47 protein-coding genes, 1 other RNA gene and 2 pseudogenes (1 of these 50 cut by a window edge) are annotated in these 56,812 nt (G+C 68.0%); 30 read left to right on the forward strand and 20 right to left on the reverse strand.

Going from position 1 to position 56,812, the window contains the following annotated elements:
* The 4 genes and pseudogenes from WG898_RS09865 to WG898_RS09880 all read left to right on the forward strand — a co-directional run.
* Positions 1-121, forward strand: a pseudogene (locus WG898_RS09865) (amino acid ABC transporter ATP-binding protein); the annotation flags it as partial.
* 41 nt (positions 122-162) lie between these two features.
* A complete protein-coding gene (pyrC, locus tag WG898_RS09870; RefSeq protein ID WP_339602617.1) occupies positions 163-1,209 on the forward strand; it encodes a dihydroorotase in 1,047 nt (348 codons plus the stop codon).
* Between the two features lie 44 nt (positions 1,210-1,253).
* Entirely contained in the window at positions 1,254-2,540 is a 1,287-nt protein-coding gene (locus WG898_RS09875) for a S1 family peptidase (protein ID WP_339602618.1), read from the forward strand.
* Positions 2,522-3,514 (forward strand): FHA domain-containing protein, encoded by a 993-nt coding sequence (locus WG898_RS09880; protein WP_339602619.1) that lies wholly within the window; start codon positions 2,522-2,524, stop codon positions 3,512-3,514. The genes WG898_RS09875 and WG898_RS09880 overlap by 19 nt, the downstream gene beginning before the upstream one ends.
* A gap of 10 nt (positions 3,515-3,524) precedes the next feature.
* Here the strand turns inward: WG898_RS09880 and cysK are convergent, their stop codons facing one another.
* Positions 3,525-4,442 (reverse strand): cysteine synthase A, encoded by a 918-nt coding sequence (gene cysK, locus WG898_RS09885; protein WP_339602620.1) that lies wholly within the window; start codon positions 4,440-4,442, stop codon positions 3,525-3,527.
* A gap of 40 nt (positions 4,443-4,482) precedes the next feature.
* Here cysK and rnpB point away from each other — a divergent pair.
* Positions 4,483-4,928, forward strand: an RNA gene (gene rnpB, locus WG898_RS09890) — RNase P RNA component class A.
* A 668-nt stretch (positions 4,929-5,596) separates the two neighbouring features.
* Here rnpB and WG898_RS25305 read toward each other — a convergent pair.
* A pseudogene (locus tag WG898_RS25305) lies at positions 5,597-6,010 on the reverse strand (Gfo/Idh/MocA family protein); the annotation flags it as partial.
* Positions 6,011-6,022: 12 nt separating this feature from the next.
* On the opposite strand from WG898_RS25305, the gene WG898_RS09900 reads away from it, so the two are divergent.
* Together WG898_RS09900 and WG898_RS09905 are read left to right on the forward strand one after the other, a co-directional pair.
* Positions 6,023-7,228, forward strand: coding sequence for a multidrug effflux MFS transporter (locus tag WG898_RS09900; RefSeq protein WP_339602622.1), 1,206 nt, complete (start codon positions 6,023-6,025; stop codon positions 7,226-7,228).
* 66 nt (positions 7,229-7,294) lie between these two features.
* The gene (locus WG898_RS09905) at positions 7,295-8,209 is read left to right on the forward strand and encodes a carbonic anhydrase (protein WP_339602623.1); all 915 of its coding nucleotides are present in this window, start codon (positions 7,295-7,297) and stop codon (positions 8,207-8,209) included.
* Positions 8,210-8,219: 10 nt separating this feature from the next.
* On the opposite strand, the gene WG898_RS09910 is transcribed toward WG898_RS09905, so the two are convergent.
* The 3 genes from WG898_RS09910 to WG898_RS09920 all read right to left on the reverse strand — a co-directional run bounded on the left by WG898_RS09910 (position 8,220) and on the right by WG898_RS09920 (position 12,066).
* Positions 8,220-8,972, reverse strand: a complete 753-nt coding sequence (locus WG898_RS09910) for a substrate-binding periplasmic protein (protein WP_339602624.1) — start codon at positions 8,970-8,972, stop codon at positions 8,220-8,222.
* A gap of 53 nt (positions 8,973-9,025) precedes the next feature.
* The gene (locus tag WG898_RS09915; RefSeq protein WP_339602625.1) at positions 9,026-11,314 is read right to left on the reverse strand and encodes an ATP-binding protein; all 2,289 of its coding nucleotides are present in this window, start codon (positions 11,312-11,314) and stop codon (positions 9,026-9,028) included.
* Between the two features lie 116 nt (positions 11,315-11,430).
* On the reverse strand, positions 11,431-12,066 hold the full coding sequence (locus WG898_RS09920) for a hypothetical protein (protein WP_339602626.1): 636 nt from the start codon (positions 12,064-12,066) through the stop codon (positions 11,431-11,433).
* Positions 12,067-12,321: 255 nt separating this feature from the next.
* Between WG898_RS09920 and mraZ the strand changes: the two genes are divergently transcribed.
* From mraZ to WG898_RS10020, 20 genes are all read left to right on the forward strand, one after another.
* Positions 12,322-12,750, forward strand: a complete 429-nt coding sequence (gene mraZ, locus WG898_RS09925) for a division/cell wall cluster transcriptional repressor MraZ (RefSeq protein ID WP_285233489.1) — start codon at positions 12,322-12,324, stop codon at positions 12,748-12,750.
* A gap of 8 nt (positions 12,751-12,758) precedes the next feature.
* Positions 12,759-13,766, forward strand: coding sequence for a 16S rRNA (cytosine(1402)-N(4))-methyltransferase RsmH (gene rsmH, locus WG898_RS09930; protein ID WP_339602957.1), 1,008 nt, complete (start codon positions 12,759-12,761; stop codon positions 13,764-13,766).
* Positions 13,763-14,101: a cell division protein FtsL gene (ftsL, locus tag WG898_RS09935; RefSeq protein ID WP_339602627.1), complete on the forward strand. Its 339-nt coding sequence runs from the start codon at positions 13,763-13,765 to the stop codon at positions 14,099-14,101. The genes rsmH and ftsL overlap by 4 nt, the downstream gene beginning before the upstream one ends.
* On the forward strand, positions 14,098-15,885 hold the full coding sequence (locus tag WG898_RS09940; protein ID WP_339602628.1) for a peptidoglycan D,D-transpeptidase FtsI family protein: 1,788 nt from the start codon (positions 14,098-14,100) through the stop codon (positions 15,883-15,885). Before ftsL ends, WG898_RS09940 begins: the two co-directional genes overlap by 4 nt.
* Positions 15,885-17,624 (forward strand): peptidoglycan D,D-transpeptidase FtsI family protein, encoded by a 1,740-nt coding sequence (locus WG898_RS09945; protein WP_339602629.1) that lies wholly within the window; start codon positions 15,885-15,887, stop codon positions 17,622-17,624. Before WG898_RS09940 ends, WG898_RS09945 begins: the two co-directional genes overlap by 1 nt.
* Positions 17,618-19,123 carry a UDP-N-acetylmuramoyl-L-alanyl-D-glutamate--2,6-diaminopimelate ligase gene (locus tag WG898_RS09950; RefSeq protein ID WP_339602630.1) on the forward strand — a complete coding sequence of 502 codons (1,506 nt, stop codon included), beginning with the start codon at positions 17,618-17,620 and terminating at the stop codon, positions 19,121-19,123. The genes WG898_RS09945 and WG898_RS09950 overlap by 7 nt, the downstream gene beginning before the upstream one ends.
* On the forward strand, positions 19,120-20,535 hold the full coding sequence (locus WG898_RS09955) for a UDP-N-acetylmuramoyl-tripeptide--D-alanyl-D-alanine ligase (RefSeq protein WP_339602631.1): 1,416 nt from the start codon (positions 19,120-19,122) through the stop codon (positions 20,533-20,535). Before WG898_RS09950 ends, WG898_RS09955 begins: the two co-directional genes overlap by 4 nt.
* Positions 20,525-21,703: a phospho-N-acetylmuramoyl-pentapeptide-transferase gene (gene mraY, locus WG898_RS09960; RefSeq protein WP_339602632.1), complete on the forward strand. Its 1,179-nt coding sequence runs from the start codon at positions 20,525-20,527 to the stop codon at positions 21,701-21,703. Before WG898_RS09955 ends, mraY begins: the two co-directional genes overlap by 11 nt.
* 1 nt (position 21,704) lies before the next feature.
* Entirely contained in the window at positions 21,705-23,450 is a 1,746-nt protein-coding gene (gene murD / locus WG898_RS09965; protein WP_339602633.1) for a UDP-N-acetylmuramoyl-L-alanine--D-glutamate ligase, read from the forward strand.
* A complete protein-coding gene (ftsW, locus tag WG898_RS09970) occupies positions 23,450-24,712 on the forward strand; it encodes a putative lipid II flippase FtsW (protein WP_339602634.1) in 1,263 nt (420 codons plus the stop codon). The genes murD and ftsW overlap by 1 nt, the downstream gene beginning before the upstream one ends.
* Positions 24,709-25,803, forward strand: coding sequence for an undecaprenyldiphospho-muramoylpentapeptide beta-N-acetylglucosaminyltransferase (murG, locus tag WG898_RS09975; protein ID WP_339602635.1), 1,095 nt, complete (start codon positions 24,709-24,711; stop codon positions 25,801-25,803). The genes ftsW and murG overlap by 4 nt, the downstream gene beginning before the upstream one ends.
* Complete coding sequence (gene murC / locus WG898_RS09980) at positions 25,800-27,194, forward strand: UDP-N-acetylmuramate--L-alanine ligase (RefSeq protein WP_339602636.1); 1,395 nt, start codon at positions 25,800-25,802, stop codon at positions 27,192-27,194. Before murG ends, murC begins: the two co-directional genes overlap by 4 nt.
* The gene (locus tag WG898_RS09985; RefSeq protein ID WP_339602637.1) at positions 27,191-28,189 is read left to right on the forward strand and encodes a D-alanine--D-alanine ligase; all 999 of its coding nucleotides are present in this window, start codon (positions 27,191-27,193) and stop codon (positions 28,187-28,189) included. Before murC ends, WG898_RS09985 begins: the two co-directional genes overlap by 4 nt.
* 13 nt (positions 28,190-28,202) lie before the next feature.
* Positions 28,203-29,036 (forward strand): cell division protein FtsQ/DivIB, encoded by an 834-nt coding sequence (locus tag WG898_RS09990; RefSeq protein ID WP_339602638.1) that lies wholly within the window; start codon positions 28,203-28,205, stop codon positions 29,034-29,036.
* A gap of 9 nt (positions 29,037-29,045) precedes the next feature.
* A complete protein-coding gene (gene ftsA, locus WG898_RS09995) occupies positions 29,046-30,275 on the forward strand; it encodes a cell division protein FtsA (RefSeq protein WP_285233477.1) in 1,230 nt (409 codons plus the stop codon).
* Between the two features lie 138 nt (positions 30,276-30,413).
* Positions 30,414-31,652 carry a cell division protein FtsZ gene (gene ftsZ, locus WG898_RS10000; RefSeq protein ID WP_339602639.1) on the forward strand — a complete coding sequence of 413 codons (1,239 nt, stop codon included), beginning with the start codon at positions 30,414-30,416 and terminating at the stop codon, positions 31,650-31,652.
* Positions 31,653-31,659: 7 nt separating this feature from the next.
* The gene (locus tag WG898_RS10005) at positions 31,660-33,726 is read left to right on the forward strand and encodes a sensor histidine kinase (RefSeq protein WP_339602640.1); all 2,067 of its coding nucleotides are present in this window, start codon (positions 31,660-31,662) and stop codon (positions 33,724-33,726) included.
* 100 nt (positions 33,727-33,826) lie between these two features.
* Complete coding sequence (locus WG898_RS10010) at positions 33,827-35,053, forward strand: ISL3 family transposase (protein WP_339602641.1); 1,227 nt, start codon at positions 33,827-33,829, stop codon at positions 35,051-35,053.
* 41 nt (positions 35,054-35,094) lie between these two features.
* Complete coding sequence (lpxC, locus tag WG898_RS10015; RefSeq protein ID WP_339602958.1) at positions 35,095-36,030, forward strand: UDP-3-O-acyl-N-acetylglucosamine deacetylase; 936 nt, start codon at positions 35,095-35,097, stop codon at positions 36,028-36,030.
* Positions 36,031-36,045: 15 nt separating this feature from the next.
* Complete coding sequence (locus tag WG898_RS10020) at positions 36,046-36,231, forward strand: hypothetical protein (protein WP_339602642.1); 186 nt, start codon at positions 36,046-36,048, stop codon at positions 36,229-36,231.
* On the opposite strand, the gene WG898_RS10025 is transcribed toward WG898_RS10020, so the two are convergent.
* From WG898_RS10025 to WG898_RS10040, 4 genes are all read right to left on the reverse strand, one after another.
* Positions 36,214-37,923 carry an ABC transporter ATP-binding protein gene (locus WG898_RS10025; protein WP_339602959.1) on the reverse strand — a complete coding sequence of 570 codons (1,710 nt, stop codon included), beginning with the start codon at positions 37,921-37,923 and terminating at the stop codon, positions 36,214-36,216. The genes WG898_RS10020 and WG898_RS10025 overlap by 18 nt on opposite strands.
* A 46-nt stretch (positions 37,924-37,969) precedes the next feature.
* On the reverse strand, positions 37,970-39,721 hold the full coding sequence (locus tag WG898_RS10030; protein ID WP_339602643.1) for an ABC transporter ATP-binding protein: 1,752 nt from the start codon (positions 39,719-39,721) through the stop codon (positions 37,970-37,972).
* A gap of 66 nt (positions 39,722-39,787) precedes the next feature.
* Positions 39,788-43,567 carry an EAL domain-containing protein gene (locus WG898_RS10035; protein WP_339602644.1) on the reverse strand — a complete coding sequence of 1,260 codons (3,780 nt, stop codon included), beginning with the start codon at positions 43,565-43,567 and terminating at the stop codon, positions 39,788-39,790.
* An 85-nt stretch (positions 43,568-43,652) separates the two neighbouring features.
* Entirely contained in the window at positions 43,653-44,552 is a 900-nt protein-coding gene (locus tag WG898_RS10040; protein WP_339602645.1) for an ABC transporter substrate-binding protein, read from the reverse strand.
* A 330-nt stretch (positions 44,553-44,882) separates the two neighbouring features.
* Between WG898_RS10040 and WG898_RS10045 the strand changes: the two genes are divergently transcribed.
* The gene (locus WG898_RS10045) at positions 44,883-46,751 is read left to right on the forward strand and encodes a sensor domain-containing diguanylate cyclase (RefSeq protein ID WP_339602646.1); all 1,869 of its coding nucleotides are present in this window, start codon (positions 44,883-44,885) and stop codon (positions 46,749-46,751) included.
* Between the two features lie 9 nt (positions 46,752-46,760).
* Here WG898_RS10045 and WG898_RS10050 read toward each other — a convergent pair whose 3' ends face one another.
* The 6 genes from WG898_RS10050 to WG898_RS10075 all read right to left on the reverse strand — a co-directional run bounded on the left by WG898_RS10050 (position 46,761) and on the right by WG898_RS10075 (position 50,729).
* A complete protein-coding gene (locus WG898_RS10050; protein WP_339602647.1) occupies positions 46,761-47,576 on the reverse strand; it encodes an anti-sigma factor family protein in 816 nt (271 codons plus the stop codon).
* A gap of 38 nt (positions 47,577-47,614) precedes the next feature.
* Positions 47,615-48,136 carry an RNA polymerase sigma factor gene (locus tag WG898_RS10055; protein WP_444718932.1) on the reverse strand — a complete coding sequence of 174 codons (522 nt, stop codon included), beginning with the start codon at positions 48,134-48,136 and terminating at the stop codon, positions 47,615-47,617.
* On the reverse strand, positions 48,136-48,501 hold the full coding sequence (locus WG898_RS10060) for a COG4315 family predicted lipoprotein (protein WP_339602648.1): 366 nt from the start codon (positions 48,499-48,501) through the stop codon (positions 48,136-48,138). Before WG898_RS10060 ends, WG898_RS10055 begins: the two co-directional genes overlap by 1 nt.
* Before the next feature lie 73 nt (positions 48,502-48,574).
* Entirely contained in the window at positions 48,575-49,123 is a 549-nt protein-coding gene (gene ruvC, locus WG898_RS10065) for a crossover junction endodeoxyribonuclease RuvC (protein WP_339602649.1), read from the reverse strand.
* Positions 49,120-50,103 (reverse strand): phosphatidate cytidylyltransferase, encoded by a 984-nt coding sequence (locus tag WG898_RS10070; protein ID WP_339602650.1) that lies wholly within the window; start codon positions 50,101-50,103, stop codon positions 49,120-49,122. Before WG898_RS10070 ends, ruvC begins: the two co-directional genes overlap by 4 nt.
* Positions 50,100-50,729 carry a lysophospholipid acyltransferase family protein gene (locus tag WG898_RS10075; protein ID WP_339602651.1) on the reverse strand — a complete coding sequence of 210 codons (630 nt, stop codon included), beginning with the start codon at positions 50,727-50,729 and terminating at the stop codon, positions 50,100-50,102. The genes WG898_RS10070 and WG898_RS10075 overlap by 4 nt, the downstream gene beginning before the upstream one ends.
* Positions 50,730-50,894: 165 nt before the next feature.
* Here WG898_RS10075 and WG898_RS10080 point away from each other — a divergent pair, with 165 nt between their 5' ends.
* Complete coding sequence (locus WG898_RS10080; protein ID WP_339602652.1) at positions 50,895-51,230, forward strand: DUF2834 domain-containing protein; 336 nt, start codon at positions 50,895-50,897, stop codon at positions 51,228-51,230.
* On the opposite strand, the gene WG898_RS10085 is transcribed toward WG898_RS10080, so the two are convergent.
* Positions 51,197-52,078, reverse strand: a complete 882-nt coding sequence (locus WG898_RS10085; RefSeq protein ID WP_339602653.1) for an AraC family transcriptional regulator — start codon at positions 52,076-52,078, stop codon at positions 51,197-51,199. The two genes, WG898_RS10080 and WG898_RS10085, sit on opposite strands and share 34 nt — an antisense overlap.
* 207 nt (positions 52,079-52,285) lie before the next feature.
* The gene (locus tag WG898_RS10090; RefSeq protein WP_339602654.1) at positions 52,286-53,443 is read right to left on the reverse strand and encodes a GGDEF domain-containing protein; all 1,158 of its coding nucleotides are present in this window, start codon (positions 53,441-53,443) and stop codon (positions 52,286-52,288) included.
* A gap of 238 nt (positions 53,444-53,681) precedes the next feature.
* Here WG898_RS10090 and WG898_RS10095 point away from each other — a divergent pair, with 238 nt between their 5' ends.
* Positions 53,682-54,632, forward strand: a complete 951-nt coding sequence (locus WG898_RS10095) for a zinc metalloprotease (protein ID WP_339602655.1) — start codon at positions 53,682-53,684, stop codon at positions 54,630-54,632.
* An 8-nt stretch (positions 54,633-54,640) separates the two neighbouring features.
* Here WG898_RS10095 and WG898_RS10100 read toward each other — a convergent pair whose 3' ends face one another.
* The 3 genes in view from WG898_RS10100 to WG898_RS10110 are tightly spaced (at most 23 nt apart) and all read right to left on the reverse strand, a layout consistent with a single transcriptional unit that may run on beyond the window.
* Complete coding sequence (locus tag WG898_RS10100) at positions 54,641-55,066, reverse strand: hypothetical protein (RefSeq protein ID WP_339602656.1); 426 nt, start codon at positions 55,064-55,066, stop codon at positions 54,641-54,643.
* 23 nt (positions 55,067-55,089) lie between these two features.
* Entirely contained in the window at positions 55,090-56,742 is a 1,653-nt protein-coding gene (locus WG898_RS10105; protein ID WP_339602657.1) for a GMC family oxidoreductase, read from the reverse strand.
* A protein-coding gene (locus tag WG898_RS10110; RefSeq protein WP_339602658.1) for a hypothetical protein crosses the window boundary here: on the reverse strand, positions 56,742-56,812 show its end. It continues 442 nt past the right edge of the window; the window shows 71 of its 513 coding nt (coding positions 443-513); the start codon falls outside the window, past its right edge; the stop codon is at positions 56,742-56,744. The genes WG898_RS10105 and WG898_RS10110 overlap by 1 nt, the downstream gene beginning before the upstream one ends.

Genomic DNA, 56,812 nt, shown 5'->3' on the forward strand with positions numbered 1-56,812 from the left:
GGTGATCTTCATGGACGCTGGCAGAATCGTCGAGGACTGCACGCGCGACGAGTTCTTCGGCCAGCCCGATGCGCGCTCGCCGCGCGCCAAGGACTTCCTGGCCAAGATCCTGCAGCACTGAAACGACGAGGGGCGGCACGCAATGTTTGGGACAATCGCGGCATGAGCGAAGCAGCCACCCCCACCGAACTCACCATCACCCGCCCGGACGACTGGCATCTGCATCTGCGCGATGGCGCGGCGATGCACAGCGTCGTGCCCTATACCGCACGCCAGTTCGGGCGTGCCATCGTGATGCCCAATCTGCGCCTGCCGGTCACCACAGCGGCGCAGGCCAGCGCCTACCGCGAGCGCATCCTGGCCGCGGTGCCGGCGGGCCTGAACTTCCAGCCGCTCATGACGCTCTACCTCACCGACAACACGCCGGTGGACGAGATCAAACGCGCCAAGCAGGCAGGCGTAGTGGCCTTGAAGCTCTATCCGGCCGGCGCCACCACCAACAGCGATGGCGGCGTGACCGACATCCGCAAGACCTATGCGGTGCTGGAGGCGATGCAGCGCGAGGGCCTGCTGCTGCTGGTGCACGGCGAGGTCACCGACCCGGAGGTCGATGTGTTCGACCGCGAGGCCGTCTTCATCGATCGCGTGATGCAGCCCTTGCGACGCGATCTGCCGGAGTTGAAGGTGGTGTTCGAACACATCACCACCAAGGAAGCGGCCGACTATGTGGCGGCGGCCGATGCCCATACCGCGGCCAGCCTGACGCCCCAGCACCTGCTCTACAACCGCAACGCCATCTTCACCGGTGGCCTGCGCCCGCATTACTACTGCCTGCCGGTGCTCAAGCGCGAGCTGCATCGCCAGGCCCTCTTGGCCGCCGCCACTTCGGGCAGCGCCAAGTTCTTCCTTGGCACCGACAGCGCGCCGCATGCGGCGGTGATGAAGGAGAACTCGGTCTGCGGTGCCGGCTGCTTCACTGCGCTGTCGGCGCTGGAGCTCTATGCCGAGGCCTTCGAGGCCATGGGTGCGCTCGACAGGTTCGAGGCCTTCGCCAGCTTCAATGGCGCCGACTTCTACGGCCTGCCGCGCAACAGCGGCCGCATCACCCTGCGCAAGCAGGCCTGGACCCTGCCCGAGAGCGTGGCCTTTGGCGACGCACAGCTCAAGCCGCTGCGTGGCGGCGAGGCGCTGGCCTGGCGGATGGTCTGATGCGGCGTCTTTGGTGGGCGCTCGGCCTAGCCGCCTTGGCCGGCATGAATTCGGCACAGGCCCAAGTCGCGTTGCCCGTGCGCCCCGCCGCCAGCGCCGCCGCGCCGGCGGCCGAGGTGTCGGCCACCGCGCGCCGCGTCTATGAGCGCGCGCGTTCCCAGCTGCTGCAGATCCGCACCCTGCTGAAGAACCAGGACAGCCAGGCCTCGGTGGGCTCGGGCTTCGTCGTCAGCGAAGAAGGCCATGTCATCACCAACTACCATGTGGTGAGCCAGTTCGCGCTCGAGCCCGAGCGCTATCGCCTGCGCTATGGCAGTACCGATGGCGAGGGCGGCAATCTGGAGCTGCTCGACATCGATGTGCGGCGCGACCTGGCGCTGCTGCGCGTGGTGGACCACAAGCCGCAGGGCTTCATGAAGTTCCGCGCCGTGGCTGCGCCGCTCTCCAAGGGCGACCGCATCTATTCGATGGGCAATCCGCACGACGTCGCGTTTGCCGTGGTCGAGGGCAATTACAACGGCCTGGTGGAGCGCAGCTTCGACCCGCTGATCTACTACGCAGGCAGCATCAACTCGGGCATGAGTGGCGGGCCGGTGGTCGACGAGGAGGGGCGCGTCGTCGGCATCAACGTCTCGGCGATGTTCTTCGCGCAGCAGATGAGTTTTCTGGTGCCGGGCGAGTATGCGCAGCGTTTGCTGGAGCGCAGCCGCGCCGCCAAGCCCATCACCACGCCGCTGTGGCCGCGCCTGCGCGAGCAGCTGATGGCCTACCAGGACGAACTGGTGCAGGGCTTCATGGCCCAGCCCTGGCGCGATGCCGGCCACCAGCGCTACCAGTTGCCGGTGCCGCAGGAAAAGTTCATGCGCTGCTGGGGTCGCGGCACCTCGGCCGATACCAAGGGCCTGGAGTTCCAGCGCTCGCAATGCCGGCAGGACCACGCGATCTTCATCAACGGCGGTATGCAGACCGGCTATCTGGACATGTCGCACGAGGCCTACGACGGCGCCAAGCTTGGCGCGCTGCGCTTCGCGCGCCAGTACAGCAACAGCTTCCGCAACGAGCGCCTGGGGCGCGATGACCGCGACCGTACCGCGCCGTTCTGCAAGGAGGAGTTCGTGCAGCGCGATGGCCTGCCGCTGCGCGCCGTGGCCTGCCTGCGCGCCTACCGCAAGCTGCCGGGCCTGCACGACCTGAGCGTGATCGTGACCACGGTGGATGCCAGCACCGAGGGCGCGCTGGGCCGTTTCGATGCCAAGGGCATTTCCTTCGACAACGCGCTCAAGCTGACGGCGCATTACCTCAAGGGCTTTGCATGGACCACGCCGCGCTAGTCGTCGAGATCCTGGACCGCGACGGTCGGGTTTGCGCGGTGCACAAGGTGCTGGCCTGGCCGCTGCGCATCGGGCGCTCGCCGCTCTGCGACGTGGTGCTGAGCGATCCGCATCTGGCGGGCGAGCACGCCGAGCTTCGGTGGGGCGAGCAGGGCGTCGAGCTGCTGATGCTGGACAGCCTCAACGGCGGCTGGCAAGGCCAGCGGCGTCTGCGGGCCGGCGACCGGCTGGCGCTGGCGGGACCGGCGCCGCTGCAGCTGGGTGCCACCCGGCTGCGCCTGCGCAGCAGCCTCGACGTGCTGGCCCCAGAGCGGCTGCTGGCGCGGCCGGCCCCCGCGCGCAGCCGCTGGCGCCATCTCTGGGTGCCAGGTCTTGCGCTCGCCTGGGCCCTGCTGCTCTGGTACGACCAATGGGCCGGCATGGATCCGGGCGCACCCTGGGTGGATTACGCCAGCGCCGTGCTGGGGCCGCTGGGCGTGGCGACCGTCTGGGCGGCGCTGTGGGCACTGATCACCCAGCTGTTCCAGCATTGGTTTGCCTTCGCGCCGCATTTCAAGCGCGTGCTGGCCGGCGCGCTGGGCCTGCACCTGCTGGGCCTGCTGCTGCCGGCGCTGGCCTATGCCTTCTCGGCGCCACGCCTGATGGCGCTGGACAGCCTGCTGTTTCCGCTCGGCCTGGCAGGCGTGCTGTGGTGGCAGGCCGGTGTGGTCTGGCCGCGCAGCAGGCGCTGGGTGGCGCTGGGCCTGGGTGGGGCGCTGGCCCTGGGCTTCGCGCTGATGGTGGGCAAGCGCATCGAACAGCAGCATTGGCTGGGCCCGCCCTATCTGGCCGCGCTGCCGCCGCCGGCGCTGCGCATGGTGGAGCCCAAGACGCCGGAGGCGCTGATAGCCGAACTGCGGCCGCTGCAGGCCCAGCTGGCACGCCAGGCCAGCCGGGACAACGACCTGCCGAGCAGCGATCAGGGCAACGAGTGAGTGCAGCCGCTCAGGCGGGCAGGAAGCCCTCGATCGAGAGGTAGCGCTCGCCGGTGTCGTAGTTGAAGCCCAGTACGCGCGCGCCAGCGGGCAGGTCGGGCAGCTTCTTGGCGATGGCAGCCAGCGTGGCGCCGCTGGAGATACCGACCAGCAGGCCTTCCTCGCGCGCGCAGCGGCGCGCGTACTCGCGCGCCTCCTCGGCCTCCACCTGGATCACGCCGTCCAGCAATTCGGTGTGCAGATTGTCGGGAATGAAGCCGGCGCCTATGCCCTGGATCGGGTGGGGGCTGGGCGCGCCGCCGCTGATCACCGGCGATGCGGCGGGCTCGACCGCAAACACCTTGAAATTCGGCCAGGCCTTCTTCAGCACCTGGGCGCAGCCGGTGATGTGGCCACCCGTGCCCACGCCGGTGATGAGGGCGTCCAAGCCTTCCGGGAAATCGCGCAGGATCTCCTCGGCGGTGCTGCGCACATGCACGGCGATATTGGCGGGATTCTGGAACTGCTGCGGGATCCAGGCGCCAGGCGTCTGTGCCGCCAGCTCCTCGGCTCGGGCGATGGCCCCCTTCATGCCCTTCTCGCGCGGGGTCAGGTCAAAGCTGGCGCCATAGGCCAGCATCAGGCGGCGGCGCTCCACCGACATGCTGTCGGGCATGACCAGGATCAGCTTGTAGCCCTTTACCGCGGCCACCATGGCCAGGCCCACGCCGGTATTGCCCGAGGTGGGTTCGATGATGGTGGCGCCAGGCTTGAGCACGCCGCGCGCCTCGGCGTCCTCGACCATGGACAGCGCGATGCGGTCCTTGATCGAGCCGCCCGGATTGCTGCGCTCGGACTTGATCCAGACCTGGGCACCGGCGCCGAACAGGCGCTGGGCGCGAATATGCGGGGTGTTGCCAATGGTGGCGAGGACGTTGTCGGCTTTCATTTCGGCTCCGTTGCGATTGCTTCGAGGATAATCCCGTTGTGAAGCAAGCCAGACCGCCGCTGGTGCAAGCGTGGAAACACGGCACTGGAGGAAGGTCCGGACTGCATAGAGCAGCGTAGCAGCTAACGGCTGCCCGGCGTAAGCCGAGGATTAGAGCAACAGAGACGAGTTCTGTTGGGACACCCCGATGGGTGGTCTATGAGGCGCCAGCGCAAGCTGGCGTGGGGTGAGGCGAAAGCCTCGCACCATCAGGCGCAAGCCTGAATCGAATAGCACCTCTGTCGGGCTCTGCCCGACAGAGGTGAAACGGGCAATCTCTACGCGCAGCAACACCAAGTAGGCCAGCGTTGATGCGGCTCGCAGAGCTGGCGGGTAGGTGGCACCGAGCCGGGCAGCGATGTCCGGCCCAGAGGAATGGCGGTCACGGGGCCTGGCCCGCAAGGGTCAGGTCCTGCACAGAATCCGGCCTATCGGCTTGCTTCACACTTTTCCGTGGCGGATGCCTGCAGCAAGCGTTCGATGGTCTCCTGCACGGCCAGCGCCTCGGCGTAGCTGGGCAGGGCGTGCGAGTGGCCGTCCAGCAGCGCCGCCCATTGATCCAGCTGTGCCAGTGGGCCGGCGCCTTGCAGCGCGACCGGCTGCGGCAGTTCACCGTGGCGGGTCTGGGTCACGTTGCCGAACCAGTCGCGCAATTCCAACTCGGCCTCGCTGGCGCGCCAGAGCATACGGTTGTCGTCGGCCTCGCTGCCGCCCAGCTGGGCCGCGATGCGCACCGGCACGCCAGCTGCACGCAGCTCGGCGCGCAAGCCGGTTTCAGCCTTCATGCCATCGGCCGGGTATTGCACCGCCGTGGCCAGCACCTGCGCCGGGCCCAGCACGCGCTGCAAGGCGAAGATGAAGTGCGACAGCACCTCGCGCGTGAAGCCGCCTTCCGCGCGTTCGGCCAGCCAGGCGCCAGCCTGGGCCTGCCAGGGCCGCGGCCAAGCAGCGAAGGCCACCGAGATCTGCACCTCCTGCAATGCGCCCAGCGGCATGTGGGCGGCGGCGCCGAAGGCGAGTTGCAGGGCCGAGAGCCCCGCCGAGGAGGCGAGCGAGAAATTCACCGCGGCACGCAGCTTCTCGCGCTGGATGCGCTCGATGCAGGCACGCGTGGCCTCGAAGTCCACGCTCAGCGGCTTCTCGCACAGCACGCCCAAGCCGGCGTCGAAGCCCAGATGGCTCAGCTGCAGATGGGCGGCCGGCGGGGTCGCGATGTAGAGGCCGTGCAGGCCGGGGCTCGCGATCAGCGCCTCGGCGCTGTAGGCGGCGCGCAGCTCGGGGTACTGCTGCAGGCAGGCGGCCAGGCGTGCGGGATCGGCGTCCCAGACCATGGTGGGGCGAAGCCGCGCATGGCCTTGCATGCGGCCCAGCATGCGCTGCCCCATCACGCCCAGGCCAATGATGCCGATGTTCAAGATCTCAGGCATGCCGCCCCTCGCCCCGTTGATATCCCTCAATGGCGCGCAGTGTAGGGGGCCGCCGCTACACTCGACGCCCAAGCCACAGCCCCTGCCTCCGCAAGGGCGCATACCGCACCGAAAATGAATCCTGATGCCGGCACGATCTGGCGCGCACCACGCTGGGCGCTGGCCGTATTGCTGGCCTGCCTGGGCATGGTGGGCCCGTTCTCGATCGACACCTATCTGCCGGCCTTCTCGGGCATCGCGGCCGCCTTGCACGCCACGCCGGTGCAGATGCAGCAGACGCTGTCGAGCTATTTGCTCGGCTTTGCAGTGATGAATCTGTTCCACGGCGCGCTTTCCGACAGCTTCGGACGGCGACCGGTGGTGTTGGTGGGCGTGGCGGTGTTCACGCTCGCCTCGCTGGGCTGCGCGCTGGCGGCGGACATCGGTCAGCTGATCTTCTTCCGCACCCTGCAGGGCATGTCGGCCGGCGCCGGTATCGTGGTCTCGCGCGCCATCATCCGCGACATGTTCCCGCCCTCCGAGGCGCAGCGCGTGATGTCGCAGGTGACGATCTACTTCGGCGTGGCACCGGCCATCGCGCCCATGGTGGGCGGCTTCCTGTTCGTGCATGCCGACTGGCATTCGATCTTCTGGTTCCTGGTGTTTGTGGGCGTGGCGCTGTGGCTCGCCAACTGGCGCTTGCTGCCCGAGACCCTGCACAAGGACATGGTGCAGCCCTTTCATGTGCGGCCGCTGATGCGCGACTACTGGCGCTTGTGCACCAGCAAGCGCTTCATCCTGCTGGCGCTGGCCAGCGGCGTCCCCTTCAACGGCATGTTTCTCTATGTGCTGGCGGCGCCGGTGTTCCTGGGTGAGCACCTGAGGCTGGCGCCGCAGCAGTTCTTCTGGTTCTTCTGCTTCAGCATCGGCGGCATCATGGGTGGCGCCTGGCTGAGCGGCCGCTTGGCCGGCAGGATCCGGCCCAAGCACCAGATACGGCGCGGTTTCGTCATCATGGTGCTGACCTCGCTGCTCAATGTGGGCCTGAACCTCTGGGCGCCGCCCAGTCCCTTCTGGGCCTTTCCGGTGATCTCGGCCTTTGCCTTTGGTTGGGCCCTGATGGTGCCGGTGGTGACCCTGATGGTGCTGGACCAGGCGCCCGAGCGGCGCGGCATGGCCTCCTCGCTGCAGGCCTGCATAGGCAGCGCCGCCAACGGCCTGGTGGCCGGTGTGGTGGTGCCGCTGGTGATGCATTCCACGCTGGGCCTGGCGCTGGCCTCGATCGGCATGATGAGCATCGGCCTGGTCTCCTGGTTGTGGGTCAAGCGCGAGCTGAGCTGAGTCTCAAGAATGGCGCCCAATGGGCCGAAGAAGGAGGCGATACGCCCGATCGGGCAGGAGTGCCTCATGTCTTCGTTCTCGCTTCGCCTTGCCCTTGCCACCATGCTCGCCCTGCCACTGGCCCCGCTGCTCGCCGAGGAGCCCGCAGCGGGCGAGGAGCCGGTGGAGCTGCTGCGCAAGCGCCTGGCCGAGCGGCTCAGCAGCAAGGGCGAGCAGGCCAAGTTGGAGAACAAGGCCGAGAGCAAGGCTGAGAGCGGCCGCGCTGCACGCAGCGCCACCAAGGCGGCCAAGCCCGAGGCGCACAAGGACATTCACTGGGCCTATGCCGGCGAGGGGGCGCCCGAGCATTGGGCCGAACTCAAGCCCGACTTCAAGCTCTGCGCGGTCGGCACGCGTCAGAGCCCGATAGACATCCGCGATGGCATCAAGGTGGACCTGGAGAAGATCCAGTTCGACTACCGGCCCAGCGGCTTTGCGGTGCTCGACAACGGCCACACCATCCAGGTCAATATCGCGACGGGCAACAGCCTGCAGGTGATGGGGCGGCGCTTCGAGCTGCAGCAGTTCCATTTCCACCGGCCCAGCGAGGAACGCATCAACGGCCGGCAGTTCGAGATGGTGGCGCACCTGGTGCACAAGGACGCCGAGGGCCGCCTGGCGGTGGTGGCGGTGCTGATCGAGCGTGGCAGCGCTCACCCGCTGGTGCAGACGATCTGGAACAACCTGCCGCTGGAGAAGATGGAGGCGCTCAGCGCCCCGGGGGCGATCGATCCCGGCCAGCTGCTACCCGACGATAAGGCCTACTACACCTATATGGGCTCGCTCACCACGCCGCCCTGCAGCGAGGGCGTGCTGTGGATGGTGATGCGTCAGCCGGTGCAGCTCTCGGCCCAGCAGATCGGCATCTTCGCGCGTCTGTACCCGATGAATGCGCGGCCACTGCAGGCTGCTTCGGGCCGCATGATCAAGGAATCCAACTGAGCGCCACGCTTCATGGCGTGTAGCCGTGCGCGGCGTAGATCTTGCGGATCACGCCGCTTTTCTGCAGGCCGGCCAGGGTGTTGTTGAGCAGCTTGACCTGCTCGTCGGGCAGCTGCTTCTGGCAGGCCAGGTACATCTCGGTGCGGTTGAACACCAGCACCGGCTCGATGCCGCTGATGCCCTGTTGCGCCAGCCGGTATTGACCGATCAGGCGGCCGGTGGCCCAGTAGTCGATGCGCCCGGCCAGCAACTTCTTGGGGTTCACGTCGTCGTTGGGTGCGGCGTCGACGATATGGCCGCGCGTCTGCAGATAGCTGACGATGGCGTCGCCCTGGTAGCTGCCAATGCGCATATTGGCGGTCTCGTCCAGGCTGGCCGGGCGGCTGGACTTGGCAAGCGCGAACAGGGCCCAGTCGTTCGAGACCAGCGGGCCTATCCATTTGTAGAGTGATTCGCGCTCGGGCGTGCGTGACATCGAGTAGACGCAGGTGTTGACCTGGGTGCGTGCCATGCCGATGGCACGTGCCCAGGGGAAGATCGTGATGTCGTACTCGTAGCCCGCGGCATCGAGCAGCGCCTTCACGATCTCGGTCGACAGCCCGACCACATGGCCGCGCGTGTCGCTCATGTTGTAAGGCGGGTATTCCTCGGTGGCCAGCACCAGCCGTTCGGCCGCGCAGACGCTGGTGCAGGCGAGGGCGCAGACGACCACCATGACGGCGCGCCACTGCGCAAGAAGGGCAGGATGCTGAGTGACTTGCATGGCTACCTCCTCATGGCCATGGGCCATGCGGGGCCCGGCCTTCACTGCCGACTTTACGCCTGCTGACCCAGCCAGCGCGCCAAAGTTTTGAACAATTGCTCGGCCACCACCGGCTTGGCCACATGGTCGTTCATGCCGGCGTCCAGGCAACGCTGGCGCTCCTCGGCGAAGGCGTTCGCCGTCATCGCCAGGATGGGCAGGTGCTGGCCGCGCGCAGTGCTGCGGATTGCACGGGTGGCATCCAGCCCGTCCATCACCGGCATCTGCACGTCCATCAGGACCAGGGCATAGTCGCGTTGCTCCACCATCTGCCAGGCCTTGTGCCCGTCCTCGGCAACGTCCACCTCGAGGCCGGCGCTCTGCAGCAGGGCCACGGCCACTTCCTGGTTGACGGCGTTGTCCTCGGCCAGCAGCAGCCGGCGGCCGCGGTAGGGGGCCAGCAGCTCGCGGGCGCTCTGACCGACATCGCGCAGCGTCTCGGTCGTTTCGTCGCCGCTCAGGCTCACCGGTACGCGGAACCAGAACAGGCTGCCCTCACCGGGCCGGCTGCGCACACCCACCTCGCCATGCATCAGCTCGGCCAGGCGCCGACAGATGGCCAGCCCGAGCCCGGTGCCACCATAACGGCGTGTGGTCGATGAGTCGGCCTGTTCGAAGTCCTTGAACAGGCGTGCCTGTGCCTCGGGGGCGATGCCGATGCCGCTGTCCTCCACCTCGAAGCGCAGCTGCAGCTGCTTGCCAAGCTGCTCGCCCGCCGCGACACGCAGCGTCACCACGCCGTGGTCGGTGAACTTGATGGCGTTGCCGGCGAAATTCAGCAGCACCTCGGCAATGCGCTGGGAATCGCCGTGCAGCACCCGGCGTTCCAGCGCCGGGTCTATCTGCACCTGGATCTGCAGATGCTTCTCGGCGGCGCGCTGCGCCAGCATGCTGCGGATGTTGTCCAGCACCTGGGAGACAGTGAATTCGCGCTGCTCCAGCTGGAGCTTACCGGCCTCGATCTTGGAGAAGTCCAGCACGTTGTTGATCACGCTGAGCAGGTGCTCGGCGGCGTCGCCCACCTTCTTCAGCCGGTCCTCCTGCTCGGGCGTGCAGTTGTCGCGCCGCGCCAAATAGGTCAGGCCGATGATGGCATTCATGGGCGTGCGGATCTCGTGGCTCATATTCGCCAGGAAGGCGCTCTTGGCCAGGCTGGCGGCCTCGGCGGCCTGGGTGGCGGCAGCCAGTTCGCGCGTGCGCGCCTCCACCAGCTCCTCCAGATGGTGGCGGTAACGTTCCAGCTCAAGGGCATCGCGGCGCTGGCGCGAGATGTCGGTCAGGAAGCCATGCCACAGCACCGTGCCGCCTTCTTCCAGCTGGGCGATTGCGTTGCCATAGAGCCAGCGCTCGCTGCCGTCCTGGTTGAGGATGCGGAACTCCTGCTGCCAGGGGCTGAGGTGGCGCGCCGAGGCCATCAGCGAATCGCGCACCGCCTGCCGGTCGCTCTCCTGGATCTGGTCGAACAGGAGCTCGGCGTCCTTGCTGAACTCGGCGGCGTTCAGGCGGAAGTAGTCGCGCACCGCCTCGCTCACATAGGCGAAGGCAAAGCTGCCATCGGTCTGCAGGCGCAGCTGAAAGACCACACCGGGCACCGTCTCGGCCATGCCGCGCAGGCGCGCGATCAGCGACTTCTGCGCGTCGAACTGCGCCTGCAGCGCGTCGCGCATATGTTCCAGATGCTGGCCCAGCAGACCGATCTCGTCGTGGCGCTCGGTGCGCAGTTCGGCCGAGAAACGGCCCTGCGCGAGGTCGTTGGCGAACATGCCCAGCTCGCGCAGCGGCCGCATCAGGCGCGAATTCAAGAGCGCGAGTATCAAGGCCAGCGAGACCAGCAGCTGCCCGCCCACGGTGGCGCCATAGAGCCAGCGCTGACGCTGCAGCGCCGCGGCGGCCAGATGATCGTCAATCTCGACCTGAATCAGACCGATCTTGGCATTGCCGCGGAAGATCTCGCGCTCGCCCCGGATGGTGTGGCCGAGCTGACGCTCGGGAAACTTGGCCTCGATGAAGGGCAGGCCCTGCGAGGCGTCGCTGACCCGCACCTGCACCACCTCGGGCGCCTTGGTGATGGAGGCCACCACCTCGCGTGCGGCCACGGCGTCGAGGTTCCACAGCAGCTCGGGCAGGCTGCTGGCCAGCACGTCCAGCTTGGACTGGAGTTCGCGTTCCTGGGTCTGCTGCGTCACCTGCGGCTCGCGCAGGCCGATCAGCAAGCCGCCCACGATCAGGGCTGGCAAGAGCAGGCCGATGCTGGCACCGGTGGCAATGGCGAAGAAGAGCGAGCTTGATGCTTTGCGGCTCAATCGGACCTCGACCGATGTTGTTCGACTGCCGGCTTGTGCTGGCTTTCAGTCCGGCAAACGAGCCAGTCCCAGTCGCAGTATCTCCCAGCTATCGACATGAATCGCAGGAACTGTAGTCAGCCCTGCAGCTGGGTGCGGCCGGTGGCGTCGCAACTGGGCACCTGGCGCGGTATTTCACCCTGCAAATCCGTGATCCAGCAGGCGTCCAGCACCGAGCAATAGCAGGCCTGGGCCTTGAGTTGCTTGAAACGCACCACGTTCAGCTTCTCCCAGGCCTCGCGCGCGACCTTCTGGTTCGCTGGCGGCATCGGCCAGGTGAGCATGGTGATGTCCTTGCCAGCGGGCAGCATGCGTGGCGAGGGGCGCGTGGTGCCGAGCTCGAATTCGTCCGGATTCGCCGCAGGATGGAGCTTGCCCACCAGCCTGTGCATGGCTGCGACGGGCTGTCCTTCGTGGCTGAGTTCGAACCAGACCACCCGCGCCGGCCCGGTTCCCACATTGGCCAGCGTGAAGTTGAGCTCGGGCCGCCCGTTGGCGCCGGCATTGCCATGGCTGAACTCCAACATGGGGGTGGCGTTGGCTTGCACCAGGCGGGCGTTCTCCTTCACCAACTCCTTCATGGTGTTGCTGGTACTGAGAGAGCCCACTAAAGCACTGATCGCGCTCAGCGCCATGCTGCCGGCCACGACAATATGGAACCAGCGCGGCGCCGCATCGGCCTGAGGTTTCATCAACTTGGGCATCTCGATCACGGCACTTTCCTTCTACTCAACGGCGCTGTTCGGCCGCGGCGCGAGTGTACGTTGCGAGCCATATATCTTCATCCACCACTTGCAGACAGGTTTGCAAGTCCTTCTTTTTGAACAACTTTTATTTCATGAAAGTCGTAGCTATCGTTTCTAAGTAGTTGATTTCATTGGGAAAAAACGCGATTTGCCTTGACCTGCGGCGGTTGCGTAAGTAAAGTGGGAAAAACTGTCATTTGGTGGGTCGCTGTGGCGAATTTTGTGTTTCAAGGGGCGAGTGCCTTGGCGATGGACGCCAAGGGGCGTTTGTCCGTCCCTACACGCCACCGTGAGGTGCTGCAGGCGCTGTGCGCCGGCCAGCTCACGCTCACCAAGCACCCGGAAGGCTGCCTGATGGTCTTTCCGCGTCCGGCCTGGGAAAACTTCCGCGACCGCATCGCCGCCCTGCCGATGTCGGCCTCGGGCTGGAAGCGCGTGTTCCTGGGCAATGCGCAGGACGTCGAGATCGACAGCGCCGCGCGCATCCTGATCGCGCCCGAGTTGCGCGCCAGTGCCGCGCTGCAGAAGGACGTGATGCTGCTGGGCATGGGCAGCCACTTCGAACTCTGGGACGCGGCCGCCTATGCGGCGCATGAGGCCCAGGTGATGCAGTCCGAGCTTCCGGACGCACTCAAGGATTTCAGCTTCTGATGAGCGAGATGACCACGCCCGCGACGCCCGGCTTCTCGCACACCACGGTGCTGCTGCACGAGACCGTCGATGGGGTGCTGAACGATCCCAACGGCATCTATGTGGACGGCACCTTCGGCCGTGGCGGCCATTCGCGTCTGCTGCTGGAGAAGCTCGGGCCGCAGGGGAGGTTGATCGCGATCGACCGCGACCCCGAGGCCATCGCGGCGGCCACCATCGGCGAGACGCGGGTCACGGACCCGCGTTTTTCCATCTGCCACGCCCCTTTTGCCGATATGCGCGCCCAGCTCGAGGCCCTGGGCATCCAGCGCGTGCACGGCGTGCTGCTGGACTTGGGCGTGTCGAGCCCGCAGATTGACAACCCCGCGCGCGGGTTCAGCTTCCGCTTCGAGGGGCCGCTGGACATGCGCATGGACACCACGCGCGGCGAGAGTGCCGCCGATTTTCTGGCGCGTGCCGACGAGCGCCAAATTGCCGAGGTCATACGCGACTATGGGGAAGAACGGTTTGCTGCACAGATTGCAAAGGCGCTTGTTGCTCGCCGGGAGAGCGGGAGTGCTGTTCGAAGCACTGCCGAGCTTTCCCAAGTCGTGGCTGGTGCAGTCAAAACCCGCGAACCGGGCCAGGACCCTGCAACGCGCACATTTCAAGCGTTACGGATTTACGTCAACGCCGAGCTTGAAGAGCTCGAGCAGGGGCTGAACGCGGCCCTGCAGATGCTGCTGCCCGGCGGGCGTCTCAGCGTGATCAGTTTTCATTCGCTGGAAGACCGCATCGTCAAGACCTTCATCGCCTCGCACAGCAAGGAGGTGGTGGATCGGCGCGCCATGTTCGCCGCACCCAAGGCGCTGGCGCTGACGGCGCTGGGCCGCATCAAGCCCAGCGAGACCGAGGTACGCGCCAACCCGCGTGCGCGCTCGGCCATCCTGCGCGTGGCCGAACGCACCGATGCGCCGCTCGAGGCCGTGCCGGCGCAGCACGCGAAGGCCGCCAGGCGCAAGGGAGCGAAGCGGTGAGCCGCATCAACTTTCTGCTGCTGATCGCGGTGCTGCTGTCAGGCCTCTACATGGTGCGCAATGCCTATGAGGCGCGCCGCCTGTTCACCGAGCTGGACCGCGCCCAGACCGAGGCGCGCCGGCTCGATGCCGATTACCAGCGCCTGCAGGCCGAGCGCCATGCCCAGGCCACCAATCTGCGCGTCGAGCAGGTGGCGCGCGAGCGCCTGCGCATGCGCGCGATCACGCCGGCCATTACGCAACCGGTGGCTCAGCCGTTGACCCAAGCGGTGACCCAGCCCCTGGACGCCGCGGACCAGCGCGCCACGCCGCCCGCCAGCGGAGCGCGGCCATGAAGCTCAGGCGTCAGGCTGGCGGCGCGCGTGCGCTCAACACGCGCAGCGTCAGCTATTCCACCAGCCCGCTGCTGGCCTCCAAGACCCCGCCCTGGCGCTCGCGCTTTCTGGTCGCCCTGGTGGGCCTGGCATTCGCCGGCTTGCTGGCGCGCGCCGCCTATATCCAGGTGATCGGCGAGGAGTTCTTCCAGCGCCAGGGCGAGGCGCGCTACGCCCATACCGTGGAGCTGCCGGCCAGCCGCGGCCGCATCAACGACCGCAGCGGCCAGGTGCTGGCCAGCAGCGTGGCCGTGCCCTCGATCTGGGCCTTCCCCAAGGAGGTCGACGCCGATCCGGTCAAGCGTGCCGCGCTGGCCAAGATCCTCGGCATCAGCCAGCAGCAGCTCGACAAGCAGCTGGACCCGGCCACGCGCTTCGTGTTCCTGCGCCGCCAGGCCGATGACGACACCGCCGCCAAGATCAAGGCGCTGAACCTCAAGGGCGTGTTCCAGGATCGCGAGTACAAGCGCCAGTATCCCGAGGGTGAGGCTGCCGCCCATGTGGTGGGCTTCACCAATCTGGAAGAAAAGGGCCAGGAGGGCATCGAGCTGGCCTTCCAGAAGGATCTGCAGGGCCGCGATGGTTCGCGCGCCGTGGTGCGCGACCGCCTGGGCCGCGTGGTCGAGGACATGGGCGAGCGCGTGCCGCCCGCCAACGGCCGCGACATCGACCTCTCGATCGACGCCAAGGTGCAGTTCTTTGCCTACCAGCGCGTGCGCGATGCGGTGGCCGAGCACAAGGCCAGGGCCGGCTCGGTGGTGGTGCTGGATGTGCAGACCGGCGAGGTGCTGGCGCTGGCCAACTACCCCAGCTACAACCCCGGCGAGCGCAAGAACCTCAGCGGCGAACAGCTGCGCAACCGCGCGCTCACCGATGTGTTCGAACCCGGCTCGACCATGAAGCCGCTGGTGATGGCGCTGGCGCTGGAGACCGGCCGCGTCACGCCCCAGACCCCGATCGACACCGCGCCCGGCCGCATCACCGTGACCGGCTCGGTGATCACCGACGCCCACCCGCATGGTGTGCTGAGCGCCGCCGAGGTGATCCAGAAGTCCTCCAACGTCGGCATCACCAAGCTGGCCCTGCAGATGCAGGCGCGCGAGATGCACGAGATGTTCACCGCCATCGGCCTGGGCCAGCGTCCGCAGATCAACTTCCCCGGCACGGTGACCGGCAAGCTGCGGCCCTACAAGAGCTGGCGTCCGATCGAACAGGCCACCATGAGCTATGGCTACGGGCTCTCGGCCTCGCTGCTGCAGCTGGCGCGCGCCTACACCGTGTTCGCGCGCGACGGCGAGGTGATCCCGATTTCGATGATGCACCAGACCGCCAAGGAGCCTGTGCATGGCATCCGCGTGTTCAGCGAGAAGACCGCGGCCCAGGTGCGCGAGATGCTGCAGATGGCCGCCGGCCCCGGCGGCACCGCGCCGCAGGCCATGGTGAGCGGCTACAGCGTGGGCGGCAAGTCCGGCACCGCGCACAAGCAGGAAGGCAAGAGCTACGCCGGCCACAAGTACCGCTCCTGGTTCGTCGGCATCGCACCGATCAGCAAGCCGCGCATCGTGGTGGCGGTGATGGTGGACGAGCCCAGCAACGGCGTCTACTACGGCGGTGCGGTGGCCGGCCCGGTGTTCAGCCAGGTGGTGGCGCAAAGCCTGCGCCTCTTGGGCGTGCCGCCCGATCTGGAGGTGAAGCCGCAGATCGTCGCCAGCGGCAAGCTGCAGGCGGTGGAGGAGAGCTTCTGATGGCCAGTCATCCACGCATCCACAGCCCCCTGCTCGCCACACGCACGCCGCTGTGGCGTTCGCGCTTTCTGCTGGTGCTGGTGGGCCTGGGCTTCACTGGCCTGCTGGCGCGCGCCGCCTATGTGCAGGCGGTGGACCAGGCCTTCTTCCAGCAGCAGGGGCAGGCGCGCTATCTGCACAAGCAGGAGCTGCCCGCCAGCCGCGGCCGCCTGATCGACCGCAGCGGCCAGGTGCTGGCCAGCAGCGTGGCCATGCCCTCGTTCTGGGCCGTGCCATCGGAGGTGGACGGCGACGCCGCCCAGCGCGCCGCGCTGGCCCGCGCGCTGGGCCTGAGCGAGGCCGAGCTGCACGCCAAGCTGGACCCGGCGCACCGTTTCGTGTGGCTGCGCCGCATGGTGGACGACGGCATGGCCGAGCAAGTGCGCGCCCTCAAGCTCAAGGGCGTGTTCCAGGAGCGCGAATACCAGCGCCGCTATCCCGAGGGCGAGGCCGCCGCCCATGTGGTGGGTTTCACGAATGCCGACGCGCGCGGCCAGGAGGGCCTGGAGCTGGCCTTCGAGTCTGCGCTGCAGGGCAAGGACGGCCTGCGCGCCGTGCTGCGCGACCGCCTGGGCCGCGTGGTGGAGGACCAGGGCGCCCATGTGGACGCGGTCAACGGCCAGGACATCGCCCTGGCCATCGACGCCAAGATCCAGTACCACGCCTACCAGCGCCTGCGCGACGCGGTCGGCAGGCATGGCGCCAAGTCGGGCAGCGCGGTGGTACTGGATGCGCGCAGCGGCGAGGTGCTGGCATTGGCCAACTATCCCAGCTTCAAGCCGGACCAGCGCAAGCAGCTGGGCGGCGAGCAGCTGCGCAACCGCGCGCTCACCGATGTGTTCGAGCCCGGCTCGACCATGAAGCCCTTCATCGCCGCCCAGGCCATCGAGTCGGGTCGCGTCAGGCCCGACACCCGCATCGTCACCGCCCCTGGTTTCATCACCATGGCTGGCCACCGTATCGCCGATGCGCACCCGGCCGATGTGATGACGGTGGCCGAGGTGATCCAGCATTCCAGCAATATCGGCACGCTCAAGATGGCGCTGCAGATGCCACCGCGCGAAATGCACGAGCTGTACAGCGCCATCGGCCTGGGCCAGCGCCCGCAGATCGAGTTTCCCGGCGCGGTAACCGGCAGCCTGCGGCCCTACCAGAAATGGCGGCCGGTCGAGCAGGCCACCATGAGCTATGGCTACGGCCTCTCGGCCTCGCTCTTGCAGCTGGCCCACGCCTATACCGTGTTCGCGCACGACGGCGAGCTGCTGCCGCTGAGCATCCAGAAACTGCCCGCCGGCGCCCAGGTGCAGGGCCGGCGCGTGTTTTCGCCGCAGACCGCCGAGACCCTGCGTCGCATGCTGCAAAGCGTCACCGAGCCCGGCGGCACCGCGCCGCTGGCCCGGGTGGCCGGCTATGCGGTGGGCGGCAAGTCCGGCACCGCCTACAAGCAGGTCGGCCGCGGCTACGACAAGAGCAAGTACCGCGCCTGGTTCGTGGGCCTGGCCCCGATTCAGGATCCGCGCATCGTCGTCGCGGTGATGGTGGACGAACCCAGCATCGCCGGCCATGCCGGCGGCCATGTGGCCGCGCCGGTGTTCAGCGAGCTGGCGGCGCAGAGCCTGCGCCTGCTGCATGTGCCGCCCGCCAGGCCCGAACTGCTGGCCTGCGGCCCCGGCAACAAGGACATCAAGACATCATGCTGACCCGACTCAAGTCACCCGAAGCCGCAGCCCGTTGGCTGCAGGAATGGACCACCGGTACGCTGCGCACCGACAGCCGCGCGGTGGCGGCGGGCGATGCCTTCATCGCCTGGCCCGGCTATGCCAAGGATGGGCGTGGCTATGTGGGCGCGGCGCTCGATGCCGGCGCCGCCACCTGCCTGGTGGAGGAGGAGGGCGTCGATGCCTACGGCTTCACAGACGCGCGCGTGGCCTCGCTGGTCGGACTGAAGGCCAAGACCGGCCTGATCGCCGCCGCCTACTATGGTGAGCCCAGCAAGCAGCTGGCGGTGATCGCCAGCACCGGCACCAATGGCAAGACCTCCACCGCCTGGTGGACCGCCCAGGCCCTGAGCCTGCTGGGCCAGCGCTGCGGCGTGGTCGGCACGCTGGGCGTCGGCGAGCCGCCCATCCCTGGCAGCGGCAAGCCCGCCGACATCAGCTACACCGGCCTGACAACACCTGACCCCGTGCTGCTGCAGGCGGCCTTCAAGCGCATGCTTGAGCAGGGTTATGCCGCCTGCGCGATCGAGGCCTCGTCCATCGGCATCAAGGAGCAGCGCCTGGCCGGCACCCAGATCCGGGTGGCCCTGTTCACCAACTTCACCCAGGACCATTTGGACTACCACGGCAGCATGGACGCCTACTGGGCCGCCAAGCGCGAGCTGTTCGACTGGCCGGGCCTGCAGGCCGCGGTGCTGAACCTCGACGATGCCAAGGGCGCCGAACTGGCCAAGGAGCTGACCGGCAAGCTGGACGTCTGGAGCTATGGCCTGAACCGCAGCGATGCGCGCCTCTCGGCCCATGCCCTGCATTACCGCGCCGGCGGCCTGGCCTTCACGCTCAAGGAGCAGGGCGCCGCAGAACTGCTGGTCGAGACCGGCCTGATCGGCGAGTACAACATCTCCAACCTGCTGTCGGTGATCGCCGGTCTGCGCGCACTGGGCCACGAGCTGGCCGAGGTGGCCCGCGTGGCGGCCCAGGTCACACCCGTGCCCGGGCGCATGCAGCGCGTCGGCAATGGCCGCGAGCTGCCCGAGCTGGTGGTGGACTACGCCCACACGCCCGACGCCTTGCAGAAGGCGCTGGAGGCGCTGGCCCCGCTGGCAGCGGCGCGCGGCGGCCTGCTGCACTGCGTGTTCGGCTGCGGCGGCGACCGCGACCGCACGAAGCGCCCGCTGATGGGCGAGATTGCCGCGCGCCTGGCGCAGCGCGTCGTCATCACCAGCGACAACCCGCGCGGCGAGCCCCCCGAGCAGGTGCTGGCCGATATTGTGGCGGGCCTGGCTGCGGATGCGCCGCGCCTGGTGCTGGCCGACCGCCGCGAAGCCATCGCGCGCGCAGTACTGGAGGCCGGCAGCCGCGACGTCGTGCTGGTGGCCGGCAAGGGCCATGAGGACTATCAGGAAATCATGGGCCAGCGCCACCATTTCTCGGATGTGGAAGAGGCCCGCGCGGCCCTGATCCGGAGGGCCGGACTGTGAATCCGCACAACGATTTCACCCTCGGCCAGCTGCATGAGCTGCTGCTGCCGGCCGTGCCCGAGGCGCGCCTGCTGGGCGACCCGGAGCTGGCCATCCTGCGCGTGCACAGCGACACGCGCAGCCTGCAGCCGGGCGACCTGTTCGTGGCGCTGCGCGGCGAGCGCTTCGATGCGCATGAGTTCCTGGCGCAAGCCAAGACGGCGGGCGCCGTCGCGGCCCTGGCCGAGCGTGATCTGGAGGCGGCCGGCCTGCCCGGCATCCTGGTGCCCGACAGCCTCAAGGCCCTGGGCGCCATGGCGACGGCCTGGCGCGCAGCCTGTCATCTGCCGGTGATCGCCGTTACCGGCAGCAACGGCAAGACCACCGTGACCCAGATGATTGCGAGCATCCTGCGTGCTTGGCTGGGCACGGCGGCGCTGGCCACCGAGGGCAATTACAACAACGAGATCGGCGTGCCGCTGACGCTCATGCGCCTGCGGCAAGACCTGGCCCAATGGCATCGCGCCGCGGTGATCGAGCTGGGCATGAACCACCCCGGCGAGATCGCGCCGCTGGCCGCGATGACTCAGCCCACCGTGGCCCTGGTCAACAACGCGCAGCGCGAGCACCAGGAATTCCTTCAGACGGTGGAAGCCGCAGCGCGCGAGAACGGCGCCGTCATCGCGGCGCTGGGCCCGGCGGGTGTGGCGGTGTTCCCGGCCGAGGACGGCTGCGCACCGATCTGGCACCAGATGGCAGGCCAGCGTGGCCACCTCAGCTTCGCCCTGCAGGGCCAGGCCGATGTGATGGGGCGCGCCAGCTGGGTCGATGCGGGACATTGGGCGCTGGAACTGCACACCCCCGCGGGCGATGCGCCGGTGGCACTCTCCGTGGCCGGCCTGCATAACGTGCGCAACGCGCTGGCCGCAGCGGCCTGCGCGCTGGCCGCGGGTGCGCCGCTGGCCGCGGTGGTGCGCGGGCTGGAGGACTTCCGCCCGGTCAAGGGCCGCTCGCAGCTGCAGCAGCTGGAACGTCAGGGACGGCGTCTCACGCTGATCGACGACAGCTACAACGCCAATCCCGACAGCGTGCGCGCCGCCATCGACGTGCTGGCCGACCTGCCGGGCGCCTCCTGGTTGGTGCTGGGCGATATGGGCGAGGTGGGCAGCGAAGGCCCGGCCTTCCATGCCGAGGTGGGCGCCTATGCGGCCGAACGCGGCATCGCCGCGCTCTGGACCGTGGGTGATGCCGCGGCCGACACCGCGCGCGCCTATGGCGTTGCCGCCAGACATTTCAAGTCAGTGGACGAGCTGTTGGCAGCGCTGGACGGCGCCCCCCAGGTTCAGAACCTGCTCGTCAAGGGATCGAGATTCATGAAGATGGAACGCGTGGTCGCCGCGCTGCAAAAGGATGGGGGCGCCCATGCTGCTTAGTTTGGCCCAATGGTTGCAGGGCCTGTATCCGGACCTCGGCTTTCTGCGCGTGTTCCAGTACATCACCTTCCGCGCGGTGATGGCGGCGCTGACCTCGCTCGTGATCGGCCTGGCCTTCGGGCCCTGGGTGATACGGCGCCTCACCGAGATGAAGATAGGTCAGCCGATCCGCGAATATGGCGTGCAGCAGCATCTGGCCAAGAGCGGCACGCCCACCATGGGTGGGGTGCTGATCCTGATCGGCATCGGCGTGTCGACCCTGCTCTGGTTCGACTGGAGCAACCGCTTCGTCTGGGTGGTGATGCTGGTGACCATGGGCTTTGGCGCGATCGGCTGGGTGGACGACTGGCGCAAGGTGGTCGACAAGAACCCCGAGGGCATGAGCAGCCGCGAGAAGTTCTTCTGGCAATCGCTGATCGGCCTGGTGGCCGCGCTCTACCTGGCCTTCAGCGTCTCGGAGACCTCCTTCCTGGGCGTGGTGGAGCTGTTCTTCCGCTGGGTCACGAGCGGCTTCTCCACCGAGCTGCCGCCCAAGGCCGACCTGATGCTGCCCTTCTTCAAGACGGTCAGCTATCCGCTGGGCGTGTTCGGCTTCATCGCGCTGTCCTTCTTCGTCATCGTCGGCACCAGCAATGCGGTGAATTTCACCGACGGCCTGGACGGCCTGGCCATCATGCCGGTGGTGATGGTGGGCTCGGCGCTGGGCGTGTTCGCCTATGTCACCGGCTCCTCGGTCTACAGCAAGTACCTGATCTTTCCCTACATCCCCGGTGCCGGCGAGCTGATGATCTTCTGCGCGGCGATGGCGGGGGCAGGTCTTGCCTTTCTGTGGTTCAACACCCATCCGGCCCAGGTCTTCATGGGCGATGTGGGCGCGCTCTCGCTGGGCGGCGCGCTCGGAACGCTGGCGGTGATCACGCGCCAGGAAATCGTGCTGGGCATCATGGGCGGGGTGTTCGTGGCCGAGGTGCTGTCGGTGATGCTGCAGGTGAGCTGGTTCAAGTACACCAAGAAGAAGACCGGCACCGGCCGGCGCATCTTCAAGATGGCGCCGCTGCACCACCATTTCGAGAAATCGGGCTGGAAGGAGACCCAGGTGGTGGTGCGCTTCTGGATCATCACGATGCTGCTGTGCCTGATCGGCCTGGCCAGCCTGAAGCTGCGCTGATATGAACCATCTTGCTGGACTGTCGGTCTTGGTGCTGGGGCTGGGCGACTCCGGCCTGGCCATGGCCGCCTGGGCCCTGCGCTACGGCGCCACGGCCACGGTGTGGGACTCGCGCGCAGAGCCGCCGCAGCTGGCGACGCTGCGCGAGCAGCTGCCGGCTGTCGAGTTCTTCCATGGCGAGCTTCCGGAATCGGCGCTCACGGGCGTGCAGCTGGTGCTGAAGAGCCCGGGCCTGTCGCCGCTGGACGCGCGCCTGCAGCCGCTCCTGAGCCTGGCGCGCGCCAGCGGCATTCCGGTGCAGGGCGAGCTGGATCTGTTTGCCCGCGCCCTGGCCGATCTCAAGGCCGAGCGCGGCTACGCGCCGGCGGTGCTGGCCATCACCGGCACCAATGGCAAGACCACCACCACCTGCATGACCGCCTTGCTGGTCGAGCGCGCCGGCAAGCGCGTGGCGGTGGCCGGCAATATCGGCCCCAGCATGCTGAGCACGCTGGCCGCGGCGCTGGACCTGGAGCCGGCCAAGGTGTCGACCGAGGCGCCGGCCGAGGCGTCGGTCGAGGAGTCGGGCGAGGAAGGGGCGTCGGTCCCGGCCGAGCAAGACCCGACCCCGGTCGATGTGCCGGCCGAGCCCGAGCCGGAAATGTCCACGCTCGACGAGCTGGACGCGCTGCTGGACGAGCAGCCGCTGCCGATCAAGCCGCCGCCGCCCAAGGGGCCGGTGTTCGAACACCTGCCCGAGGTCTGGGTGCTGGAGCTCTCCAGCTTCCAGCTCGACACCGTGCATGGCTTCGAGCCCACGGCCGCGGCGGTGCTCAACATCACCCAGGACCATCTCGACTGGCATGGCGACATGGCCGCCTATGTGCGCGCCAAGGCGCGCGTCTTTGCCGGCGAACACACACTGATGGTGATCAACCGCGACGACGCCCTGGTGGAGGCCATGGTGCCGGCGCCGGTGCTGGTCAAGCAGGGGCGCGGCCGCGCCGCCAAGCTGGCTTCGCGCGCCGTGGTTCGCTTTGGCCTGAATGCCCCCGATCATCCGGGCGACTACGGGCTCGTCAGCGAAGGCGGCATGGCCTGGCTGGTGCGCGCCCGCGAGGTCGACGAGACGCTGAAACGACGCAAGGATGAGGACGAAGAGGAAATCATCCTGCAGCGCCTCATGCCCGCCGACGCGCTGCGCGTGCGCGGGCGGCACAACGCCGCCAACGCGCTGGCGGCCCTGGCCCTGGCCAGCGCGGCCGGCTGTGAGCTGGCGCCCATGCTGCACGGCTTGCGCGATTACCGCGGCGAGCCGCACCGCGTCGAGTACGTGGCCAGCATCCGCGGCGTGGACTTTTATGACGATTCAAAGGGCACCAATGTCGGCGCCACCGTGGCCGCAATCAACGGCCTGGGCGCCGACCGCGCGCCCGCCAAGCTGGTGCTGATCTTGGGCGGCGACGGCAAGGGCCAGGACTTTGCGCCGCTGCGCGAGGGCGTGGCGCGCCATGCACGCGCGCTGGCCCTGATAGGCCGCGACGCGCTTCAGATCGAGGCCGCCTTGCAGGGCTGCGAGCTGCCCATGCAGCGTCACGACACGCTGGAGGCCGCCACCAGTTGGTGCCTGCAGCAGGCGCACAGCGGCGACAGCGTGCTGCTCAGCCCGGCCTGCGCCAGCCTGGACATGTTCCGCAACTACGGCCACCGTGCCGAGGTGTTCGTGGCCCAGGTGCATGAGCTGGCCAACGATGGGGGGCTCAGTTGATGAGCGAGACCCTGGGCCTGAAGAACCTGACGGAGCGCCTGCGCGGCCTGTTCGCCAAGGGCGAGCCCAGCGCCGCCGATGTGCCGGTGCGCGACTGGGTCTCCACCTCGGCCGGCCAGCCCACGCGCATCCAGGGCTTTGACCTGACCCTGGTGTGGGTGGTGCTGGCGCTGATGGCCCTGGGCCTGCTGATGGTCTATTCGGCCTCGATCGCGATGCCGGACAACCCGCGCTTCGCCAAATACCTGCCGACGCATTTCCTCACCCGCCATATGGTGGCGATCGGCTTCGGCCTGGTGGCCGCGCTGATCACGGTGCAGGTGCCGGTGGCGAGCTGGGAGCGCTGGGCGCCCTGGATCTTCGTGATCTCGCTGGTGATGCTGATCGCGGTGCTGATTCCCGGCCTGGGCAAGGTGGTCTATGGCGCGCGGCGCTGGATTCCGCTGGGCGTGATGAATTTCCAGCCCTCCGAGCTCACCAAGCTGGCGATCGCGATGTACGCGGCCAGCTATATGGTGCGCAAGATGGATGTGAAGGAGAACTTCTTCCAGGCCGTCTGGCCCATGGTGGTGGCGTTGGGCGTGGTGGGTGTGCTCTTGCTGGCCGAGCCGGACATGGGCGCCTTCATGGTGATCGCGGCGATCGCGATGGGCATCCTCTTCCTGGGCGGCGTGAACGGCCGCATGTTCTTCCTCATCGTGGCGGTGCTGGTGGGGGCCTTTGTGCTGATGATCACCTTCAGCGAGTTCCGCCGCGAGCGCATCTTTGCCTACCTCAACCCATGGGACGAGAAGTACGCCCAGGGCAAGGCCTACCAGCTGACGCATTCGCTGATCGCCTTCGGCCGCGGCGAGTTCTTCGGCCAGGGCCTGGGCTCCAGCCTGGAAAAGCTGCACTACCTGCCCGAGGCGCATACCGATTTCCTGCTCGCGGTGATCGGCGAGGAACTGGGCTTCGTGGGCGTGGCCCTGGTCATCATCGGCTTCTTCTGGCTCTCGCGCCGGCTCTTTCACATCGGCCGCCAGGCCGTCGCGCTGGACCGCGTGTTCGCCGGCCTCTATGCCCAGGGCATAGGCATCTGGATGGCGGCCCAGGGCTTCATCAATATGGGTGTGAACCTGGGCGCCTTGCCCACCAAGGGCCTGACCCTGCCGCTGCTCAGCTTCGGCGGCTCGGCGATTCTGATGAACTGTGTGGCGCTGGCGATTGTCTTGAGGATTGATATTGAAAACCGCCAACTCATGCGAGGAGGCCGAGCATGAGCACGCGCCACCTCGTCATCATGGCGGCCGGCACCGGCGGCCACATCATCCCGGGCCTGGCGGTGGCCGAGGAGATGAAACGGCGCGGCTGGAGCGTCAGCTGGATGGGCACCGAGACCGGCATGGAGAACAAGCTGGTGCCGGCCGCCGGCCTGCCGCTCGATCGCCTGGCCTTTGCCGGCCTGCGCGGCAAGGGGCTCAGGCATGCCTTCACCGGCCTGTTCAAGTTCCTGCGCGCCTTCGTGCAGGCGCGCACCGTGTTCGGCACGCGCAGCGCCGACGCGGTACTGGGCATGGGCGGCTATGTCTGCCTGCCCGGCGGCCTGATGGCCTGGCTGATGCGCAGGCCCTTGATGCTGGTGAATGCCGATGCGGCCATGCTGCTCTCGAACCGCGGACTCAAGGCCTTTGCGAGCCGCATCGCCTTCGGCTTTGACGGCGCCGCGGCGGCCTCCACGTCCAAGGCGGTGGTCACCGGCAATCCGGTGCGCGCCGAGATCGAGGCGATCGCCGATCCGGCCCAGCGCTTTGCCGGCCGCAGCGGCCCCTTGCGCGTGCTGGTGGTGGGCGGCTCGCTGGGTGCGCGCGCCATCAACGAGGTGCTGCCAAAGGCGCTGGCGCTATGGCCCGCCGAGCAGCGCCCCATCGTCACGCACCAGACCGGCGCCGCCAATTTTTCCAGCGTGCAGGCGGCCTACCAGGCGGCTGGCATAAGCTTGGATGAAAGGGCTGAACTGCTGCCCTTCATCGACGACATGGCCACGCGGCTGGCGGACTGCGACCTCATCATCGGCCGCGCCGGCGCGGTCACGGTGAGCGAGCTGTGCGCCGCCGGCGTGCCGGCCCTGCTGGTGCCGCTGGTGGTGGCCACCACCTCGCACCAGCGCGACAACGCCCGCTTCATGGCCCAGCACGAGGCGGCCATGCATCTGCCGCAGCAAGACCTGACACCCGCCAGGCTGCATGAATTGCTGAACGGCCTGAGCCGCGAGAGCCTGCTGGCGATGGCGCAACGCGCCCGCGCGCTTGCCCGGCCGCGTGCGGCATCGCGCGTGGCCGACGAACTCGAATCCCTGGTGAAGCCCTCATGAAGCACGCCGTCAAACACATTCATTTCGTCGGCATCGGCGGTGCCGGCATGAGCGCCATCGCCGAGGTGCTGCACAGCACCGGCTACATGGTGTCGGGCTCGGACCAGGCCGCCAGCGCCGCCACCCAGCGCCTGCAGGCCCTGGGGGTGCGGGTGCAGATCGGCCACGCCGCCGAGCACATCGCTGGCGCGCAGGCGGTGGTGACCTCCACCGCCGTGAAGGCCGACAACCCCGAGGTCATCGCCGCACGCGCCGCCAAGGTGCCGGTGGTGCAGCGCGCCCTGATGCTGGCCGAGCTGATGCGGCACAAGCAAGGCATCGCGATCGCCGGCACCCATGGCAAGACCACCACCACCTCGCTGGTGAGCTCGGTGCTGATGGAGGCCGGGGTCGATCCCAGCTTTGTGATCGGCGGCAAGCTGATGAGCGCGGGTGCGAATGCGCGCGCGGGCCAGGGCGACTTCATCGTGGTCGAGGCGGACGAGTCGGATGCCTCCTTCCTGAACCTGCTGCCGGTGCTGGCGGTCGTCACCAATATCGACGCCGACCATATGGACACCTATGGCCACGACCTCGGCCGGCTCAAGCAGGCCTTTGTCGACTTCCTGCACCGCATGCCTTTTTACGGCGCGGCGGTGCTGTGCGGCGACGACGCGGGCGTGCGTTCCATCATGCCCATGGTGTCGCGGCCCATCGTCAGCTACGGCCTGGGCGAGCACAACCAGGTGCGGGCGGTGAATGTGCAGGCCCTGGCCGGCGGGCAGATGCGCTTCACGGTGTTGCGTGCCGAGATGCCGGCGCTCGACATTACCCTGAATCTGGCCGGCCAGCACAATGTGCTGAACGCCCTGGCCGCGATCGCGGTGGCCACCGAGCTGGAGCTGCCGGATGCGGCGATGCAGGCGGCGCTGACCAAGTTCGGCGGCGTGGGTCGGCGCTTTCAGCCCTATGGCGAGCTGCCCGCCGCCGATGGCGGCCGTTTCAGCCTGATCGACGACTACGGCCACCACCCGGTCGAGATGGCCGCGGTCTTGTCGGCCGCGCGCGGTGCCTTCCCGGGCCGGCGTCTGCTGCTGGCCTTTCAACCGCACCGCTACACACGCACGCGCGACTGCTTTGCCGACTTCGTGCGCGTCATGAGCGGTTTCGATGCGGTGCTGCTGACCGAGGTCTATGCGGCCGGCGAGGCGCCGATCGCTGGCGCCACGGGGGCGGCGCTGCAGGCCGCGCTGCAGCAGGCGCAGCTGGTTCCTGAGGTTGCGGCCTTGCCGCAGGCCATCGCCGACGCCACCCGCGACGGCGATGTGGTGATCGTGATGGGGGCGGGCTCTATCGGGTCCGTGCCGGCACGAACGGTTGAACTGTTGACGACGAAGGAAGTCCGGCCATGAGCTTGGATCTTTTCAATATCGATGTGAAGGCGCTCGGCAAGGTGGCCGTGCTGGCGGGCGGCGTGTCGGCCGAGCGCGAGGTCTCGCTGACCATGTCCGGCCCCGGCGTGCTGGCGGCGCTGCGCAGCCAGGGCGTGGATGCACATGCCTTTGACCCCGCGGAGCGCGGCCTGCACGAACTCAAGGCCGAGGGCTTCGATCGCTGCTTCGTCGCGATGCACGGCCGCCACGGCGAGGACGGTACGGTGCAGGGCGCGCTGGAGTTGCTGGGCATTCCCTACACCGGCTCGGGCGTGATGGCGTCGGCGATCGCGATGGACAAGATCACCACCAAACGGCTCTGGCGCGGCGACGGTCTGCCCACGCCGCGCTGGCTCAGCCTGAAGGCCGACGAGCTGACGCGCGAGCGCGTGCGCACCATCCCCGATGAACTGGGCCTGCCGGTGTTCGTGAAGCCGCCGCACGAGGGCTCGACCATCGGCATCTCCAAGGTGATAGGTTATTCGCAGATGCAGGACGCGGTGCAGCTGGCCGCGCAGTACGACGACGAGATCCTGTGCGAGGAGTTCATCGACGGTCCCGAGTTGACCTGCCCGGTGCTGGGCGAGGGCGCCCAGGCCTTTGCGCTGCCGGTGATACAGATCGAGGCGCCCGACAGCAACTACGACTACCAGAACAAGTACTTCACCGACGGTACCCGCTACCTGATGGGCCATCTCGACCCGGCGCTGGAGCGCGAGATCCAGGCGCTGTCGGTGGCCGCGTACCGCTCGCTGGGCTGCCGCGGCTGGGGCCGTGCCGATCTGATGCTGCGCAAGCGCGACGGCAAACCCTTTCTGCTCGAGATGAACACCTCGCCGGGCATGACCTCGCATTCCCTGGTGCCCAAGTCGGCCGCCCATGCCGGTATCAGCTACGAGCAGCTGTGCCTGTGGCTGCTCAGCCGGGCGCGCCTGGACGGCAAGGTGCCCGACATTCACGGCTGCAAGACCTGACCCTCCGCCCACCATGCGCGCCCAAACGCCCATCGCCACCACCACGCCGCCAGACGTCCGTCTGATGAACGGCGTGGCGGCGCTGTTGCTGCTGGGCCTGGCCGCGGCCCTGCTGGCGCTGGCGTTGCAATGGTTGATGCGCCAGCCGGTGTTCGCGATCCGCGCCATCACCGTGGAGGGCGATGTGGCGCGCAACAGCGCGGCCTCGCTGCGCGCCAACGCCCTGCCGCGCATGAGCGGCAGTTTTCTCAGCATGAATCTGCAGGGCGCGCGCCATGCCTTCGAGGCCGTGCCCTGGGTGCGGCGCGCGGTGGTGCAGCGCGTCTGGCCCAGCCGGCTGCGCGTGCAGCTGGAGGAGCACCAACCCGCGGCCTATTGGGAAACCAAGGCCGAGGGCGCCGATGCCGACAGCGAGGCGAGCGTCGAACGCCTGCTGGTGAACAGCTTTGGCGAGCTGTTCCAGGCCAATCTGGGCGATGTCGAGGACGAGGCGCTGCCGGTGCTCTCCGGACCGGCCAATAGCTCGGCCCATATGTTGGCGCTGTGGCGCCAGCTGCAGCAGCTCAGCCGGCGGCTGGACGAGGGCGTCGAGCGGCTCGATCTGTCCGGCCGTGGCTCCTGGCGCGTGCATCTGGACAAGGGCGCCGTGATCGAGTTGGGCCGCGGCAGCGATGCCGAGGTGCTGGCGCGCTACGCCCAGTTCGTCGCCAGCATCACCCAAATCACCTCGCGCTACCAAACCCCCTTGCTCTCGGCCGACCTGCGCCATGGCGATGGTTATGCGGTGCGGCTGCGCGGAGTTTCCACCACCCCCACCCCACCCAAGGGTGGCGCAAAGAAAAAATAAGGACCGAGCATGGCCAAGGAATACAAGGATTTGGTCGTTGGACTGGATATCGGCACCGCCAAGATCATGGCGGTGGTGGCCGAGGTCATGGGCAATGGCGAATTGCGCATCGCGGGCCTGGGCGTGGCGCCCTCGCATGGTTTGAAGCGCGGGGTGGTGGTGAATATCGACGCGACCGTGCAGTCCATCCAGCAGGCCCTGAAAGAGGCCGAAATGATGGCCGACTGCAAGATATCTAGGGTTTTCACGGGGATTACCGGCAGCCATATTCGCGGCCAGAACTCCACCGGCATGGTGATCGTGCGCGACAAGGAGGTCACGCCGGTGGATGTGGCGCGCGTGGTGGAAACCGCCAAGGCCATCAATATTCCCAACGACCAGCGCCTCTTGCTGGTGGAACCGCAGGAATTCGTCATCGACGGCCACGAGGTGAAGGAACCCATTGGTATGTCGGGCGGGCGCCTGGAGGTGAAGGTGCATATCGTCACCGGCGCCCAGAGCGCGGCCGAAAACATCGTCAAATGCGTGCGCCGCTGCGGCCTGGAAGTCGACCAGCTGGTGCTGAATCCGAGCGCCTCCAGCCTGGCCGGCCTGACCTCGGACGAGCGCGACCTGGGCGTGGCCCTGGTCGATATCGGCGCCGGCACCACCGATGTGGCGATCTTCACCGGCGGCTCGATCCGCCATACCGCGGTGATCCCGATTGCCGGCGACCTGATCACCAGCGATATCGCGATGGCGCTGCGCACGCCCACCAAGGATGCCGAGGAAATCAAGGTCGAGCATGGCGTGGCCAAGCAGCTGCTGGCCGACCCCGCCGATCAGGTGGAGGTGCCGGGCCTGGGCGACCGCGCCCCGCGCATGCTTTCAAAACAAGCACTTGCCGGCGTTATTGAACCCCGTGTCGAGGAAATATTCTCGCTGGTGCACCAGGTCATACGTGAATCCGGGTATGAGGAGCTGCTCTCCTCGGGGATTGTGCTGACGGGCGGCGCCTCGGTCATGCCGGGTATGGTGGAGCTGGCCGAGGACATATTCCTCAAACCCGTGCGGCGCGGCAACCCGACCTATAACGGCGCGCTCTTCGACATGGTTTCGAATCCACGCTCGGCGACCGTGATGGGGCTGCTGGAAGAGGCGCGCCTGTCGCGCACCCGGGGTTTGAAGGCGGCGCAGCAGGCGGGCTCGGTGAAGACCCTGTTCGGGCGCGCCAGGGATTGGTTTCTGGGGAATTTCTAGAGTTTCGGCGGGCGCGCCCGGCAGAGCGTGGCGCCAAGGATTCAAATGCCCAAGTTTCTTGGGCAGAGAGTGTAAAAGAGGGTCATCCCTGTAGTTTTTCACTGCTGTCAAATGCACAATTGCTGATGGAGGTATGTTATGGCGATCGAAATGATTGAAGAGTTTGACCAGGGCACGCAAATCAAGGTGATTGGTGTTGGCGGCGGCGGCGGCAATGCCGTCGAGCACATGATCAGCCAAGGCGTTCAGGGCGTGGAATTCATCTGCGCCAACACCGATGCCCAGGCGCTCAATCGTTCCAAGGCCGACCAGCTCCTGCAGCTCGGTTCCACCGGCCTGGGCGCTGGCGCCAAGCCCGAGATGGGCAAGTCCGCGGCCGAAGAGGCCGAGGCCCGCATCCGCGAGGCCATCCAGGGCGCCAACATGCTCTTCATCACCGCCGGCATGGGCGGTGGTACCGGCACCGGCGCCGCGCCGGTGATCGCCCGCGTGGCCAAGGAAATGGGCATCCTCACCGTCGGTGTGGTGACCAAGCCCTTCGAATTCGAAGGCACGCGCCGCACCAAGGCGGCCGACCACGGCCTGGCCGAGCTGGAAGCGAATGTCGATTCGCTCATCGTGGTGCTGAACGACAAGCTGCTCGATGTGCTGGGCGAAGACGTCACCCAGGACCAGGCCTTCGCGCATGCCAACGACGTGCTGAAGAACGCCGTTGGCGGCATCTCCGACATCATCCACATCCCCGGCCTGGTGAACGTCGACTTCGAAGACGTCAAGACGGTGATGAGCGAGCCCGGCAAGGCCATGATGGGCACGGCACAGGCCACCGGCCCGGACCGCGCCAACAAGGCGGCTGACGCTGCGGTTGCCTGCCCGCTGCTGGAAGGCATCGACCTCTCGGGCGCGCGCGGCGTGCTGGTGCTGATCGCCGCCAGCCGTGCCAACTTCAAGCTGAGCGAGTCGCGCAATGCGATGAACACGATACGCCGCTATGCGGCCGACGACGCCCATGTGATTTACGGCACCGCCTACGACGAGAGCCTGGGCGATGCCTTGCGCGTCACCGTCATCGCCACCGGCCTGAGCTCGCAGCGCGCGCGCCAGCAGGCTCCGCTGCAGGTGGTGCAGCAACAGGCCACGCTGCGCACCGGCACCGACAATATGCCGGTGCTGACCCAGCCGGTGATGATGGGCAACAGCATGGCGGCGCCCGCGGGCAATGCCATGGGCGGCAATGGCAACAACGACTTCGGCGGCATGAGCGTGCCCAGCGTCTGGCGCCATGGCCGCACCGCCGCGGCCAAGGTCGAGGCGCTGTCGTCCAACGGTATGGACGAAATCGAGATCCCGGCCTTCCTGCGCAAACAAGCCGACTGAGGACCGAGTGAGGTCCACTGCGGACCTCGCGACGCCTCAGGAGGGCCTGGGCGCGTCGCGCGCGGCCAGGCCGATTGAGGGCCGGGCGAGGGACTACCTGAGTTTTTTTTCTCTCGCCTGCATTCGCCTGCTGGCTTTTTGCCTGCTGGGCCTGGGCGCAGCCGCGCGTGCGCAATCGGGGGGGCATGCCGCCCAGGCCGAGTTGGCCGTCTCCGACTGGTCGCGCCAGGACCTCAAGGCCTGGTGGGCCGGCCTGCGCGCGATCGACGGCGCCCAGGGCGGGCTGCCCGCGCATCTGCAGCCGCCCAGCGATCCCAAGGCCTGGCAGCCGGTGCGCCTGCCCGATGTGCAGGAAACCCCGCGCGCCAGCGGCGAGGAACAGCATCCCGCCTACCAGATGCGCTGGTACCGGCTGCGTTACGAGCCCGAGCAGGAACGCTGGCCCACCAGCCTGGCGCTCTATATGCCGCGCCTGGTCACGCTGGCGGCGGCGGTGCTGGTGCGCACCGACGAGGGCTGGCGCCCGGTGTTCGACAACCAGAACGGGGCGCGCGAGCAATGGGTGCGGCCGCTGTGGGTGGTGCTGCCCGCGGCGCTGAGCGATCTGCACAAGGGCCGGGCGATCGAGCTGGTGGTGGCGGCGCCGGTCCATACCGGCAGCCTGTTCGCCGTCTCCAGCGCCAGGCTGGGCCCGCGCGATGAGCTGGAGCCTGCTTACAACTGGCGCTGGGGCCTGCAGATCGGCGTGCCCCTGGCCACCGGCATGACGCTGATCGTGCTGGGCGCCTTTGCCCTCAGCCTTTGGCTCAAGCGCCGCGACGAGCCCGCCTATCTGCTGTTCGCGCTGGCCTGCCTGGCCTGGCTGTTCCGCAATCTGCACTATTCGATGGACATGCCCAGCAGCAAGCTGGCGCTGGACTGGTTCTGGTGGGCCACCCATGCCTCGATGGCCTGGGTGATGCTGCTGATCTTCATGTTCACGCTGCGCTTTGCGCACCGGCGCTTTGCGCGCTTCGAGCTGGGCCTGGGGGCCTTTGTGCTGGCCAGCAGCCTGCTCTCGGTGCCGGTGATGGGGCGGCTCTACGACAGCGTGGTGGTGCTGCACCTCGCGAACGCGGTGGTGGGTACGCTCGGCACGGCCTTCGTGGTGCGCGTGGCCTGGCGCGAGGGCAGCGCGGAGCTGCGCTGGATCTCGCTGAGCCTGGTGGCCGGCCTGCTGCTGGGCCTGCACGATCTGGGCATGCTGGCGGGCTGGTGGGGCGCCGAGCACATCTATCTGATGCCCTTCTCCACGCTGATCGTGCTGGCCGGTTTTCTGTATGCGGTGCAGTGCCGCTATGTCGACGCGCTGGGCCAGGCCGAGTCCGCCAATGAGCAGCTCGCGCAACGCCTGGTGGCGCAGGGCACGGCGCTGCAGAGCCAGCACGACCGGCTGCGCGAATCCGAGCGCCAGCAGGCCCTGCTGGTAGAGCGCCAGCGCCTCATGCAGGACATGCACGACGGCCTGGGCTCCTCGCTGCTCTCGGCCATGGTGGCGGTGGGCCAGGGCACGATGGAGCAGGACCAGGTGGTGGAGGTGCTGCGCGAATGCGTGGACGATCTGCGCCTGGTGATCGATTCGCTCGAGCCGGTGGGCCACGACCTGGTGTCGCTGCTGGCCACCATGCGCTACCGCCTCGGCAAGCGCCTGCATGCCGGCGGCCTCAAGCTCGAATGGGATGTGCACGACCTGCCCCAGCTCGACTGGCTGGAACCCCCCGACGCCCTGCATGTGCTGCGCCTGATGCAGGAGGCGCTTAACAATGCGCTCAAGCATGCGCGCGCCACGCGCGTGCGCATCGTCACGCGCGATCTGGGCGGCAAGATCGAGATCCGCGTGGAGGACGATGGCGAGGGTTTCGACACCGAGACGGTGCAACGCGGCCGCGGACTGCGCGGCCTGCAAAAGCGCGCCCGCCATCTGGGCGGCAGCCTGCGGGTGGAAAGCAGCCCCGGCCATGGCACGGTGATGACGCTGCGCCTGCCGGTGAATCGCGATTCCCGTGAGCCGCTCGATGACCCGCCGCCCGCATGAAAAAGGTTCTTCGCCGATGTGCGGGGAAGATGAAGGCGCAGCCATGGGCCGCAACTGCTAATTTGATGTTGTCGAGACAGCAGATGGCAGGAGGGCAGCCATGGCCGCAGCCCAGTGTATTTCTCGCCTCGGAGCCTGGGAAGGCTATGAAGTGGAGAGCGACGAAGAGGTCCGCCGCCGTGGTGTGCCCTGGTGCATCATCAAGCTCAAGCCCATCACGCCGGCGAGGCGCTGTTGCAGTGGATGTGGCGAGTGGGTCGAGTCCGTGCATGACCTGCAGCCGCGACGACTGCGCGACCTGCCTATCTTCGAGACGCCGGTCGAGCTGATCGTGCCGCGCGTTCGCCTGCTGTGCCCTCACTGCGGCCCCAAGCTGGAACACCTGTCATGGCTGGAGCCGTACTCGCGCGTGACGGTGCGGCTGGCTGCGAGTGTGGCGAGGCTGTGCAAGCTGATGTCGATCCGGCACGCGGCCGAGTTCTACGGGCTGGCCTGGACGACGGTCAAGCGCATCGATAAGCGTCACCTTGAGCGTGAGCTCGGCCCCGTCGATCTCGAAGGCGTGCAGGTGATCGCCATGGATGAGTTTGCGATCCACAAGGGTCATCGCTACGCGACGGTGATCGTTGAGCCCTACCGCAAGCGCGTGCTGTGGCTCGGCCTGGGCCGGGGGCGCAAAGACGTCCGCCCGTTTTTTGAACTGCTGGGGCCAACTGGGCGAGCTGCCCTGCAGGCCGTGGCCATGGACATGAACGAGGGCTATGCGCAGGAGGTGCGCGCGCAATGCCCGGCCGCCAAGATCGTCTACGACCTGTTCCACGTCGTCGCCAAGTACGGGCGCCAGGTGATCGACCGGGTTCGCGTTGACGAAGCAAACCGGTTGCACCATGACAAACCGGCACGCAAGCTGGTCAAGACAGCGCGATGGCTGCTGGCACGCAACCCCGAGAACGTCACCCGACCCGAAGACCAGATCCGGCTGCGCGAGCTGCTCGCCAACAACCGCGCCTTGTTCATCGTGTACGTGATGAAGGATGACCTCAAGGCGCTATGGAGCTACCGCCACACGGGCTATGCCGAGCGCTTCTGGAAGCAGTGGCACCACCGCGCCATGCACAGCCGCATCGCCCCGCTCAAGACCTTCGCTCGCAACCTCAACGGCTACTTGCCCGGGATCCTGTCGCATTGCCGTTGGCCGCTGGGCACCAACCTCGTCGAGGGCATCAACAACAAGATCAAGGTCATCAAGCGCATGGCCTACGGCTACCGCGACGACGACTACTTCTTCCTCAAGATCCGGGCCGCGTTCCCCGGAGATCGGCGATGAACCATGAAAAAGCCGAATCGGGGAGAATCCCGGCCATCATGATGCTGAAGCAAAGAACCCTCAAGTCGCTGACCCGTGCCGTCGGCGTGGGCATACACAGCGGCCAGAAGGTCGAGATCACGCTGCGGCCCGCCGCACCCAATACCGGCATCGTGTTCCGCCGTGTCGACCTGGCCACGCCGGTGGACATCCCGGTGCGCGCCGACACCGTCTGCGACACCCGCATGGCCACCACCGTCAGCCCCGGCGGCGACCCCGGCGCGCCCAAGGTGCAGACCATCGAACACCTGCTCTCGGCCTGCGCCGGTCTTGGCATCGACAACCTCTATGTCGACATCAACGCCGACGAGGTGCCGGTGCTGGATGGCTCGGCCGCCAGCTTCGTGTTCCTGCTGCAAAGCGCCGGCATCGAGCTACAAAACGCACCCAAGCGCTTTCTGCGCGTGAAGAAGACGGTGGAGGCGCGTCAGGGCGAGGGCAAGCGCCTGATGTGGGCCAGGCTGGAGCCGCACCATGGCTACACGCTCTCGTTCCAGATCGAGTTCGACAACCCGGCGGTCTCGGCCACCGGCCAGCACTATGTGTTCGACATGGGCAGCGGCCAGTACAAGAAGGAGATCTCGCGCGCGCGCACCTTCGGCATGACCAAGGATATCGAGCTGATGCGTTCGCGCGGCCTCACCCTGGGCGGCGCGATGGACAACGCCATCGTGGTGGACGACTACCGCGTGCTGAATGCCGACGGCCTGCGCTACGACGACGAGTTCGTCAAGCACAAGATCCTCGACGCCATCGGAGACATGCATGTGGCCGGTTATCCGCTGCTGGCGGCTTATACCTCGTTCAAGGGCGGGCATGCGCTCAACAACAAGCTGCTGCGCGCCCTGTTGGCCGACCAGAGCGCCTACGACATCGTCACGTTCGATGACGAGGCCGAGGCCCCGCGCGGCTTCGCCGAGCTGGCGCCGGCCTGGTAGGGACTGACCCCGCAGATGATGGTCTTCCGCCTCCTCATCGGCCTCTTGATGGCGGCCAGCATTCTCTGCTTCGCGATGTATATCGGCACGCGCCAGGACCGTTGGCGCCGCCGCGGCGTGCTGATCGTCAAATGGACGGTGATCGCCGGCCTGGGCTTTTTCGCCGTGCTGGTGCTGGAGCGACTAGCCCTGCTCCTCTAGCGACTGCAGTTGCACCAGGCGCTGGTAGAGCCCGCCCTCCAGCGCCATCAGCTCGGCATGCCGGCCGCGCTCCACCAGGCGGCCATGGTTCAGCACCACGATCTGGTCGGCCTCGCGGATGGTGGAGAGGCGGTGCGCGATCGCCACGATGGTGACGCGGCCGCGCAGCGCCAGCAGCGCCTCGCTGATGAGCGCCTCGGTGGCGCTGTCGATATTGGAGGTGGCCTCGTCCAGGAACAGCATGCGCGGCGCGCCAGCGAGCGCGCGCGCCATCGCGATCAGCTGCTTCTGGCCGGTGGAGACGCGCGCGCCGCCCTCGCCCAGCAGGGTGTCGTAGCCCTGCGGCAGGCTCAGCAGGAAGTCGTGGATGCGCGCCGCCTTGGCGGCCTCGACGATGGCGTGCTCGCTGATGTCGCGCCCCATCGCGATGTTGGCGCGCGCGCTGGCCGCCATCAGCGTAGGCTCCTGCGGCACCAGGCCCACGGCGGCACGGAAGGCCGCATCGGGCAGGCTTTCCAGCGCCAGGCCGTCGATGCATATGCTGCCCGGCGCGCTGGTATAGAAGCGCAGCAGCAGCGACAGCAGGGTCGACTTGCCCGAGCCGGTGTGGCCCACGATGCCGATGAACTCGCCGGCGCGGATCTCCAGGTTGATGTCCTGCAGCACCAGGCGCGGCGCCTGGTAGGCAAAGCTCAGCTCCCGCACCGATATCTCGCCGCGCGTGATGGCCAGGCCGGCCTGGCTGGCGTCGTCGGCCACGCGCTCCTGCAGCAGGCTGCGCACGCGCGAGGCCGCCACCATGGACTGCTGCAGCTGGCCGAACTGCATGGTGATCTGGATCAGCGGCTCGACCACGCGCGAGATATAGCTGAGGAAGGCATACAGCAGACCCACCTCGACGCCCGACATCTCGCGCCGACCGAAGCCGTAGATCACCGTCACCAAGAGCGTCACGTTGAGCAGGTCCAGCGCCGGGCGCAGCAGCCAGGCATTGGCGCGCAGTTCGGCCACGCGCGCGCCCAGGTGCTCGGCGTTGATGCGGCCGAAGCGCTGGGCAAAGCGCGCGCCCGCGCCGGCCGCCTGCAGCACCGCCATGCCGGCGATGCTCTCGGCCATCTGGGCGTTGATGTCGCTGCGCAGCTGGCGGCTGCGCTGCACCGCCGGTGCGCTCCAGCGCTGGTAGAGCCAGATGATGGCCACGCTGGCCGGCACCAGGGCCGCCACGATCAGCATCAGACGCAGGTCCAGCCAGGCCATCGCCACCATCGAGCCCAGCACCACGATGCTCGAATCGAGCATCACATAGAGCACCTGGCGGTAGAGCGTGTTGACGGCCTCGGTGTCGTTGGTGACGCGGCTCACCAGCTGGCCGGTGATGGCGCGGTCGAAGAAGGCCATGGGCAGCGCCAGCACATGGGCAAACACCTGCTCGCGCAGGCGCAGCACCGAGCGCCGCGCCACCCCGGCCATGCGCGCCAGCTGGGCATAGCGTATCCAGCTGGAGGCCCAGCCGCACAACATCAGGGTCAGCAGCAGCCCGGCCATGGCGGCCACGTCGAAGCGGCGCGGCAGCAGGTACTGGTCGATATAGCGCTTGCCGAGCATGGGCCCCAGCGCTTCGAGGCCGGCGGCGCCCAGCAGCCACAGCAGGCCCCAGGCGAGCGCGCGGCGTTCCGGGCGCGCGGCCTGCATCAAGAGGCCCACGGCGGACCAGGGCGAGGGTTCGCCGCGCTTGCCTTCAGAGTGCGTCAAGACTGGCCTCCAGCTGCTGGTAGCGCCATTGCGTGGCGTACCAACCCTCGGCCGCCAGCAATTGGGCGTGGCTGCCTTGTTCGATGATGCGGCCCTGGCGCAGCACGACGATCTGGTCGGCCTCCATCACCGCGCTGAGACGGTGGCTGACGATCAGTGCGCTGCGCTCCGGGTGGCGCCCGCGCAGGGTTCGCAGATGCGCGAGGATCTGGGTTTCGGTGCCGGTGTCGACGGCCGAGAGCGCATCGTCCAGCAGCAGGATGGGGGCCGCGCTGAGCAGCGCACGGGCGATCGCCACGCGTTGGCGCTGGCCGCCCGAGAGCGTCACGCCGCGCTCGCCGACCTCGGTGTCGTAGCCCTGGGGCAGGGCGGCGATGTCCTCATGCACCGCCGCCAGGCGCGCGGCCTCGATGACCTGCGCGCGGCTCGCCTCGGGTCGGGCCAGCGCGATGTTCTCGGCAATGCTGGCGGAAAACAGGAAGGGCTCCTGCGGCACCCAGGCCAGGGCCTGGCGCAGCGCCGCCAGCGCAATCTGCTGCACCGGCACCCCACCCATCAAGACCTGACCCTCGGCCGGTTCGAACTGGCGCAGGATCAGCCGCAGCAGCGTGGACTTGCCGGCACCCGTCGGGCCGACGACACCGAGCGTCCGGCCGGCCTCCAGCTGCAGCTCGATCTGCGTCAGCGCCGCGCGGGCGTCGTCGCCATAGCTGAAGTGCAGGCCCTGCAGCTTCAGGTCCAGCCTGTCCGGCAGCGCCGCGCTACCCGCATCGCGCAGGCTCAGCGGCGCGTCCAGCACCGGCTGCAGGCGCGCCCAGGCGGCCCGCCCGCGCTCCAGCAGCGAGAGCACCCAGCCGGCCGCGAACATCGGCCAGATCAGCTGGCCCAGGTACATGGTGAAGGAGGTCAGCGCGCCGATGCTGAGCTCGCCGCGGGCCACCAGCCAGCCGCCCAGGCCCAGCGCGATCGCCGCCGCGCTGGCCAGCGTCATGCCCACCGCCGGCTCGTAGGCGGCCTCCCAGCGCTGGGCGCGCCAGGCGGCCTCGCCGGCATGGTCGGCAAGGGCGTGGAACTGCCTGGCACTGCTCGCACCCAGCCCCAGCGCGCGCAGGGTGCGCACCCCGCTCAAGCCCTCTTGCACATGCTGGTTGAGGCTGGAGAAGCGCTCCAACGAGGCCTTCCAGGCCTGGTGCACATGTTCGGAGATGCGCCAGAAGGCCAGCGCCATGAGCGGGAAGGGCAGCAGCACGGCCAGGCCCAGGCGCCAGTCCACGCCCAGCGTCATCATCGCCACCACCAGCATCAGGGTGAGGCTGCCGTCGAAGGCCGCCAGCAGGGCCTCGCCCGCGGCCATCTCGACGGCGTCGATGTCGTTGGTGGCCAGCGCCATCAGGTCGCCGGTGCGCTCGCCCTGGAAAAAGCCCGGGCCCTGCAGGCTCAGCTGGCGGTACAGCCGGGTGCGCAGCTCGCGGCCGAGCTCGTAGGCGGCGGCGAACAGCGCCAGCCGCCAGCCCACGCGCAGCAGATAGATCGCCAGCGCCGCCAGCAGCAGCCAGGCCAGCTCGCGCAGCAGGCCGCCGCCCTGCAGGCGCTGCGCCACCAGGCCGTCCACCACCTGGCCCACCTGGCGCGGGATCCACACGGTGATGAGGGCGATGCTCAGCAGCATCAGGGCTGAGGCGGCGTAGGCGCGGCGATGCCTGGCCACAAAGCCGGCGATCATTTGGATCAGGGTCATGCGGGAGCGCTGGGGCGAACAAGCAAGCTGCGGATTGTGCCCATTTGCGCGGGTGCTGCCGCCGCGTCAATCCGCCAGGGCGGCGCCGGATTGGGGCGCCTGCTCCAGGCTTTCCAGCAGGTTCAGAGCCTGCTGGACAAGCTGCTCCAGTTCGTGCAGGCATTCACTGGCGGCGTCGTGGCGCTGGTCGCTCAGATGTTCGTTGATGCGCTGCAGCAGCGACTGCAGTGCATGGCTGGCCTGCAGCAGCTGATCGAACTGCGCCAGCTGCCCAAATTGCCTGCGGCCCTGGCCCTGCAACCAGTTCGCCAGCGAACGCCCGCCGCCGCTGCCGGCCAGGTCTTCGGCATTGCGGCTGCTCAGGCTGCGCCCGATGCGCTCCAGCCAACGCCGCAGATGCGCCGCCATGACGCTGAGTTCGACCTGGCGCCGGCTCGGCATGGGCTGCTGCCCGACCTGGCCTGCCTGCCAGCGCCGCTCCTGCTGCCACTGCTGCAGCCAGGCGGCGAAGCGCTGCGCCGGCATCGGCCGCGCGATGCCATAGCCCTGGGCATATTCGCAGCCCAGCGCCAGCAGCACGCGGCAATGTTCCATGCTTTCCACGCCTTCGGCGATGACGTGCCGGTTGAAGGCCGCGGCCAGCCGCACCACGTTGTCGACGATGCCCAGGTCTTCGGGGTCGACCAGCATGTCGTGCACGAAGCCGCGGTCGATCTTCAACACGTCCATGGGCAGGCGGCGGAAATAGGCGAGCGAGGAGTAGCCGGTGCCAAAGTCGTCCAGGGCCAGCGAGATGCCCATGTGCCGTAGCGTGGACAAGGTGGCGGCGCTGCGCTCGAGGCTGTCCAGCGCGGAAGACTCCAGCACCTCCAGCTGCAGGTCGCCCGCGCTCAGGCTGGGGTGGGCGGCCAGCAGGGCGGCCAGCCAGGGCACGAACTCGGCCTGTTCGAGGTGGGCGGGCACCATATTGACGCTGATGGCATGCGGCAGGCCCGCGGCCTTCCAGGCCGCAATCTGCTGCACCGCCGTCTCCACCACCCAGGCGCTGACGCGCAGTTCGAGCGCGTGACCGGCCAGCAGGGGCAGGAATTCCAGCGGTTGCACCATGCTCGCGTCCGCCCGACGCCAGCGCAGCAAGGCCTCACTGCCCACCACCTGGCCGTTGCGCAGATCGATCTTGGGTTGGTAGTGCAGCTCGAACTCGCCTCGATGGAAGGCGAGCTCGATCTCGGCCAGGGCGTCGCGTTGCAGCTCGCGGCGGCGATCCTGCTCGGCGTCGAAGATGTGGTAGCGGTTCTTGCCGAGTTCCTTGGCCTTGTACATGGCCTGGTCGGCATGGCGCAGCAGGGTGTCGCCATCGCCGGCATCGACGGGGTAGAGGGTCACGCCGACGCTGGCGCTGATGCGCACCAGTTCGCCGCCCACCTGGATGGGTTGCGACACCGCCTCCAGCAAGCGCTGCAGCACCAGACAGCAGTCCTGCAGATGCTCCAGATCGCCGAGCACCAGCACGAACTCGTCGCCGCCCATGCGCGCGAGCGTGTCGCCGCCGCGCAGGCTGTGCGTCAGCTGCTTGGCCACCTGCAGCAGCAGTTGGTCGCCCACGCCATGGCCGAGGCGGTCGTTGACCGGCTTGAAGCCATCCAGATCCAGGTAGCACACCGCGCACAGCTGCCCTTCGCGGTCCGCGCGCAGCAGGGCCTGGCCGAGCCGATCCGCCAGTAGGCGCCGGTTGGGCAGGCCGGTGAGGGCATCGAAATAGGCAATCCGGTGCAATTCCAGCTCATGCTGCTTGGCCAGGCTGATGTCGGAGAACACCCCCAGATACTCGACCACCTTGCCGGCGTCGTCGCGCACCGCGGTGATCGCCAGCCGCTCGGGATACTGCTCGCCGTTCTTGCGGCGGTTCCACAACTCGCCGCGCCAGACCCCATGCTCGTGCAGCGCCCGATCCAGCGTTTCGTAGAAGGCGGCGTCCTGCCGGCCGGAGGACAGCATGGAGGGCTTGCGGCCGAGCGCCTCCTCTCGCGTATAGCCGGTGATACGGGTGAAGGCCGGATTCACATCGACGATGACCATGTCGGTGTCGGTGACGATCAGCCCTTCGCCGGCGGCCGCAAAGACGCGCGCGGCGCGGCGTTGTGCGTCGAGTGCCTGCAGCTCGGCCGAGATGTCGCGGCCGATGGCCAGGAAGCGCCCGTCGGGCAAGCGCTGGCTGGTCAGTTCGACCGGCACGAGATGGCCCTGCTTGTGGCGCAGCTGCCATTCGCCGCGCTGGATCTGTCCGTCCCGGCGCATGCGCTCCAGGCTGGCGGCAAGGCGCGGCAAGGCGTCCTGGGGCAGCAGCTCGGGGATGCTCATTTGCAGCAACTCTTCTCGCGCATGCCCGGTGATGCTCAGCGCGGCCGGATTGGCGTAGGTGTAGCGGCCTTCCGCATCGGTGGTCCAGATGCCATCGCCGGCGCCTTCGGTGATGCTGTGCAATTCCTGCGCGAGCTTGACGCGCTCGGTGACGTCGCGCGAGAGCAGGATGAAGCGGCCGCTGCTCTCGACGCGGGCGATCGAGAGCTCGAAGTGATGACGCCCGGTCGGCAGCTCGAGGCTGAACTGCTGTCCACTGCAGCGGCCCTGCGTCGCCGTGGCGGTCAGCGCGCGCATCACCACGGCGGCAGCGTCAGCCGGCAGAACCTCGTCGATGCGCCGGCCCAGCAACTGCTCGCGCGGTGCCGCCAGCAAGCTCGGGTCGCTGGCCCAGACCTCCAGATAGGTGCCCGCAGCATCGACCTCGAACATCAGGTCGGGCACCGCGCTCAACACCGATTGCAACCGCGACTGGGCCTGCCGCAGCGCCTGCGCCGCGCGCTGCCTGATCAACAGCAGACCGAGCGCCAGCAACAGGGCCGCCAGCGCCGCCACGGCGAGCGCGGCGGTGCGCGGATGCTGGCGCGCCAGCGCGCGCAGATCGAGTCGCGGCTCGGCATCAAACGGGCTCAGGCGCAAGTGCTTCATGGCGGCTTGCACGCTGCCCAGGTCCTGCGCCAGCGAGAACGACAAGCCCAGCGCGCCCAGGTTGGGCGGCGTGCCGGCGCCCGTGGCGTCTTCGACCGTCAGCAACGCGGCCAGCAGGCGCCTTTGCATGGACTCGTCCAGATGGGCCATGGCCACCAGCTGCGGCCCGGGCAGGACCGGCGTGCCGAGCTGCCAGGGGTAGCTGGGCAGGGGCCGCGGCTCCAATGCGCGCCAGGCCCGGCCCTGCTCGCCCAGCGACTCCAGCTGGCCGGCGGGCAGAAACACGGCATCGGCTTCGCCCTGCTCAAGTGCCCTCAAAAGGACCTGGGCGTCGCCGTCGCGGCCCTGCAGTCGCACATCGTCCGGCTCCAGCCCTGCATGTTGCAGCGCCATCAGCGGCGCCAGCCAGGCGGCGCTGCGGTCGCCAGGCCCGAGCAGGATGCGCGCATGTTTGAGTTGCGCCAGCCGCTGCAGTTCCTGGCGCCGGGCCGAGACCACCACCAGGCCGGCACTGCCCAGATCGCCGCTGCCCGGCGCCAGGCGCTGCAGCGAGGCCAGCGGGCGGATCAGCCCGAGCCGCTCGCGCAGCGTCACGACGCTGACACTGTCGGTCAGCAAGGCATCCAGGGCATTGCGCCCCACCAGCTCGGCCTCCTCCTGTTGGCGCAGCGGATAAAGCTGGATATGCAGGGTGGGCAGGCGCGCGGCCAGATGGCGGCCGAGCGCCTGCGCCTGTGCGTCGGAGAGCAGGTCCTGCCGCCAACCCAGCACCAGATCGGGCCGGCCCGGCCCGGCTTCCGCCACGCTCTGAGCGCGCGCCGACATGACTGCGAGCATGGCCGCCATTGCCGCCAGGAGCGCAGCCAGCCAGCGGCAGCTAGGCCAGCCCGGGCGACAGCGAGATGCAGGACACCGCATGCGCTCAGTCCTCCAGGGGCAGGTAGGCGGTGCCGCAGAGCCCGCGCAAATCGACCTCGTTCTTCAGCATGCCGAGGCTGCGCATATAGCGGTGCAGTTCCTGCGCTGCGCGTGCAACCGAGCCGCCTTCGCGCAGCATTTCGTGGTTCATGTGCAAGCCGGGCAGGATCAGACCACGGTAGAGATCCGGCACCCGGTCGGCTTGCACGCCCAGGTGGGGGGCGAGCGCGAAGCGGCCGTCCTGCGGATCGCTCAGCAGGCGCTCGCGCAGCAGCAGGTGGCCCGCGATCACGCTCGTCAGCGCGGCTGGCGAGATCGCTGCCTGACGCACGGCCAGCACATCGAGCACGGCATAGGGCATGCTGCGGCTGTCAAACAGACGCCGGAATCCCTGCGCCTCCAACTGCCCCAGCAGGGGCTCGAAACAGACCAGGGCATCGATCCGACCGGAGCGCAAGGCATCGCCCTGAGCAGCCAGCGGCAGGTCCAGCAGGCTGACCTCGTCAAGCCCCACGCGCGCCGCTTCCAGCGCCTTGCGGGCGACCAGATTGCCCACCGCGCCCTGCTCCAGGCCGATGCGCCGGCCGCGCAATTGGGAAAGTAGCCGAATGCCCGGGCTGGCGATCAAGGCATCGGCGCCAGCCGATACGTCCAGCACCGCCGCGACCCGCAAATCCTGGCCCTGCGCGCGCGCCTGCAGCACCTCATCCAGGGTCAGGGTGGCGGCGTCCGCTTCGGCCTGGGACAGCAGCCGAATCGTCGCCGGGGCATCGGCGCTGTGGATCAGCGTGACGTCGTCCGAGGCAATCAATCCCTCGGTGCAGGCCGCCTGGATCAGGGCATAGCCCGGCCATTGGTGCGAGGCCAGCCGCAAGGGTCGAGCGCCGCATGCGGCCAAGGCCATGCCATGCATTGCAGTCCAGGCCATGAGTTGCCGGCGTGACAGCCGGCCGCGCAATTTCGTCTTGCTTGCTGCAATCCTTGCCGTAATCCTTGTTGTGGGGAGTGACCGCATGGCGAGACAAGTTCTGCAGAGTAGTGCCCTGGTGCCAAGCCATTATGTATGGCTTGCGGGCCGGGCCGGCCGGGGAGCTTTCTCGGGGGTCTACCCCTGTTGACAGCAACTTGCCGCCACTTAGCATTGGCTCGATCAACGGCAATGTGCGGACACCGGGAACAGGTCCCGCACCCGGAAGATAACGAGCCGTACGTCATGTTGGGATTCATTGAGTCGATGAAGAGGCGCAGGGGCCGGCATCCTGAGGACAGCGCCTGGCGCGTCTTCGCGGTGTGGCTGGCCGGAACGGGTCTTGTAGCCGTACTGCTGACGGCAGTCTTCATGCTCGTGGCGGACGATGCCCGGCTGCGACGCGACAAGGAGGCCGCCGCACAGGCCCTGTCGGCAACCCGCATCGCGGCTGCTCGTCTGGATGGCGCTACCGATATCGCGCGTGCCTGGCTGGACGAGTTGGAACGCTTGATCGATCCCGCCGAATTGGCACGCCCGGAGCTGCCGAGCGAGCAGCGCCTGCAGCAGCTGGACCGCTGGATCGACCAGATCAAACGGCTCAATCCCAGCATAGGCAACCTGGGCTATCTGGACGCCCAGGGGCGCGCCTATCTGCTGCGCGGCCTCAAACGCTCCAATGTGTCACTTGCCGGCACCGACTATTGGCGCGAACTGCTGCGGCTCGGCGCCCAGGGGCGCGGCAAGGTGCAGGTGTCGTCGGTGTATCGCTTCAAGACCACGGGCAAGCTGGGTTTTGTGCAGGCGCGCGGCATCTATGCGGACGATGGCCGGCTGCTCGGCGCCGTCGTGCTGGGTTTGCATGTCGAGTACCTGGAGCAGGCGATCAAGGAGGTCTGGCCCGGTGGGCAGGGATTCGTGGTGCTGGCGGACCAGGGTTTGAGGCTGATTGCGCGCGTGCCCGCAGTGGAAGGGGCGCAGCAGCGTCAGCTGGCACGCCCCCAGGTGCCGGGGCCGCTGCCCAACACCTGGCGGGTGCGCTCCGAGTTCGATGGCGGTGCGCGCCTGGTGGCGATCAGCCCGCTCAAGCATGCGCCCATGCAGGTGGCCGTCGGCATTGCCGAGGCCGACTATCAGGGCGAATTGCAGCAGGCACGGCGCCAGTTCGGCCTGGCGCTGTTGACGCTGTGGATGGTCAGCGCGCTGGCGATCTGGTGGGCGCTTCGATTTGCGCGCAGCCGTGCCCAGGCCCTGCGTGCGCAACAGCTCCTGCGCGATGCATTGGCGATGAGTCCGGTGCCCGGTCTATTGGCCGGCGGGGCCGGGCTGGCGGTCACGGAGATCAATGAAGCGGCGCTGGCCATGCTGGCGCTCGAGCGCGCACAGATCGAAGGCAGAGGGCTGGCGGCCTGCTTTGTGCAGCCCGAGGCCTTGACGGCGTTGCTCGCCAAGGCCGACGCCGACAGCGCGGTGCAGGCCGGTGAGCTGGAACTCAGGCGCGGCGAGAGTAGCTTCTGGGCCACGGTGCAGGTGCGCGCGGTGCCGGACCCGCGGCAGGCGCAGCGAGCCAGCTACCTCATGAGCCTGATCGACGTGAACGAACGGCGTGTGCGCGAGGAGGGCCTGCGCCTTGCCGCCAGCACCGATGCGCTCACGGGTCTGGCGAACCGGCGCGAGTTCTTCGAGGTGGCGCGCAGCACCCTGCCCACGTACAACCGACGCCGCCAGGCGGTGGTGGTGCTGATGCTGGACATAGATCACTTCAAGCAAATCAACGATCGCCATGGCCATGCCGGCGGCGACCAGGTGCTGCGTGCCCTTGGCGCGCTGCTGCAGCAGCAGATGCGCAAGCCGGATCTGGCGGCGCGCCTCGGCGGCGAGGAATTCGCCTGCCTGCTGGTGGGCGCCGATGAGCAGATGGGCAGCCTGGTGGCGCAGCGTCTGCTCAAGGCGATACATGCCACCGAGGTGACGCTGACAAGTGGCCAGCGCCTGCGCTTCACCGCCAGCATGGGATTGAGCGCGGTGCGCTTTGGCGATGCCGACATCGAAGCCGCGCTGGCGCGCGCGGATGCGGCGCTGTACCGGGCCAAGGCCGGCGGGCGCGATCGCATCGAGCTTGCGCCTCGCAGCTAGCGCGCCGCCTCAGGCGCCGCCCAGCTGGGCATAGACCTGGCTGCCCAGGCGCGCCAGCCGTTCCTGGGCAAACGGCCCGCTCAGCGCATAGCCCAGCACACCGTCGATCCAGTAGAAGCTGCGCGTCAGGCCGGTACCCTGGCCCTGCTCGGCAAAGCGGAAGGCGGTGGGCGCCGCCTGGCCCGGCGGGGCGATCGAGACATAGAGGGTCAGGCGTTGCCCCTGGGCCGATTCGTACATGAACTGGGCGCGCGCCATGCTGTTGTCGCCGCTGCCCTGCGCTTGGCCAGCGGGCAGCAGCCGGCCGCCCATCAGCGCAAAGCCCTCGGCGCGCAGGTCCGGCACGCGCAGCGGCTGGCCCAGGCGCTTGCTGAGCCACTGCAGCAGATGCTCCTGCTGGTCTGCGCCCACCTCGACCGGATGGCGGCGCTCGGGTTGGTAGAGCACATGGGCGATGGCGGCGTCGCGCACGAAGGCGGGCGTGCCGCTGGCCTGCATTGCACCGGCGGGCGGCTGCCATTGGCCATGCGCCAGCCATCCCCCTGCCAGGCCCACGCCCAGCAGGGCGGCCGCCGCCAGCGCCTGGCGCCAGAACTGCGCGGCATTGGCAGCGGCGGGGCGCTTGTGCAGGCGGCGCAGCAGCGCCGGGGGCAGAGGCTCGTCCAGCATCTCGGCGTGCAGGCCCTGCAGCGCGGCACGCTGGCTGCGCCAGGCCAGCACGCGCTGGGCGTCATCCGCGTGACTCTGCAGCCATTGCGCCACCTCGGCGGCCTCTGCATGGCTCAGCTGCCCGTCCACATAGGCGTGCAGGGTGGCTTTGTCCATGTTCGTGATGGGTTTCATGGCGCGGCCTTGTCGTTCAGTCACTTCACCACGCGCAGCGCGGCGCCGGCCGCGGGCTGCTCGTCATGCATGAGCTGGCGCAGGCGTTCACGCGCGCGCGACAGGCGCGACATCACCGTGCCCACCGGCAGCTCCAGCACGCGGGCCGCGTCTTCGTAGGAGAGCTCTTCCACGCACACCAGCAGCAGCACCTCGCGCGCCGGCGCCGGCAGTGCGGCGAGCGCGCGTTCGAGGTCCAGGCGCTGCTGCCACTGCGGCTGCGGATCATGTGCTGGCGCGTGCTCGTCCATATATTCCTCGTAGAGATGCTGGCGCTGGTCGCGCAGCTGGTTGAGGAAATGGCGATGCATCAGGGTCAGCAGCCAGGCGCGCAGCGCGCCGCTGCGGTCGGCGCCGCCCAGCTCGGGCCGCCACAGCGCCTGTTTGCGCGCGGCGCGCTCCAGCGTGTCCTGCAGCAGGTCGTCGGCGCGCGCCGCATCGCCCGTCAGCAGGCGCGCATAGCGCCGCAGGCGGGGCAGGTGCGGCAGCGCCTCCTCAAGCATCAGGGCGTGGCGCTATGCCAGACCTTGTTGAAGCCGTCGCCGCTGCGATCGCCGGGCTTGGCGTCCTTGCTCCAGAAGTACAGCGGCTTGCCCTTGTAAGCCCATTGGCGGCTGCCATCGTCGCGGCTGATGATGCTCCAGTCGCCGCTGGCCTTGGCGTCGTCGGCGGCCTTGAGGGCGGGCCAGTTGGCGATGCAGGGGCCGCTGCACATGCTCTTGCCCGCGCTGTCCTTGTCAAAGGTGTAGAGCGTCATTTGGTTGGGGCCCACCAGCACGCCGTTCACCACGCTGGCGGGTGCCGGCGGCGTGGTGGCGCAGGCGCTGAGGGCGGCGGCGAGGGTGAGGGCAGCTAGTCGTGTACGCATGGGCGTCTCCGGTGGTGGATGCCTAGTAAACACCTGGCAGGGCCTGTTTATTCCATGGCGCCGGGCACTTTCCTCAATAGGTCCTGCCACCCTTGAATTGGGCGTGCTGGCGGCGCTGCAGCGTGGTGCTCTTGCTCATGGCCTCGAAGGACACGCGCGCATGCGCATGCATGATGGCCAGGCCCAGCGCGTCGGCGGCGTCCTTGCCGGGTTCGGCGGGCAGGTTCAAGAGGCGCTTGATCATGGCCTGGATCTGCTCCTTCTTGGCATGCCCATGGCCGACGATGGCCTTCTTCATCTGCAGCGCGGTGTATTCGGACACCGGCAGGTCCTTGGACACCAAGGCGGTGAGCGCTGCGCCGCGCGCCTGGCCCAAGAGCAGGGTGGACTGCGGATTCACGTTCACGAACACGATCTCCACCGCCGCGCATTGCGGCTCGTAGCGCGCCGTGACCTCGCGGATGCCGTCGAAGATGATCTTCAGCCTGGCCGGCAGGTCGCCGGTGGCGACGGCGCTGGTCTTGATGGTGCCGCTGGCCACATAGGCCAGGCGCGGGCCATCCGCATCGATGACGCCAAAGCCGGTGGTCTGCAAGCCGGGGTCAATGCCAAGAATTCTCATAGCGCCAATTTGAAATACCAACGAACCGAATGAAAGAACACCGGCGCGGCGAAGCACATCACCGCGATGCGGTCGAGCAGGCCCACCGCGCCGGTGATGGAGCTGCGGTTGCCCCAGTAATGCACGCCGGCATCGCGCTTGAGCGCCTTCATCACCAGCGCGCCGAAGCTGCCGGCGGCGGCGGCAACAAAGGCCATCACCACCGCCTGGCCGACCTTGAAGGGCGTGATCCAGTAGAGCAGGGCACCCACCAGGGCGGCAATCAGCACGCCGCACCACCAGGCCCGCAGCGAGAAGCTGCGGCTGATGCGGCGCGCCAGCGGACGGCGGCGCAGCTGGCTGGCGGCCAGGTACTGGGCCAGCTGGCCGCAGCTCACCACCATTACGAGGAAGAACAGCAAAAAGGCACCACGCCCCTGGTAGCCGGGAAAGTCCAGCAGCAGCAGGGCGGGCGCATGCGAGAGCCCGTAGACGCACACCATGATGCCCCACTGGATCTTGGCATTGCGCTCCAGGAAGCGCGCCGGGTCGTCGGCCAGCGTGCTCACCACCGGGATGGCCAGAAAGCCGTAGACCGGGATCAGCACCGAGAACAGGTCGAAGTGGCGCAGGCCCACCAGCAGGTATTGCAGCGGCAGGATCACGAAAAAGGCCAGGATCAGGCTGCGGTGGTCGCCGCGGCGCGTGTGCATCAGGGTGATGAACTCGCGCAGCGCCAGGAAGGAGAACACACCGAACAGCAGGGTGGCGCCCAGCGGGCCCGAGACCCAGGCGGCCCAGAACAGGCAGGCACCGATCCAGACCACGTTGAGCTCGTGGCGCCAGCGCTGCCAGCCTGCGCGGCTGGCCTCGCCGTGACGCGTCAGCGAGGCGATGAAACTGGCCACGCTCACCAGCAGCAAGGCGCCGAACAGCAGCACGAACAGCAAGGCCACCTGCTCGGCGCTGTTCAAGGATTTCAACCAATGCAGGGCCGTCATGCGCGCCACCCGCCCGGCTTCAGGTCCATCACCGCGGCGCGCGCACGTTCCAGAAAGGCGCGCTTGTCCTCGCCCGGCTGCAGCTGCAGCGGCGCGCCGAAGGTGACGGTGCACAGGATGGGCACCGGCACGACCTCGCCCTTGGGCATGACGCGCTGCACATTGTCGATCCAGGTCGGGATCAAATGCACCTGCGGGAACTGCTCGGCCAGGTGATAGAGGCCGGCCTTAAAGGCCTGCGGTTCGCCGCGGTTGGCGCGCGTGCCCTCCGGGAAGATCACCAGCGAGTCGCCCTTGGCAAGCGCGTCCAGCAGCGGTTCGAGCGGGTCTTCGTCCGGCACGCTGCGGCTGCGGCTCACATAGATGGCGTTGAAGACGTCCGAGGTCAGCCAGCGCTTCAGGCGCGAGCCGGTCCAGTAGTCGCGCGCGGCGATCGGGCGCGTCTGCGCGCGCAACTCGCGCGGTAGCGCCGCCCAGATCAGTACCCAGTCGAAATGGCTTTGGTGGTTGGCGAAATAGATGCGCTGCTCGGCCATCGGCGGGCAGCCCTTCCAATGGCCCTGGGCGCCGGTGATGAGGCGTGCCAGCGCGGCCAGGGCGAGGCCGGTGGAGGCAGCAATAGACATGGGGGCATGGTAGCTGCAAGTTCCGCGCCGCCGGCCCTGGCGTTCAGGTCGGCCGGTGCTCGAACAGCGGCCCGGTGCAGCGATGCGATGTCGTGTTTTTCCTATGCTCGGCCTGCCCATGGCGCTTCAATCCAGGTTCTTGCTGGCAACCTTGATATCCATCCCATGCGCCAAACCCTGCGAATGCACCACTTGTACGGCTTGCTTGCCCTGCTGGGCCTGCTGCTGCCCTGGTACTTCAATCTTTTGTACTTCGCCGCGGGCGGCAGCATCCGGCCGGAGCTGTTTTGGGGCCATGCCTTCGCCAATGCGCTCACCACCGGCATCACGCTCGATGTTTATCTCGCTGCCATTGCGTTCTCGGTCTGGGTGGCGACGGATCGCTCCCTGGGGCGCTGGCGCTGGGCGCTCATTGCCGCCTGCTTTGGCGCGAGCCTGGCCTTCGCGCTACCGCTGTACCTGGCGATTCAGCGTTTGCGGGGCTGGCGCATGGAAGGCTGAACGCGGGACCGTATGCCAACTTGCAGCGGCCAGTGGCTGTCGCCGCCGCTGCTTTCATGGCGGGGGTGCAGAGTTCGGAGCGCTCCCCCGGCCAGACGACGCATGTCTCGCCCCATATGGGCTTGGTCGAAGAACCCTTGTTCCAGCGCCAGTTGCGCGCCGTCCTGAGGACTGCCGCTCAAGGCCCGGTGCAAGGTGCTGTTGAACCTGTCAAGCAGCCGGACCTGCTTGGGCGTGAATCCCCAAAGCGCCACGAAGCGCCGCTCGAACTGGCGGCGCCCCAGACCCGAAGGCCGAGCCAAGTCGGACGCCTCAAGGCCCCTGCTGGCTGCTTGCCACAGGCTCAAGGCCTGCTGGCGGCGGGCCTCGGCATCCGGCGCGGACCCCAGCACGGCACGCGTGAAGCGCAGCAACGCCGTCACCTGGGACTCGTCCTCCCGGTGCGCTCGCAGCTCGCCCTGCAGCACGGCCCAGGCTTGGCGCACCATGGTGCCTTCGGCCGTCTCGCCCGTACGCCCCAGCACCTCATCCATGGACAGGATGGAATTGCGCAGACCGCGAGCGGCGCCGCCCAATAGGCAGGCCGCAAACTCCGGCCGCAGCACCAGACCCACGGCGTGCACTCCACCCTCGTGCGCAAACACGGTGGGGCGCTCGTGGGGGGCAATCCATGCAGCGCGAGGGACGCTGTGCCCATGGCAGTGCACGCACCCTTCCAGCCTCAACACCAGCATGCTGGTCAACATGGCCGGAAATCGTGACTCGCGCAACGCGTCGCTGCCGCGCAGTATCACAACGGCTTCCAACCAAGGCTGCAGATCCGGTGGCACGGCAAAGAGCTTGAACATGTCGCGATGGCGCTGGTGCTGCTTCGATCCAGTTCGGGACCCGGAGCTGGCATTGCAGAGCGTGAAGTGAATTTTGCCAGACAGCCATGCCCGCTGCTGCCCGCGCGGACGGCCGGGCCTGCCAGGCCAGGCAGAGGAACATGGTCATCAGCATCACCGAATACTCCATGTTGCGACGCAATCCGTGATTGCTGGTCTGAACGAAGCTCAGGGCGGCGTGACTTGGCCGGGCTCGTGCAGGACCACGCGGTCACGCCCCAGGTACTTGGCCTGGTAGAGCGCCTGATCGGCGCGGCGTAGCAGCTGCTCGCTATTGGCATCGTCCGGCGCGGACTCGCTCACACCAAAGCTGGCGCTCAGCGCGATCATGCTGCCATCGGCGCCACTGAGCCTCAAGGCCGCGACGGCGCTACGCAGGCGCTCGGCGAGCCGCAGGCCATCGGTCGCGGCGCAGGCCTGGGGCATCAGCACCAGGAACTCCTCGCCGCCGAAACGGCTGAGGTGGTCGGTCTCGCGCACATGGTCCAGCAAGGTGCTGGCCACGGCCCTGAGGGCCTGGTCGCCCACGCCATGGCCATGGCGGTCGTTGATGTGCTTGAAATGGTCGATGTCGGTGGCAATGGCCACAAAGCGGGTTTGATAGCGCTGCGCGCGCTCCCACTCCAGCTGCAGGCGCTCCTGCATGGCGCGCCGATTCGGCAGGCCGGTGAGCGCGTCCAGGCCGGCCTGCCGACGCAGGCTTTGCAGCAGGCGTATCGTCACCAGGAAGATGAACAGGAAGTTGAAGGCCGCCGCGCTGACCAGGGTGAGCGCCCAGGTGCCGATGGAGATGGCGTTGCTGCCCACGATGTCCATGGGCAGCCGGCGCAGGCCCTGCGCCAGGTAGAAGAGGTTCATGGCCAGCAGCGCCGCAGCGGGCAGGGTGGCGCACAGCGCGATGCGGATGCCGAATTCCTGCACAAAGGCGCGGCGCGCCAGCCAGAAGGCGACGATCAGCAGCCCCGCATTGAAGCCGGACATGGCGGCCACCCGCGCTGGCGTATCGGCCGGGCCTATCCACAGCAGGGCCGGCAGCGCCGCGGCGAGCATGCCCAGCCAGAACGCGTTGCGCGGCGGCTGGCGCAGAAACACCAGCACCCCGCGCCCGGCCAGGGCCAGGCTCAGGATGGTGGCCAGACTCGAGCCCGTGTGGGTCAGCCACGCCGGCCCATCGGGCCGCCAAGCTACCAGGGCGGCCTGGGCCGCCGCCACCAACGAAAAGCCCAGCCAATGCAGCAGCGCGGGGCGTTCGCCCTTGTGGACGACAGCGGCGAGCGTCCACAACAGGGCATAGAGAAGGAGTTGCAGGCTGGCAAGAAGGCTCATGGACGTCAAAGTATGTCAGGCCCTGCAGATGGGGGGGCAAGACCCGGCCCGTCTTTCTCAAGCTGGGCATCGGTCTTACCATCAAGCCCAGGCCGCCCGCTCTATTTGCCAGCAACATGGCGCCGCATACCGGGCAGGCCCACCAAGGGCATTCGATGCCCTTGGCATGACAGGATCCAAGGGATGTTGAGTCTTGCTACGGTTGCATCGCCGTGGCTGCGGTGAAGGATGATCCATCATGAAACTCAAGGTTTGGGCCTATTTGCTTGCGGGTTCGGCTTGCATCGCTGCGGTGGGCATGGTCGCGGCCCAGCACGGCAAGCCACCATTCGTGATTGAAGGACGATCGTTTGTCAGCCAGGAGGCCTTCATTCAGGCCGGGCTGCGCTGCGGCACACCGCATATGGACGAGGAGCGTGCTGCCGAGATCGACGCCCATATGGCCGCCCATCGGGGTGGACCCTGGAGCATGGCCAAGCCCGGTGGTCCACCGCCGCCACCCCAGGTCACGGGCGGCGTCATCAACGTCTACTTCCATGTCATCAACCAGGGCAGCGGCATCGCCAACGGCGACATCCCCGACAGTCAGATCGCCGCCCAGATGAATGTGCTGAATGCGGCGTTTGCTGCCACCGGCTGGCAGTTCCAGCTCGTGGCGGTGGACCGCACCACCAATGCTGCCTGGTACAACATGAGCTCGGGTTCGACGGCCGAGAGCCAGGCCAAGACGGCGCTGCGCCGCGGCAGCGCCGCAGACCTGAACCTGTATTCCGCCAACCTGGGTGGGGGCCTGCTGGGCTGGGCGACCTTCCCGTCTTCGTATGCGAGCCGCCCAATAGATGATGGCGTGGTGATCCTGTATTCGTCGGTGCCCGGTGGCAGCGCCGCGCCGTACAACCTGGGCGACACCGCGACCCATGAAGTCGGGCACTGGATGGGGCTGTATCACACCTTCCAGGGCGGATGCGCGCGGCAGGCCAGCGGCGGCGACGGCGTGGCCGACACGCCGGCCGAGAAGTCGGCGGCCTTCGGTTGCCCGGTGAACAGGGACTCCTGCACCAGCATTGCCGGGTTCGACCCGATCTACAACTTCATGGACTACACCGACGACGCTTGCATGAACACCTTCACCGCGGGCCAGGATGCCCGCATGGACGCGGCCTTCTCGACCTACCGCTACGGCAAGTAGCCCTCTCCTCAGGGCTCGCGCGGCGGATTCCAGTCGATGATGGGATTGCTGCCGTCGCTGCCGCAAACCCAGGCGGCTGCGCGCATGCCCGCGCGCAGCCGGCCCGGGGATTGTTCAATACGAGCCCAGTCCTGGGGTTCGAACTTCCGCCCCTCCATCAGAAACCAAGAGCTGACCGGCGCCGTGGCGGGATGCTTGACGGTGAGCACCTCGGTCGTCCCCGCGTCGGTGCGGATACGCAAGACGGTGTGGCCCGCGGCGCGGCGGTACTTCTGCACCACGCCGGAAAACAGGGTGAGCTGATCGCGTGGGCATGGCACCGCCTCTGGAGGCCGCAAGCGCCCTCCAGAGGGCTGAGCCGGCACGATGGGGATACAGCCCATGGCAAGCAGCATGACGAGCAGCGACCTTGCCTGCTTGTTCAGAAGGGCCATGTGCACGCCGTGGCCACGCCGCTTCAGCCCTGCGCGGCCGATGCTGCCGATGCCGGCACGGCCGGGCCGGTGAGGCTGACCTCCTTGTCGGTCAAGCGCTTTGCCAGGCCGGTGGCCATGCGCGCCGCCTGGGCGTAGACGGTCAGCTGCGGATTGGCGCCTATGCTGGTGGGGAACACCGAGCCGTCGTGCACCGAGAGATTGGCCACCTGCCAATGCTGGCCGTCGGGCTGCACCACCCCCTGGGCCGGCGTGGCCGCCATCGCGCAGCCGCCCATCACATGGGCGCTGCCTATGGTGGTGATATAGGGCTCGTAGGGCAGGGCCAGGATGGCCTCCTTGGCCTGGTGCCAGCTCTGGTAGTCCTCGGCCTGCTCATGCGCCGGGCGCACGCTCTTGGCGCCGGCCGCGAACTGGATTTCCACCATGCTGAGGTGGGCGCGGCGCGCGCCATCCAGCAGGTAGCCGTTGATCGGATAGTCCAGCACCGGGCTGCCGTCGTTCTTGAGCTCGACCACGCCGCCGCCGGCCTCGGGGTGGAAACCGTCGCGCAGCAGGCCGATCAGGATGCTGGTGTGCGGGAAGTGCCTGGCCTTGTCCACCAGGGTCTGGCCCATGCCGCCCAGATTGGTCATCGCAAAGCCCGGGTGCACCGGTGCGGTCTCGAGCTTGTAGCCGATCGCGCCGTCGATCGGTTGGGTGCGCAGGAAATGGTCGGAGAACACCGCCAGCGGCGCGCCGGCCCAACCCTGCACCGGCTCGGGCATGACGGCGCTGCTGGCCACGGTGGGATGCAAGAAGGTGCGCCGGCCCAGCAGGTCGTTGGGGTTGGGCAGGCCCGAGCGCATCAGCAGCGCGGGCGAGTTGATCGCGCCGCCCGCCACCACATAGTGCTTGGCGGTGATGCGGAAAGCAGGCCCGGCGGCGCTGCCATCGGCATGCACGGGCTGGCACAGCAGGCCGCTGATCTGCTTGCCCTTGAGTTCGAGCTTGTCGGCGCGCGTCTGCACCATCAGCGTGGCGCCCAGGTCCAGCGCCGCGGGGATGGTGGTCACCAGCATCGACTGCTTGGCATTGGTGGGGCAGCCCAGGCCGCAGGAGCCCAGATTCCAGCAGCCCTTGACGTTGCGGTTGATGGTGGGCGCCTTGATGCCCAGCTTGAGCGCACCGCGGCGCAGCACGCTGTTGTTGGCGTTCGGATCGGTGAGCCATTCGCTGATGTTCAGACGCGCCTCGACCTGCTCGAACCAGGGCTTCATGGCCTCGGCGCCGCATTCCTTCAGGCCGTAGATCTCGACCCAGTAGGCCAGCGTCTCCTCGGGGGTGCGGAAGGCGCCGGCCCAGTTCACCGTGGTGGAGCCGCCCACGCAGCGCCCCTGCAGCACCGGCATGGCCTGGTCGGCGGTCTTGCGGCCACCGCCTTCCTGGTAGAGCTGCGAGTAGGCGTCGGCCTCAAGCTGGCGGAAGTCGCTGCTGGACTTGAGCGGGCCCTCCTCGACGATGGCGATCTTCAGCCCGGCCTTGGCCAAGAGCTCGGCGGTGATGCCGGCGCCGGCGCCGCTGCCGACGATCACCACATCGCAGTCCAGCGAGCTGGGCAGGGGGCCATGCGGGCCTCCCAGCACCTTCCAGCCGCGTGCCAGGCCTTGCTTGATCGGGTCAACAATGCTGCTCATTAGGGAATCTCTCTCGGTCCGGGGTAGCCCACCAGCTGCCAGCTGGCCGCGTCGCTGAAGAACACCAGGC

It is taken from the genome of Paucibacter soli (assembly GCF_037482845.1).
Lineage (GTDB): Bacteria > Pseudomonadota > Gammaproteobacteria > Burkholderiales > Burkholderiaceae_C > Paucibacter_B > Paucibacter_B soli.

What these genes read in the sequence shown, in the direction of transcription:
- pyrC (WP_339602617.1), top strand. Translation starts at nt 163, where the DNA reads ATGAGCGAAGCAGCCACCCCCACCGAACTCACCATCACCCGCCCGGAC.
- WG898_RS09875 (WP_339602618.1), top strand. Translation starts at nt 1,254, where the DNA reads ATGAATTCGGCACAGGCCCAAGTCGCGTTGCCCGTGCGCCCCGCCGCC.
- WG898_RS09880 (WP_339602619.1), top strand. Translation starts at nt 2,522, where the DNA reads ATGGACCACGCCGCGCTAGTCGTCGAGATCCTGGACCGCGACGGTCGG.
- cysK (WP_339602620.1), bottom strand. Translation starts at nt 4,442, where the DNA reads ATGAAAGCCGACAACGTCCTCGCCACCATTGGCAACACCCCGCATATT.
- WG898_RS09900 (WP_339602622.1), top strand. Translation starts at nt 6,023, where the DNA reads ATGAATCCTGATGCCGGCACGATCTGGCGCGCACCACGCTGGGCGCTG.
- WG898_RS09905 (WP_339602623.1), top strand. Translation starts at nt 7,295, where the DNA reads ATGTCTTCGTTCTCGCTTCGCCTTGCCCTTGCCACCATGCTCGCCCTG.
- WG898_RS09910 (WP_339602624.1), bottom strand. Translation starts at nt 8,972, where the DNA reads ATGCAAGTCACTCAGCATCCTGCCCTTCTTGCGCAGTGGCGCGCCGTC.
- rsmH (WP_339602957.1), top strand. Translation starts at nt 12,759, where the DNA reads ATGACCACGCCCGCGACGCCCGGCTTCTCGCACACCACGGTGCTGCTG.
- WG898_RS09940 (WP_339602628.1), top strand. Translation starts at nt 14,098, where the DNA reads ATGAAGCTCAGGCGTCAGGCTGGCGGCGCGCGTGCGCTCAACACGCGC.
- WG898_RS09945 (WP_339602629.1), top strand. Translation starts at nt 15,885, where the DNA reads ATGGCCAGTCATCCACGCATCCACAGCCCCCTGCTCGCCACACGCACG.
- WG898_RS09950 (WP_339602630.1), top strand. Translation starts at nt 17,618, where the DNA reads ATGCTGACCCGACTCAAGTCACCCGAAGCCGCAGCCCGTTGGCTGCAG.
- mraY (WP_339602632.1), top strand. Translation starts at nt 20,525, where the DNA reads ATGCTGCTTAGTTTGGCCCAATGGTTGCAGGGCCTGTATCCGGACCTC.
- murD (WP_339602633.1), top strand. Translation starts at nt 21,705, where the DNA reads ATGAACCATCTTGCTGGACTGTCGGTCTTGGTGCTGGGGCTGGGCGAC.
- ftsW (WP_339602634.1), top strand. Translation starts at nt 23,450, where the DNA reads ATGAGCGAGACCCTGGGCCTGAAGAACCTGACGGAGCGCCTGCGCGGC.
- murG (WP_339602635.1), top strand. Translation starts at nt 24,709, where the DNA reads ATGAGCACGCGCCACCTCGTCATCATGGCGGCCGGCACCGGCGGCCAC.
- murC (WP_339602636.1), top strand. Translation starts at nt 25,800, where the DNA reads ATGAAGCACGCCGTCAAACACATTCATTTCGTCGGCATCGGCGGTGCC.
- WG898_RS09985 (WP_339602637.1), top strand. Translation starts at nt 27,191, where the DNA reads ATGAGCTTGGATCTTTTCAATATCGATGTGAAGGCGCTCGGCAAGGTG.
- WG898_RS09990 (WP_339602638.1), top strand. Translation starts at nt 28,203, where the DNA reads ATGCGCGCCCAAACGCCCATCGCCACCACCACGCCGCCAGACGTCCGT.
- ftsA (WP_285233477.1), top strand. Translation starts at nt 29,046, where the DNA reads ATGGCCAAGGAATACAAGGATTTGGTCGTTGGACTGGATATCGGCACC.
- ftsZ (WP_339602639.1), top strand. Translation starts at nt 30,414, where the DNA reads ATGGCGATCGAAATGATTGAAGAGTTTGACCAGGGCACGCAAATCAAG.
- WG898_RS10010 (WP_339602641.1), top strand. Translation starts at nt 33,827, where the DNA reads ATGGCCGCAGCCCAGTGTATTTCTCGCCTCGGAGCCTGGGAAGGCTAT.
- lpxC (WP_339602958.1), top strand. Translation starts at nt 35,095, where the DNA reads ATGCTGAAGCAAAGAACCCTCAAGTCGCTGACCCGTGCCGTCGGCGTG.
- WG898_RS10020 (WP_339602642.1), top strand. Translation starts at nt 36,046, where the DNA reads ATGATGGTCTTCCGCCTCCTCATCGGCCTCTTGATGGCGGCCAGCATT.
- WG898_RS10025 (WP_339602959.1), bottom strand. Translation starts at nt 37,923, where the DNA reads ATGCAGGCCGCGCGCCCGGAACGCCGCGCGCTCGCCTGGGGCCTGCTG.
- WG898_RS10030 (WP_339602643.1), bottom strand. Translation starts at nt 39,721, where the DNA reads ATGACCCTGATCCAAATGATCGCCGGCTTTGTGGCCAGGCATCGCCGC.
- WG898_RS10035 (WP_339602644.1), bottom strand. Translation starts at nt 43,567, where the DNA reads ATGCTCGCAGTCATGTCGGCGCGCGCTCAGAGCGTGGCGGAAGCCGGG.
- WG898_RS10040 (WP_339602645.1), bottom strand. Translation starts at nt 44,552, where the DNA reads ATGGCCTTGGCCGCATGCGGCGCTCGACCCTTGCGGCTGGCCTCGCAC.
- WG898_RS10045 (WP_339602646.1), top strand. Translation starts at nt 44,883, where the DNA reads ATGAAGAGGCGCAGGGGCCGGCATCCTGAGGACAGCGCCTGGCGCGTC.
- WG898_RS10050 (WP_339602647.1), bottom strand. Translation starts at nt 47,576, where the DNA reads ATGGACAAAGCCACCCTGCACGCCTATGTGGACGGGCAGCTGAGCCAT.
- WG898_RS10055 (WP_444718932.1), bottom strand. Translation starts at nt 48,136, where the DNA reads ATGCTTGAGGAGGCGCTGCCGCACCTGCCCCGCCTGCGGCGCTATGCG.
- WG898_RS10060 (WP_339602648.1), bottom strand. Translation starts at nt 48,501, where the DNA reads ATGCGTACACGACTAGCTGCCCTCACCCTCGCCGCCGCCCTCAGCGCC.
- ruvC (WP_339602649.1), bottom strand. Translation starts at nt 49,123, where the DNA reads ATGAGAATTCTTGGCATTGACCCCGGCTTGCAGACCACCGGCTTTGGC.
- WG898_RS10070 (WP_339602650.1), bottom strand. Translation starts at nt 50,103, where the DNA reads ATGACGGCCCTGCATTGGTTGAAATCCTTGAACAGCGCCGAGCAGGTG.
- WG898_RS10075 (WP_339602651.1), bottom strand. Translation starts at nt 50,729, where the DNA reads ATGTCTATTGCTGCCTCCACCGGCCTCGCCCTGGCCGCGCTGGCACGC.
- WG898_RS10080 (WP_339602652.1), top strand. Translation starts at nt 50,895, where the DNA reads ATGCGCCAAACCCTGCGAATGCACCACTTGTACGGCTTGCTTGCCCTG.
- WG898_RS10085 (WP_339602653.1), bottom strand. Translation starts at nt 52,078, where the DNA reads ATGTTCAAGCTCTTTGCCGTGCCACCGGATCTGCAGCCTTGGTTGGAA.
- WG898_RS10090 (WP_339602654.1), bottom strand. Translation starts at nt 53,443, where the DNA reads ATGAGCCTTCTTGCCAGCCTGCAACTCCTTCTCTATGCCCTGTTGTGG.
- WG898_RS10095 (WP_339602655.1), top strand. Translation starts at nt 53,682, where the DNA reads ATGAAACTCAAGGTTTGGGCCTATTTGCTTGCGGGTTCGGCTTGCATC.
- WG898_RS10100 (WP_339602656.1), bottom strand. Translation starts at nt 55,066, where the DNA reads ATGGCCCTTCTGAACAAGCAGGCAAGGTCGCTGCTCGTCATGCTGCTT.
- WG898_RS10105 (WP_339602657.1), bottom strand. Translation starts at nt 56,742, where the DNA reads ATGAGCAGCATTGTTGACCCGATCAAGCAAGGCCTGGCACGCGGCTGG.